The sequence below is a fragment of the Nonlabens sp. genome (assembly GCF_039941875.1).
GTDB lineage: Bacteria > Bacteroidota > Bacteroidia > Flavobacteriales > Flavobacteriaceae > Nonlabens.
On the sequence record NZ_JBDVDQ010000015.1, the window covers coordinates 57,672 to 115,342 of the forward strand.

Below are 57,671 nucleotides of genomic sequence, written 5' to 3' on the forward strand. Positions count from 1 at the left end.
GTTAATAAAGAGATGGAAGTGCTTTATGATTTTTTAAGACAGTCAGAAGAAGTGCTTAAAGTAGGTGGTAGGTTAAGTGTTATTTCTTATCACTCTTTAGAAGATAGGCCTGTAAAAAGATTTATGCGTAATGGTTTATTTGAAGGAGAGCCAGAGAAGGATGTATTCGGTAGGTCTAGTGTGCCATTTAAAAGAATAGGTAAAATGATTATCCCTTCTCGAGAAGAGATAAAAATTAATAATAGAGCTAGAAGTGCCAAGTTGCGTATAGCAGAAAAGATAGAGAGAGAATAAATGGCTGCCAAAGTGTATGACATATTAAAAGGTAGTTTTTTAACTAACGATGACGCTTTTAAAAACTGGCGTTTCATATTGTTTGCTGCTGTACTCGCAATTGTTATGATTTTTACAGGTCATAGTTATGAGAGAAAAGTGCATAAACTAGCTGCTGTTAATGAACAAGTAACAGAGTTACATAGTGAGTATACTGATTTAGAAAGAAGATTAATGTTTATGCAAATGGAGTCTACCATTGCAAGAAAAATAGGAAATAAAGGAATTGCACCGGCTAAGAATCCGCCGCAAAAAATAGTAATTGTAGAAAAGATAGATGGCAACAACTAATAAAAATATATTGAACAAGATGTACTTGGTGAGTGCACTGTTTGTTGTTGTTGCGTTGCTAGTGGTGGTTCAAATTATTAACATTCAGTTTGTGGAAGGAGACGCGTACCGTGCCAAAGCTGAACAACGTGTTTTTAGAAACGACACTATTCCTTCTACTAGGGGTAATTTATATGATGCAAATGGACAGTTGTTGGCTACATCCATTAGTAAATATGACATACGTTTTGATGCGCTAGCACCGTCTAGTAAAGATTTTAATGAGAATATAGCTGCCCTTGCTGAGGAGTTAGGAAAGAAATTTGACAAATCTAAAAGTTATTATTTACAGAAATTAAGAAAAGCGCATAGTAATAAAAATCGCTACATGCTTATCGCAAAAAATCTCAATTATGGAGATTACAAAGAGATAAGAGAGTTTCCTCTTTTTGAGAAGGGGCCATACCGTGGTGGTTTAATTGTAGAGAAAAGAATAGTTCGCGAGCATCCATTAGGTAAAATGGCAGAGCGTATCGTAGGTTATGATCGTAGGGGAAGTGCTCCTGTAGGATTAGAAGGTGCTTTTGCTCCTTATTTGAGAGGAAGTGATGGTGTTAAATTAGAGCAGAAAATAGGTAAAAATCAATGGAAACCTATTAATAGTGAGAATGAGCTGGATCCCAACGATGGTTATGATGTTTATACTACTATAGATGTGAATATGCAGGATGTTGCACATCATGCATTGCTAAAACAGTTAGAGTATTTTGAAGCAGATCATGGTACTGCGGTAGTAATGGAAGTGGCAACAGGTGAAATAAAGGCGTTATCTAATCTAGGTAGAGGTGATAATGGTAAATATTTTGAAAAGAGAAATTATGCTGTATGGGAATCTCATGAGCCTGGTTCTACATTTAAATTAATGAGTGTAATAGCTGCGCTAGAAGATAAAGTAGTAGATACCAGTACTGTATTTGATACAAAAGGTGGTAAGATTTCTTATTACGGCCGTAATGTGCGTGATTCTAAATATGGCGGTTATGGAAAAATAACAGTAGCTAAGGCTTTTGAGGTTTCTTCAAATACAGCACTGGTGCAAATGATACAGAATAATTATAAATCTAATCCTGAAGATTACGTGGATAGATTATATAGTATGAATCTTAATGAAAAGTTGAATTTGCCTATTAAAGGAGAAGGTGTTCCTATGATACCTCACCCAGATGATAAAAACTGGAGTGGATTGTCCTTGCCATGGATGGGATTTGGTTATGGGGTGCAATTAACGCCTTTGCAAACTCTTACATTTTATAATGCTGTTGCAAATAATGGTGTTATGGTAAAGCCTCGATTAATTAGAGAAGTTAAGTCTAAGGAAAAGGTGATTGAAAAATTTGATCGTGAGATAATAAATCCTGCGATATGTTCTCAAAATACTATTGATAAAGTAAAGGTGATGATGGAAAATGTGGTACAAAGAGGGACTGCAAAAAATCTATACAGTGAAAACTTTTCTATGGCTGGTAAAACAGGAACGTGTCAAACAGAATACTGGAAATCTTCCGGTAATTATATAGCTTCTTTTGCAGGTTATTTTCCTGCAGATAAGCCTAAATACAGCTGCATAGTGGTGATAACAAAACCTAGTGTTAGAAAAGGGTATTATGGTAATATAGTTGCTGGGCCTGTTTTTAAAACAATTGCGCAAAAAATATATGCTAACAACCCTTTAATAGATCAGTTAGAATTGCAAAAAGACCTACCAACATCAATGCTGGCGTCTACAGAGTCTTATTTAAACAAAGCTCATGCTCAAAATGAAGTTTCTTCCATGAAGATTCCTAATTTGATAGGTATGGAAGCTATGGACGCCATTGCGATAGTTGAAAATTTAGGAGCCGATGTGATATTAAAAGGTTCTGGAAAAGTGAAATCACAAAGTCTAAAAGCAGGCACTAAAATATCTCCTTCAGATAAAGTAACTCTAACATTGATATGATGATTCTAAAAGACATATTATATAAAGTCGGCCTAGACATAGTTATAGGCTCCACAGACGTTCAGGTCAATGATATACATTTTGATTCTAGAGCTATTAAGGAAGGTGATCTTTTTGTAGCGATTAAAGGAACAGCTGTAGATGGTCATGATTACATTGAAAAAGCAGTGTCCCAAGGGGCTAGAGCTGTCGTTCTTGAGGTAATGCCAGATTATCAAGATGAGAATGTGACTTATGTGAAAGTTGAGAACGCACATAAAGCATTGGCTTTAATGGCTGCTAACTTTTATGAGAATCCTTCTAGACAACTGAAGTTAGTAGGAGTTACAGGTACAAATGGTAAAACGACTACAACATCTTTGTTATACCAGCTTTTCAAAAAGTCAGGTTTTAAGACAGGTTTAATTTCTACTGTAGAGATATTAATAGATGAAAAAGTAGTTGCTACAAAGCATACAACTCCAGATCCTATGACTATTAATAAGCATCTTGCAGCTATGGTTGCGATAGGTGTAGATTATTGTTTTATGGAGGTGAGTAGTCATGGAATAGCGCAAGAAAGAGTGACAGGCCTTGAGTTTGCAGGTGGCGTGTTTACTAATCTTACTCATGATCATTTAGATTACCACAGCACTTTTGCAGAATATCGAGATGTTAAGAAGAGATTCTTTGATGAGTTGCCTAAAGGTGCATTTGCATTAACAAATCTAGACGATAAGAATGGAGCTGTAATGTTGCAAAATACAAAGGCTAAAAAGTTGGGGTATGCTTTAAAGACATTTACAGATTATCGTGCACAGATCATAGAAAATCAGTTCGGTGGTTTGTTGTTGAAGGTTAATGAGCATGAGGTTTGGTCTAAAATGGTGGGTGAATTTAACGCCTATAACGTTTTGGCTATCTATGCCTGTGCTATAGAATTAGGACTAGAAGAGATAGAAGTGTTAGAAGTTATCTCACAGTTAGAAGGTGTGTCAGGTAGGTTTCAATATTTTACTACAGTTGAAGATAGAATTACAGCTATCGTGGATTATGCTCATACACCAGATGCTCTTAAGAATGTGCTAGAAACGATTAATTCTATACGCACAAGAAATGAGAATGTAATTACTGTAATAGGTTGTGGTGGTGATCGAGATACATCAAAAAGACCTAAAATGGCTCATATCGCTGCTGCTTTAAGTGATCAAGTCATTTTTACTAGTGATAATCCTCGTACAGAAGATCCGCAATTGATTCTAAATGATATGGAAGCAGGAGTAGAACCTCAAGATTATAAAAAGACCATAACTATCCTAGATAGGAGTCAGGCCATAAAAGCAGCAGCAAAAATGGCAGATAAAAATGACATTATTCTAATAGCAGGAAAAGGTCATGAAACATACCAAGAGATAAATGGTGTGCGATCTGATTTTGATGATCGTAAAATAATAGCCGATATCCTTAATAAACTCAACAAGTAACAAATGTTATATTATTTATTTAAATATTTAGAAGAAGAATTTAATATGCCTGGTGCATCACTCTTTGGTTTTATAACCTTTAGAGCGGCTATTGCATTTGTTCTTTCTCTAGCGTTTTCTACCATATATGGTAAGCGCATTATTACATTTTTACAAAGACAACAAGTGGGTGAAACCGTGCGTGATCTTGGACTAGAAGGGCAGGCGCAAAAGGCTGGTACACCTACCATGGGTGGTGTTATAATTATTCTAGCCACTTTAATACCAGTATTTCTATTATGTCAGCTAGATAATATTTATGTGGTTATGCTTATTATCACTACAGTATGGATGGGGTTAATAGGTTTTACAGATGATTATATAAAAATATTTAAGAAAGATAAAGGAGGCTTAAAAGGAATATTTAAAGTAATAGGTCAGGTAGGTTTAGGTGCTATTATAGGTTCTATCATGTTTTTTCATGATGGAGTTACTATAAAAGAAGAAAAAGTAAACCCAAAGAACTCACAAGAATTGATTACTCAAAACTCGCCTATAGAGTTTGAAGCGGCAAAAAAATCTACTAAAACAACTATTCCTTTTGTAAGAGATAACGAGTTTGATTATGCGAGCTTAATAGACTGGATAGATCCTAGTCTTGCAAACTGGGCTTGGTTAGTTTTTATACCTATAGTAATCGTAATAGTGACAGCAGTTTCTAACGGTGCAAATCTTACAGATGGTATAGACGGGCTTGCTGCAGGTACTAGTGCTATAGTCGTTATAACTCTGGCATTATTTGCTTGGATATCAGGAAATATTGTTTTTTCAGATTATCTCAATGTCATGTATATACCCAACTCTGGTGAGATGGTAGTTTTCATTACCGCATTTGCAGGTGCTTTAGTTGGTTTTTTATGGTACAATACTTTTCCTGCGCAAGTATTTATGGGAGATACTGGTAGTTTAACTATAGGTGGAATCATTGCAGTACTTGCTATTGCAACTAGAAAAGAATTATTAATACCTATTCTATGTGGGGTATTCTTGATGGAAAACCTTTCTGTAATGATGCAGGTAAGTTGGTTCAAGTACACTAAAAAGAGACATGGAGAAGGCCGTCGTATTTTCTTAATGTCGCCTTTACACCATCATTATCAAAAACGTGGTATTCATGAAAGTAAAATAGTCGTGAGATTTTGGATCGTAGGTATTTTACTAGCTATCATAAGTGTGGTAACTCTTAAAATGCGATAATGAGTCAATCGCAAGAACATATAGATAGAAAGCGCCTGGTTATCCTAGGTGGTGGAATTAGTGGCATGGGAGCGGCTATGTTAGGGACTCAAAAAGGCTATGATGTTTTTTTAAGTGATGGAGGTAATTTAGGTTCCGCTTTCGCGAAAGCGTTACAAAAACAATCCATTTCCTGTGAGTCTGGTGGTCACTCTATGGATAAAATACTCGATGCATCGCTAGTTGTGAAAAGTCCTGGAATACCAGATACCGCCGAGATGATTTTAAAAATTAAATCTGAAGGGATTGAGGTGATTTCTGAAATAGAATTTGCGTCCAGATTTACGGATGAAAATATTATTGCTGTGACAGGAGCAAATGGTAAGACTACGGTTACTAGTCTTATAGATCATATTTTAAATGTGGCTGACTTAGATCATACTACTGGTGGGAACATCGGTAAGAGTTTTGCTCAGCAAGTATTTGAAGGAGAATCAGAGAATAGATTACTAGAAGTGAGTAGTTTTCAACTAGATGGAATAACCAGTTTTAAACCTCACATCGCGATTATTTTAAATATCACTCCAGATCATCTGGATAGATATGATTACAAGTTTGAAAATTATGTCGCTAGTAAAATGCGTATTACGATGAATCAAGATGAGAACGATTACCTCATTTACAATATCGATGATAAGGCAATTACAGACGCTATAGAAAAATTAGATATTAAAGCACAACTCATTCCTTTTTCAATGGAAAGAGAATTAAAAACAGGAGCATGTTTGCTCGATAACAACTTACACATTAATACCCATAACTCATTATTTACTATGCCTACAGAAAAATTATCAATTAAAGGGAAGCACAACACTGCAAATGCAATGGCAGCTTCTACTGCGTCAAAACTTTTACAAATAAGAAAAGAGACTATTAGACAGAGTCTTACTTCTTTTGAAGGAGTGGAGCATCGTTTAGAAAATGTATTGAAAATTAATAAAGTTCAATATATCAATGATTCTAAGGCTACAAATGTGAACGCTACCTATTATGCGTTAGATACTATGGAGCAACCTACCGTATGGATAGTAGGCGGCGTTGATAAAGGAAATAATTACTCAGAACTTTATAGTCTAGTAAATCGCAATGTAAAAGCAATCGTATGTCTGGGAGAAGATAACTCTAAGATAGTAGAGGCTTTTGGTAATTGTGTAGAGCAAATGGTAGAAACTAGTAATATGGAAGACGCGGTTAGAGTAGCTTATAAGCTAGCTCAGGCTGGTGATAACGTATTATTGAGCCCTGCTTGTGCAAGTTTTGATCTTTTTAAGAACTATGAAGATCGTGGACGTCAGTTTAAAAATGCAGTAAGAGGATTGTAAATTGAGAATTAAAAACTACATATCTGGAGATACCTTTTTGTGGGCGCTAGTAATCATATTATTGGTGTTTTCTTTCCTGCCTGTATATAGTGCAAGTGCAAATCTTGCTTATATAGGTAAGGGAACAGGTAATACTACCAAGTTTTTGGTAAAGCATTTTGGTCATGTAGTTATAGGTTTGGGGCTGTTGTATTCAGTTCATAAAATCCCTTATAGATATTTTAGAGGACTAAGTGTTTTGTTTTTACCTGTGGTCATAATTTTACTGGGTTACACTGCTATGCAAGGCACAATTATGGGTGGTGCAAGTGCAAGTAGGTGGATGACAGTTCCTGTTATAGGAATGAAATTTCAGACCAGTACGTTTGCCTTTGTAGTGCTTATGGCATACGTCGCAAAGTATCTTGCTTCCATTAAAGATAAAGTAGTAACGTTCAAAGAGTCTATATTACCATTGTGGGTTCCTGTGGGAATTGTGCTGGTTCTTATTGTGCCATTTAACCTATCCACTGCAGTGCTCATTTTTGCAATGATTTTATTAATTTGTTTTGTAGGTGGGTATCCATTGAAATATTTGCTAGCGATGATAGGTGTAGGGTTTATAGCGCTTAGTTTATTCGTTTTAACTGCTAAAGCTTTTCCAGGTGTATTTCCTAACCGTGTGGATACATGGGTGTCACGTATTGCCACATTCGGTGGTGAGGGAGATTCAGATTCTACGTATCAAGTAGAGCGAGCAAAAACAGCTATTGCAAATGGTTATATAGTAGGAGTAGGTCCAGGTAAAAGTGTTACTAAGCATGTGTTACCGCAGTCTGCTAGTGATTTTATATTTGCTATTATCCTAGAAGAATTTGGAATTATAGGTGGTTTAATTATTCTGTCTTTGTACCTATTCTTCTTGTTTAGGCTTATAATAATATCAACAAAGGCTGCTTCTGTTTTTGGGCAGTTGCTGGTAATAGGTGTAGGATTTCCTATCGTTTTTCAGGCACTGACTAATATGGCAGTTGCGGTAAATTTAATACCGGTTACAGGACAGACTTTACCATTAATAAGTAGTGGAGGGACCTCTATCTTAATGACGTGCATGGCAGTAGGAATAGTGTTAAGTGTAAGCGCGCAAAGAGAAGAGGTAAAAGCCCAAGAGAAAATAAAAGAAGATGAAATGAATCCTTTAGACGTACTTAGTGAAGCCATATAAAATAATCATATCAGGAGGAGGAACAGGTGGTCACATCTACCCAGCTATTTCTATTGCAAATGAATGCAAGAGAAGATGGGCAGACTGTGAGATACTTTTTGTAGGAGCAAGTGATCGCATGGAGATGGAAAAAGTCCCAGCAGCTGGTTATGAGATTAAGGGATTGTGGATAAGTGGTATTCAAAGAAGTTTGTCGCTTAAGAATCTTGCTTTTCCATTTAAGGTTATAAAGAGTTTACATGACGCAGGTAAGATTATTAAATCTTTTAAACCAGATATAGCTATCGGTACAGGAGGATTTGCTAGCGGTCCGTTGCTATTTATGGCAAATAAAAAAGGGATTCCAACTTTAATACAAGAACAAAATTCCTATCCTGGAATAACTAATAAATTGCTAAGTAAAAAAGTGAATAAAATTTGTGTGGCGAGTACAGGTATGGAGCGATTTTTCCCAAAGGAGAAGATTGTTTTAACAGGTAACCCAGTACGTCAGGACTTACTTAATGTTGACTCTTTAAGAGTAGAAGCTTTATCACATTATAATTTAGACGCAAATAAAAAAACATTACTTGTTTTAGGCGGTAGTTTAGGAGCAAGAAGAGTAAACCAGTTAATAAATAATAATCTAGAATTATTTAAAAAAGAGAATGTTCAGGTAATCTGGCAGTGTGGTAAGTTTTATCATAATGAGTATAAAGAAAAATCGCAAGCAGGAATTCAGGTTCATGCTTTTTTAAACAGAATGGACCTCGCTTATGCCGCTGCAGATTTTATTATATCTAGAGCAGGTGCAGGTTCTATTTCAGAATTAGGTATAGTAGGTAAGCCAGTGGTTTTTATTCCATCTCCTCACGTTGCTGAAGATCACCAAACCAAAAATGCACAAGCTATAACAAGTAAAGATGCTGCCTTAATGATTAAAGAAGTAGATCTAGATCAAAACTTTACAACGTTATGGAGTGGTTTATTATCAAATATAGAATTACAGAAAAAACTTTCTGATAACATAAAAAAACAAGCACTTCCAGATGCTACAAAGACTATCGTTAACGAGTTAGAGCAACTATTAAAATGAAAGAACTAGAACATATATCGCATTTTTATTTCATCGGTATCGGTGGGATAGGTATGAGTGCGCTTGCTCGTTACTTAAATGATCATGGTAAGCACGTGGCTGGTTATGACCGCGTCGTGACAGCTCTTTCTAAAAAGTTAGAAGATGAGGGTATCGACATTCATTATTCTGATAGTTTTGGTAAAATACCTGACGAGTTTAAGAGTGTAGAAACGGCACAAGTAATTTATACACCAGCTGTTCCTGTAGATTTTGGTGAATTAGTTCGCTTTCGCGAAAGCGGAATTAACATCCTAAAACGTGCACAATTATTAGGTCAGATTTCTAGAACTATGACCTGTCTTGCAATAGCAGGGACGCATGGTAAAACGACGACTAGCGCTATACTGGCACATTTACTTTACAAAAGTGATGTTAAGGTTACAGCTTTTTTAGGAGGTATTCTGGAAGAATATGATACTAATTATCTGTGTTCTGGTACTGATGTGATGGTAGTAGAGGCAGACGAGTTTGATAGATCTTTCATGCAGCTAGATCCAGATATCGCAGGAATAACATCTATGGATGCAGACCATCTTGATGTTTATGGAGATGTTGCGACTTTTGAAAAGACTTTCCATGATTTTGCCGGCTTGTTAGATGGTAAGACCTTGCTGTTAAATGAAAAATTAAACCTTCAAGGTTTAAAAGTAGGATTGGATTCTGGTGACTACGAGGCTGTCGATGAGGTTATCATAGATGGCGCTTATCATTTTGATTTGAAAACACCTCAAGGTATAATTGATAAATGTCTTTTAAAATTACCTGGTAAACATAACCTGAGTAATGCCATACTAGCTATGGCTATAGCTTTAGAACAAGGTGCAAATCCTGAAAAATTAAAGTATGCACTTGCATCATTTCCTGGTGTGAAGCGTAGATTTACTTACAGGGTCGATAATGATCATAGGGTGTTGATTGATGATTATGCACATCATCCTAAAGAGATAGATGCGGTTTACCAGGCAGTTACAGAGATGTATCCTGAGCAAGAAAAGCTAGTGGTTTTTCAACCACATTTATTTTCTAGAACACAAGATTTTATAGAAGAATTTGCATTGTCATTAAGTAAGTTTGATAAAGTAGCTCTTCTAGATATTTATCCAGCTAGAGAATTTCCTATAGAAGGTATCACTTCAGAGTTGTTATGCAGAAAGATTAATGCTTTAGAGCAATCACCTGAGGTTGTCACCGTTGTAGAAAAAGACGATATAGAAGAGTTTGTTAACGACATGGGTACGAGAATTGTTATCATGTTAGGAGCTGGTGATATAGGGGTGGAGATAAATAAATTAACTGAAAAATGGTCTGATGCATAAAATAAAAAACATCATAAAATTGGTGTTGGTTATCGTATTGGTAATCAGTCTTTATGCATTTGCGTCAAGTAGATATGAAGCCAGGAAATTGAAAGATGTAAATATCACATTTACAGATTATAGTGATCCGTTGATCTCTGAAAAGAACGTTAATAAATTGTTGATACAAAATGGTGATAGTATAGAGAACTTGACGATAGAAAATCTAGATTTGAATAAGAGTGAATTACGACTTGTTCAAAACGCAATGATCAGAGATGCAGAGGTTTCTGTATCCCTAGATGGATTGCTAAAGGCTGTTGTGCGCCCTAGAAAGCCTATTGCAAGAATTATGGGTAAGCCAGATTCTTATCTAGATCAGGATAATCTAATAATGCCGTTATCAAAAGAACACACTGTTAATGTGCCTCTCGTTTACGGTTTTAGTGAAAATGTTCAGGATAAAACATTTGAGCTGATCAATTTTATTAGAAATGATGAGTTATTAAAAGCCTCTTTTACTCAAATCAAATTTGATAAAAGAGAAGAAGTAACACTTTCTGTAAGGGCTTTGGATTTTAAAGTAAAGTTAGGAAGAGTTGAAAAACTAGATCATAAGATGATCAATTACAAAGCGTTTCTAACAAAAATGCAAAAGGATAAACAACTAGGTGATATTAAAACAATAGACTTGAGATTTAATAATCAAGTAGTAGTAACAAAAAGGTAGGGAAATGGAACAACAAGAATATGCAGTAGGTCTGGATATAGGTACAACAAAGATTGTAGCTATGATAGGTCGCAAGAATGAATACGGCAAACTTGAGATTCTAGGTGTAGGTAAGTCAAAAAGTTTAGGAGTACATAGAGGTGTAGTGAATAACATTACACAAACCATAACGTCTATTCAGCAGGCAGTTAGTCAGGCCGAAGGTGTAAGTGGTATAAAAATAAATGATGTTACTGTAGGTATTGCTGGACAGCATATACGCAGCTTACAACACAGTGATTATATCACTCGTGGAGATAGTGAGACGGTAATTGATCAAGAGGATATTACAAAATTATGTAATCAGGTTCTAAAATTAGTTATGTTACCTGGTGAAGAGATTATACATGTTTTACCTCAAGAATATAAAATAGATGGGCAGTCTGATGTTAAAGAGCCTATCGGAATGTACGGCGGCCGTTTAGAAGCAAACTTTCATGTAGTTGTAGGTCAGGTAGCATCCATACGTAACATTTATCGTTGTGTTAAAAGTGCTAATTTGGGACTTAAAGCTATTACCTTAGAACCTCTTGCTAGTGCAGACGCTGTATTGAGTCAGGAAGAAAAAGAGGCTGGTGTTGCTCTTATCGATATAGGTGGTGGTACTACAGATCTTGCCATTTTTAAGGATGGTATCATACGTCATACAGCTGTAATTCCTCAAGGAGGTAATATTATTACTCAAGATATTAAAGAAGGTTGTTCGATTATTGAAAAGCAGGCAGAATTACTTAAAACTAAATTTGGTAGTGCATGGCCTGGCGAGAATAAAGAAAACGAAATAGTTTCCATTCCTGGATTAAGAGGTCGCGAGCCTAAAGAAATTACACTTAAAAATTTAAGTAAGATAATTCATGCTCGTGTCATTGAAATTTTAGAAACAGTTTTTGTTGAGATAAAAAACTACGGTCATGAAGAGCCTAAAAAGCAATTGATAGCCGGTGTGGTTTTAACAGGTGGTGGTAGCCAGTTAAAGCATATCAAGCAACTTGCAGAGTATGTAACAGGAATGCCTAGTAGAATAGGATATCCTAATGAGCACCTCGCAGGTGGTAGTGATACAGAAAACACAAGCCCGTTATTTGCAACTGCAGTAGGATTAGTAATGAAAGGACTAGAAGCACAACTAGAAGAAGTTGTTGAGGAAGAAGAAGAGGTTGAACCTGTAGTCGAGGTTGTTGAGGAGATAGTGGAAGAAGAGGAGGAAGTGGAAGAAGAAATCATTGCGCCTCAAGAGCCTAAAAGTAAAGGGATTTTTGATACTTGGGCGACTAAGTTTAAAGACTTCTTAGATAAAGCAGAATAGCTATCTATTGATAGTTAGTTTTGCAGATTGAAAAAAAAGAAAAGAAAAAGAAAAAATACCGTGGTGTTAGAGCCACAAGCTTAAACCATAAAGTAGCAATATTATGAGTGAAGAATTTAACAGCATCGCGTTTGATTTGCCTAAAAACAAATCTAATGTAATCAAAGTCATCGGTGTAGGTGGTGGAGGTAGCAACGCTATCAAGCACATGTACCAGCAAGGAATTAAAGGAGTGGATTTTGTAATCTGTAACACAGATTCTCAAGCACTAGATAATAGCCCTGTACCTAATAAAATACAGTTAGGGGTTACCTTAACAGAAGGTCTAGGTGCTGGGGCAAATCCTGAAGTAGGAGAGCATGCAGCAAAAGAAAGTATAGAAGACGTAAGAGCATTATTAGATAGTAATACTAAGATGGTTTTTATCACTGCAGGAATGGGTGGTGGTACCGGTACAGGTGCTGCGCCAGTTATTGCTCAAATTGCTCGTGATATGGACATTCTTACGGTAGGTATAGTAACTACGCCATTCCAATTTGAAGGAAAAGTACGTAACGAACAAGCGCAAAAAGGAATTGAAAAATTCCGTAAAAGTGTTGATTCTCTAATAATTATCAATAACAATAAACTGAGAGATGTGTATGGAAACCTAGGTTTCAAAGCAGGATTCTCAAAAGCAGATGAGGTACTTGCTACTGCCTCTCGCGGTATTGCTGAAGTTATTACAAATCACTATACTCAAAACATTGATTTACGTGATGCAAAGACAGTACTAGCAAATAGCGGTACAGCTATTATGGGTAGTGCTCAGTCTACTGGTTCTAATCGTGCTCAAGAAGGAATACTTAAAGCATTAGATTCTCCACTTTTAAATGATAATAAAATATCTGGAGCAAAGAATGTATTGCTATTAATAGTCTCTGGAACAGAAGAGATTACTATAGATGAGATAGGAGAAGTTAACGAGCATATTCAGAATGAAGCCGGTGGTGTGGCAAACATTATCATGGGTGTAGGTGAAGATGAAGCTCTAGGAGACGCTATTTCTATAACAGTTATTGCAACCGGATTTGATTTTGAGCAACAAAATGAAATCTCAAATACAGAAGCAAAAAGAATTATTCATACACTGGAAGAGGAGCAACGAGCAACGGCTATTCTAGACGAGGCAAACAGCGATGTTGTTGCAGGTGAACTTATCATGGATCTTGAAGAAGTTGTGGATGAGGATATCGCTTTCGCGGAAGCGGAACCAGAACCAATTCCTGTGCCAGTAGAGCCTGAAAAACCTTTAGTTATCGTTCATGAATTAGGTGAAGAAGAGCCAGAAGAAGTGGCTATTCCAGTTGTGGAAGAAAATGTTTTGATTCCTACTACTGAATTCATAAGTAACTTAAATGTGGTTTATGAAGAAGTGTTAGATCAAACTCAAAATTTTGTAATCAAAGAAGTTTCTACAGAAAAGGAAGAGATAAAAGAACAGGCTGTAATTAAAGAGGAAGTAAAAGAAGAAGATGAAGATCAGTTCTTTTTAGATTTTGATATGCCATTATCTGCTCAATTAAAAGAAGAAGAGCAAACGCCTCCAGCACCGAAGTACCATCAATTAGAAGATATTGAAGTTAACGAGCCGATTAATGTGGTGCCTGTTAATGATGATACTAAAGAAGGTGTTACAGTTTATTCTCTAGAAGACTATGCGGAAGAAGAAGAGCGTTTAAATAATGCAAAGCCGCAACATAAGATTGAAGAAAAAGAAGTGGTTACAGAGTCGGAGCCAGAGATTAAAATTGTAACTAAACCTGCTCCAGTAACACCTCAAGAAACAAAAACTGTAACAATTGATGAAGAAGTAGACCCTACCGATTTACCGCTTAATGAGGTTTTAGTACAAAGAGCAGAAGAGCGTAAACGAAAAATGCATGCTTATAATTATAAATTTAAAAATTCACATAGACTGGATGAGATAGAAAAGCAACCAGCATATTTAAGACAAGGTGTTGAGTTGGATAAATTACCTAAAGAAGGAGAAAGGTCTAGAACCACTCTTTCTACAGATGAGAATAATGAAATCCAATTAAGATCTAACAACAATTCTTTTCTACATGATAATGTAGACTAGAAGCATTTTCCCCTAAATGCACATAGCCCAAATACTGTAATGGTATTTGGGTTTTTTTATGCAATTCAAATTCGTATTTTTGAAAGGTATAAAGAGATATATAAAACATTATCGTTGTGATGGTTTAAATGTACAGCGGTGAATAGATGATAAAATTATGAGTTTAGAAAAAGATATAATGGCAGCTATGAAAGAAGCCATGAAAGCAAAAGATCAAGTTGCACTAGCGTCTTTAAGAGCGGTAAAAAGTGAGTTGTTATTATCAAAGACATCTGGAGGTGGAGAATTAACTGAAGAGGACGAAATCAAAATTGTCCAAAAACTAGTAAAGCAACGCAAGGATAGTGCTCGTATATTTTCTGAACAAAATAGAGAAGACCTTTCTGAGCCAGAACTAGCTCAAGCGGCTGTTTTAGAAAAATTCTTGCCAGAACAACTAAGTGAAGAAGATGTTGCTGCCATAGTCAAAGAAATTATTTCTAAGACTGGAGCGACCAGTATGAAAGATATGGGTAAAGTAATGGGTATGGCAAACAAAGAACTTGCTGGTAAAGCAGATGGCAGGACTATAAGCACTGTTGTGAAAGCACAACTTACATAACCTATTTAAAATTATTTTGTAAAAAAGGCTGCAATCTCTTGCAGCCTTTTTTTTGTGTAAATTTCTGTAATTGCTTGTATTAATAGGTGATTAAGACGCATTGTTGATAGAGAAAATTATACTCATTAGGTACAGGATTGTATAATTATTGCACAAATCTATTGATATGCCTTAAGTTTGTGCCTCAACTAAAAGAAATTATGTCACAAAAAGTAGTAACTCTAGGTGAGGTTTTGATGAGATTAACCGTGCCTAATAATAAAAGATTATTTCAAACTGTAAATTTTGATGTGACCTTTGGTGGTTCAGAGGCTAACGTAGGTGTTTCTCTTGCGCATTTTGGATTAAAAGCTACACACATAACCGCTTTACCTCATAATGATTTAGGAGAGCGCGTTTCTCGTTTTCTAAAATTAAATGGTGTAAGTAATAAAGGAGTGGTCCGTAAAGAAGGGCGTTTAGGTATCTATTATTTAGAATCTGGCGCAATGCAAAGACCTTCTAGGATAGTTTATGACCGTTTTGATACCACTTTTGGAGATCTAGATGAGTCAGAAGTAAATTGGGATGTTGTTTTTAAAGGTGCTGACTGGTTTCATTACAGTGGTATTACACCAGCTATTTCTCAAAAAGCTGCAGATGTTACTCTTCGTGCTTTAAAAGAAGCTCGTAAAAGAGGTATTACAACTAGTGGAGATATCAATTATCGTAGAAATTTATGGCAATATGGTAAACAACCATTAGATGTCATGCCAGGTCTTGTAGAACTTACAGATGTGGTAGTAGGAGGACGTGTTGATTTAGAAAACTGTTTAGGTATAGTAAACGAAGACTGGCAAACCAATTGTGAAATGGTTCAAGAGAAATATCCTCACATTAAAGTTTTTTCTAAAACCATACGTAATGCAATGTCTGCTTCTAGAAATGAACTTACAGCAGTGATGTATAAAGATGGAAAGATGTTTACATCTAAGACTTATGAAATGAAAAATATCGTGGACCGCATAGGTGGTGGAGATGCATTTATGGCAGGTCTAATATATGGACTATTAAATCTAGACGAACAACATACTGTAGAGTTTGCAATAGCAGCCTCTGTTTTAAAACATAGTACAATAGGTGATGTGAACTTAAGCAGTAAAGAAGAAGTAGAAGAACTAGTTAGTGGTAATAGTGTAGGAAGACTTTTAAGATAATGGATACTAAGAATTTTATAAAACTCACAAAAGATCATAAAATAGTGCCTGTTTTTTTTAACGAAAACAGTGATGTTGTGATCAAAACGATACAAGCCTCTTATAATGGAGGAGTTAGAATTTTTGAATTTGTAAATCGTGGTACAAATGGCTTAGAAACTTTTAAAAAAGTTTCTAAGCATTTTTCTGATTTAACTGATTTAATTCTAGGTGTAGGAACTATCTATGATTCTCAAACAGCTCAAACATTTATCGAGAGTGGTGCACAATTTATTGTTTCGCCTGGTCTTGTTATTGAACTAGGTGAGTACTGTAAGGAGAATAATGTTGCCTACATTCCTGGTGTAGCTACTATTACAGAAACGATCACTGCTATGCATTTAGGTTGTGAGATGATTAAGATATTTCCAGCAAATGTTATTGGTTCCGCTTTCGCGAAAGCGGTAAAATCAGTTATGCCTCACTTAGCAATTATGCCTACTGGTGGTGTAGAGCCTACTAGCGACTCTATGGGAGAATGGTTTAAGGCAGGAGTAAATTGTGTAGGTATGGGAAGTCAGCTTTTTGATAAACAAAAAATAAGTAGCGGCGACTTCGAAGGATTAGAGAAAGATATATCAATCGCGGTAGAAGTTGCGAAAACAATAAATAAGTAGCCTTTTATTGACAAATGTTCATCTAAAAATGCAAATATTACTAAATCTAAAAATTTTTGGCTTAGAATATTTGCATATCTCTAACTATTCACTTTAATTTGGGCAACCAGATTGGTAAACCAATTTTTGAATGCTAGAACACGGTCTACAACTTGTAAATTTAACAACTGACAACGATAACGATGTAGATCGCGACGTTGAGGTTATGAATAAAATAAAAGCACTAATTGAAAAACATCAATTAGAGGCTGGAGATAAGTTGCCGTCAGAAAGAAAGCTTTCTGAAAAACTTAGTGTTTCACGTAATCAGATACGTGCAGCTATTCAAAAGTTAGAGTTTTATGGTATTATTAAAACAATGCCTCAAAGTGGTTCTGTAATAACAGGTATAGGAATGCCATCTATCAATAGTATGATGACAGATATTCTAGACCTAGAGTTACCTGATTTTAGATCTTTAGTAGAAACAAGAGTAATTTTAGAGACGCAAGCTATAAAACTAGCAGCGGTTAGACATAGTGAAGAGTCTTTAAAAGGGTTAGAAGAAGCTCAGTTAGATTTTCAAGAGAAAATACTTAATGGAGAACCTTCTGTGATTGAAGATTTGAAGTTTCATCTTGCTATAGTTAAATGTAGTGAGAATACAGTATTATATGGACTTATGAAAATTATTGTTCCAGGTATTATCGGTCACTTTAATAAGGAGCATATATGTGATAGATCTGAGGCTGTGAAATTGAATAAAGAACACAATGCTATTTTAAAAGGTATAAAAAATAAAAATCCAGAAGAAGCTTTAAAAGCAATGGAGATTCATTTTACTGCCTTGAGGGAATACATTAAAAAATAAAAAAGCACGAGCTGCCACTCATGCTTTTCTGAAAATTAAAATAATCAACAAAAAGAGTAAGACTCTTTAATAGCGAAATTAACAATTTAGGCGCATTCTTTATAAGAATGTTGAACCTATTTTGTTGATTTTAAGTTAAAGTGTCTTAACAAATATTTTAAAAATGAATATGAGAAAGATACTTTTTATTTTCTGCTTACTTTGTTTACCCACTATATCGATTGCGCAAAGTGGTAAGGAAGTCACTGGTACTGTGACGTCTGGAGCAGATTTAGAGTCTATTTTAGGCGCTACTGTCCAAATTTTAAATACCAATAGAGCTGCTGTTACAGATTTAGATGGTAAATTTAAAATTATGGCAAATCCAGAAGATGTTCTGGTTATTAGTTCTTTGGGTTTTAAAACCCAAAATATAATTGTAGGTGATAAAACTACATTTGAAATCATCATGCAAGAAGATGAAGAAACCTTAGATGAAGTAATAGTAGTTGCTTACGGTAAGTCGTCAAGAAGTAATCTTACTAACTCTGTTAGTCAGCTCAAAAATGAAAACCTTGATGAATTAACTTACTCAGGTGTAGGTGACGCTTTAAAAGGTAAGTTGGCAGGTGTGCAAATTAAAAATACATCAGGTCAGGTAGGTGACGCTCCAGAGATTAGTATTCGTGGTTTATCTTCAATTACAGCTAGTGGTACACCGTTAATAGTGGTAGATGGTTTCCCTATTGCAGATGCGTTAGAATTTATAAATCCTAGTTCTATTAAATCTATTGAGGTTCTTAAAGATGCTAGTTCTGCTGCTCTTTACGGTTCTCGTGGTGCAAATGGTGTTATTTTAGTTACTACTAAAGATGGAGACGGTGAGCCTAAGTTTAGCTTTAAAGCATTTACAGGTGTAAAATCTGTGTTAAGATTGCCTGAGATTTTAAACACAACTGAGTTTACTGAATTAACAAGAAATGAAAGACAGATTGCAGAAAATGCAACTGCATTGAGTGAAGGTCGTGACCCAGCTTCAATTGGTTTTACTAATTTAGAACTTGCTCGTCGTATTATTGCTCAGGGAACAAGTGGAAGTACAGACGGTACAGACTGGCTAGAAGAGGCTAAGGCTGATGATGTAACCATCCAGAATTATCAATTTGATGTAGGTGGAGGTAGTCGTTTAACAAAATACTATTTCTCTGGACAGTATATACAAGATGAAGGATTAGTAAAAGGTATGGATTATAAAGCGTTAAATCTTCAAGCGCGTTTTAATACTAAATTAAATGATAATGTGAAGTTAGGAGTTAACTTTAGACCATCTTATTCAAGACAGCAACGTACTGCATTAGATTTTTCAAATTTTTCTAGAAATTATAATTTCTTTGCTCCTTATCACAATGAGTTCAGTAGCAATTTAACAGGACAGCCTGTCGGTAGTTATGCACATCCTAGACATTTTACAAACTTAGATTTAAGTTATGTAGATGACGAAGGTCAACAACAAGATTTTACACAATCTAGTATTTGGGGTTCTAGTAATAACAATCCATTATCTAGATTATTAGAAGATAAAAGAGTACGATATGAATACCGTTTTGTTGCAGATGGTAAATTAGATTGGAAAATAGCAAAGAATTTTAATTACCAAGGTAGAGTAGGTGCTTATTTCAGATTAAGAGTTGATGAGCGCTTTAGAACATCTGAAGGTAATAGTAATGGGCAGTCTTTTGGTGAAGATGTAAATAGTATAAGAAACCGTGTAGTAACTGAACATACATTTGATTATAACTACAAAACTGGTGATCATAATTTTGACTTTTTAGCTGGTGGTACTTATGAGTATACTTTCTTAAAAACTTCAAGTATTTTGGGTAACAATTTCCCGACAGACTTTATTGAAACTATTAATGCAGCTACTATTATTGATGCAAATGATACGTTTACTCTTAAAGAAGAGATAGGTTTACTTTCTGGTCTTGCTCGTGTGAATTATAATTATGATAACAAGTATTTAATTTCTGTTGCTGCGAGAGCAGATGGTAGTTCTTTATTCGGTCCTGAAAATAGATATGGCTTCTTCCCTTCAGCTAGTGCGGGATGGAACATTCATAACGAAGAGTTTTTCAATGAAAAGGTTCCTTTCTTCAATCAACTGAAAATGAGAGCGAGTTATGGTGTTGTAGGTAATAATAACATTGACAATTATTCATTTACTAACTTGTTATTCCCTTCTAATTATTCATTAGGTGATGGTCCTGGAGCTATTGTTTCTGGTCTTGCAGAAAGTGGAAACACTCTTGCTAATAGAAGTATCAGTTGGGAGCAAACAGATTCTTATGATTTAGGTATCGATGCAGCTATCTTAGATAAAAGAGTAAGATTTACTGCAGATTATTATTATTCGATCACAAAGGATTTATTACTTAATCAAAATGTTTCTTATGCGACTGGTCATGATAATTTCATAAATAACGTTGGTAAAATTCAAAATCAAGGTATTGAATTTGCAGTTTCTACTGATTTTGATTTTGGTGATCTTAACTGGGTATTCTCAGGTAACATCAGTTCTAATCAAAATAAATTAATTTCTCTAGGTGGAGAAGAGCAATTTATCAATAATGGAGAAAGAGAAGATCAATACATATCTAGAGTAGGTGAAGAAGCTATTCAGTTTTATGGGTACCAATCTATAGGTGTATGGCAAAGTCAAGCAGAGATTGATGCAAATCCTAGTTCTGCAGAAGACGCGCCAGGAGGAATAAGAGTAGCAGATATTAATGGAGATGGTGTTATAACAACTGCAGATAGAACTACTTTAGGAAGTCCTTTCCCAGACTTTACTTGGGGTGTATCTAACACTTTTAAGTATAAAGGGTTTGACCTTTACTTCTTGTTACAAGGTAGCCATGGAGCTGAGGTGTTTTATGGTGATGGATTCTATATTGAAACTAGAGCATTACATGCAGATTTCTTAGAAGATCGTTGGGTACATGCAGACGTTCCAGCTAGTCAGCCTACTGGGCGTGTAGGTCGTGAGTGGACAGCAACAGATCAGTTAATCCAAGATGCTAGTTATGTAGCATTAAGAGAAGCTGTTTTAGGTTACACTTTTACAGATAAAGTTACAGAGTCTATGGGTATTGAATCCTTTAGAATCTTTGCTTCGGCACAAAACTTATTTTACATTTTTGCTGATGATTATTATGGTAATAACCCTGAAGAAGTACGTACGTCAGGACAGTATGCTTCTCCTTTAGTTTCTGGATACCAGAGAGGTGCTGACCCATTAAGCAGACAGTTTGCAGTAGGAATTGATATTACATTTTAAAAAGTAGCATGATGAAGACATATATTTATAAAATAGCAGCCTTAATAGTAATTGCAACTGCATTACACTCATGTGAGGACGCCATAGATTTAGAACCTATATCAGACATAGGTGCTGATGGTTTTTATGCCAATGCAGATCAAGTAAACCTTGGAATAATTGGAGCTTATAACTCTTTGCAAGACAAACAATTTGATGAATGGGTGGTCACAGAGTTGCGTAGTGATAACACTCAATTAAGTTTTGATAATTCACAAAATGCAAACGTACCTTACCGTCAGTTAGACCAATTCGTTTCTAACCCATTAAATGAATTTACTTCTAGCTACTGGAGAGCATCTTATAAAACGATAGGTTTAAGTAACCACGTAATTGAAGCGATAGATGTAGTAGAAGATGCAACCCTTGCAGCACAGTATGAAGGAGAGGCTAGATTTTTAAGAGGTCACTCTTTATTTAATTTAGTTAGGTTATACGGAGGTGTATTTATAATTACAGAAACAGTTGACGCTTCTCAGGCTAGAAACTTAGAGCGTAAAAGTATTGAAGAGGCTTATTCAGTTATTATAGAAGACCTAGAGTTTGCTTACAACAATTTACCGGACAGTTATGGATCTGATCAGGCAGGTAGAGCAACAAAATGGGCCGCAGGTTTAGAATTAGGGAAAGCGTTACTAACATTAGGAACTAGTGATAGTAAAGTAAGAGCAGAAACTGTTTTACGTGATGTTGTTTCTTCTAGTGGTGGACGTTTGTTAGATAACTATGAAGATGTATTTGATACCAATAATGAGATGAATGACGAGATATTTTTTGCAGTTCGTTATCAATCAGGTCTAGTAGGTTTAGGTGCACCATTTGCAAATTTATTCTCACCTAGAGCAAGTGAAAATGCGGTTGTATTCGGTGGTGGAGATGAGTTTAACGTTCCTACAGAAGGTATGGAATCTCTTTATGCTGCAAATGATCCTAGAGCTGGTGTTAACTTTTCAACTTCATGGGTTGATAATGTTGGTAATACAAATTTTGAACGTTTCATCAGTAAATATAATTCTGACTTCGGTAATGTAGATGACGCTCCTAACGACTGGGTAATTAGCCGCTATGCAGATGCTGTTTTACTTCTTGCTGAAACAATCAATGAAAATTCAGGTCCAACTACAGAAGCTGTAGATTTATTAAACCTTGTGAAAAACAGAGCAAATCAACCTGACGCTGTTGCAACAGATGTGGATACGTTCTTTGAATTTAAGTTAGCGCTAGAAGAGGAAAGACGTAAAGAATTTGCATTTGAAAATCACAGATGGTTTGACTTAGTTCGTAATAATAGAGCTGTTACTGTAATGAATAATCACTTTGCAACAGATTTTCAATACAATGATCCAGACGCACCATTTTTCAATACTGCGCCTATTCAACAGTTTCAGACGTTGCTTCCTATCCCTCAGTATGAGATTGATTTAAACCCATCAGTAGCACAAAACGTAGGTTATTAATGAAGATTAGAGTTAACATAATCATATGGTTTGTTATGTGTTTCGCTTTCGCGAAAGCGCAAAATATATCAGTAGATAATTCTCAATCTCTTAATGCGGCTATCAAAAAAGCTATGCCAGGTGATACTATTATCATGGCAGATCAAGAATGGCGTGATATAGACATCAAGTTTAAATCTAATGGTACTGCTGATAAACCAGTTGTTCTTAGAGCCCAAACACCTGGTAAAGTAATATTAACAGGTAGCTCTTCATTGAGAATAGGAGGAGATTATCTAGAGGTTCATGGATTATGGTTTGATGGAGGAGATACCGGAAAGAATAATGTTATCAGATTTGAGGCAGACTCAGATACACCTGCGAGATATAGTAGACTGACTAATTGTGCCGTAATAAGTGTAGGTCCAGATCAAAGAGATATTACTTCTTATTATGTAGCATTACATGGTAAAAATAATAGAGTAGATCATTGCGCCTTTTTAGGTAAAACTAATAAAGGTCCTACTGTAGCTGTTAGACTTAAAAATGGTGCTGATAATCAACATAGGATAGACCATAATTATTTTGGTGAGCGCATACCGTTAGGATTTAATGGTGGTGAGACTATACGTATAGGTACCTCTACTTACTCGATGGATTCTTCTCGCACTATAGTAGAGAATAACTTTTTTGAAAAGTGTAATGGTGAAATAGAAATTATCTCTATTAAATCTGGGAATAACATTGTACGTAATAATTTAATTCTTGAGAGTGAAGGGACTATTACTTTACGTCATGGTAATAATAATTTAATTGATGGTAACGTCATTATAGGTAACAATGTAGCTAAGTCAGGTGGTATTAGAATGATTAATAAAGGTAACATTGTTCAGAATAACATCTTGATCGGAATAAAAGGAAAGGAATATCGAGCACCTTTAGTTATTATGAATGGAATTCCTAATACCGAGTTGAATGGCTACCATCAGGTAGAAAACGGTATTATTCAAAATAATACCATCATTAACTCTACACCAGTTGCACTAGCTATTAATTCCAGAAAAGGAGCTGATGCTGCACCACTGAATACTAAGTTTTTAAACAATCTTTTTTATAGTGATGATAGAACCTTAGTTGCAGCTGCCTTTGGAGATGTAACTGGTATTTATATGGATGGTAATGTTGCAAGTGCGTCTGTTATTCAAGATTTTAAAGGAGTAAAGACAGTTGATTTCAAAATGGCTGCGGCAAATGGTATCGCGGTGCCGATTAGAGAATTTGATTCATTACTTGTAGGAGTAAAAACCAAACCTAAAGTACGTGTTGACGCTACTGGAACTCTTAGATCTAATTTAAGAGCTGGTGCTGTTGTACCAGGTAATTTTAAGCCACCTTTAGCCTTGGTGTCTGAAGCTGGTGTAAGTTTTATCAGTATAGCAGAGATGAGAGCTATTGCTGAGAAGGTATCTGAAGTGGTGGTTAAAGTCGCTCCAGGAGAACGTACGCTAGAAAAAGCTATTAAAAACACAATAGGTCCCACTACAATTATTCTTGAAGAAGGTATTTACTCTCTTTCTAAAGGGAATAAAATCGCCAATGAGATTACAATTAAAGGTGCAGGGATGGATAAAACATTTATTAAGGTAGCCGAAAATTTAGAGAAAACACCTCAGTATATTTTTAGAATGGATGGTTCAAACTCATTGACTGTTCAAGATTTAAGTATCGACGGTAATAACGAAGGTAACGATGCTGTGAAGTATGCGTTTACTTCTCCTAATAATGCTACTATTCAAACTTATAACCTTTTTGTTCATAATGTAAGGTTGGACAATTTTAATAATTCTGACGGAGGCGCTATCTATAAAGCTTATAAAGGTACTAAGGCAGATACCATCTCATTCTCAAATACGCATATTAAGAATGCTTTCAGAGGCTTTAATCTTTCTTATGAAAAGGGAGCCGAGGGTAAGTACAATGCAGAGAATATAATAGTTTTCAATTCTTCATTTACAGATATAGAGCAGTTTGCAATTAACTATTCTAGAAAAGGTAAAGAATTGGGGACAGCCGGTGGTAATCTTTCAATTGATCATTGTGTTTTTTATAGAGTAGATGATTCTGAAAAAGGTAGAATTATAAAAGTACAAGGAATAGAAAAAGTTAGTATTAAGAATTCAATAATTGATAATTCTAGAAATACTGAAAGTATCATCCAATTAAAAGGAGCTAACCAAAAAATTGATAATTGTGTTATTTATAATAGCGGTAAAGTGAAAATCACGGGAGGCGCTTCAGATAATAATATATTAAGAACTAACCCTAAGTGGGATAGTGTAGAGTCTTTCTCATTAAAAAGTAATTCTGAGCTTTTAAATGCAGGAACAGATCAAAAGAATATCGGATTAATTAAATAGGAAATTAAAAATTCAAATCATGAAAAACATATACAAATTACTTGTTGTTTTGACCATATTTGCTGGAGTGTTTATTGCTTGTGATGCAGATGTGGAGATAGACCAAACAGTAGAGGAGATCCAGTCGGCACAGCCTACTATTACATCCTTTTCACCAGGTACAGCTGCAGTAAACTCTATAGTTACTGTAGAAGGTACATTTTTGAACTTTGCTACAGAAGCTTATATCAATGATGTTGAAGCAGTTATTACATCAAGAATAACAGGTGAAACATTACAAATTCAAGTGCCTAATAATGCTACGAGTGGAGTGATCAAGATCGTAACAGAGCAAGGTAAAGAAGCTGAAAGTGCAGATGGTTTAACAGTTACTTATCCTGTTCCTGCCGTGACTAATACGTTACCTGCGGCCGGCGATGTAAATTCTGTTATTAATTTAACAGGTACAGATCTAGCTGGTGTTACTGAAGTTTCTTTTGGAGGTACTCCTGCTGTGATTGAGTTTCAAGAAGATCAAGCGTTAGTAGTTCGTGTTCCTAATAATGTAGGTCTTGTAGACGTAGCTATCAATTATTTATCTGCTACAGGTCCGGAATCAACTGTAATAGCGACTGGATTTGAAGTTATTCTTCCACAGCCTACTATAGGTGGTTTTCCATCTGTGTTAACTCGTGATAATGAGGTAATCGTTACTGGTCAAGATATGAATCTAATTACAGATGGTGATGTGAATGGTACTAATGTAGTTTTTACAACACAAACACCTACTGAAGTAAGATTTAATGTACCTAGTAATATCGTTACTGGATTTGTCGATGTTAACCTTAACTTTCAAGGTGGTGGTACTATAGCACAAACAGGTTTGCCATACATTAATGGTCAGTTTGAGCAATTATATGAATTTGATTCAGATCCTACTTCGGTTTTTGCAATTGATGCTTCTAAAGATCCTTTAGCTGTTGTTTCTGTAAATGGTAATGTCTCTCAGCCACCATTTCCAGGTAACAATTACTATGCACTAGAGATGAATACATCTACTAGTTCTACAGTAGGTAGAGCAAAAATTCACGATACCACAACTAGCGCAACATTTAATAATATTCTAGACGCTGGTAACTACGGTGATAATCCAGTACTACACTTCTGGATGAATACTGAAGATACTGAGATGGCATTTAAAATATACCTAGGTGGTACAGGTTCGGCTAATAGACGTAGTTTACAAGGAGCTGAAGCAAATACAGGTAATAACTGGAAACTTCATGCGGTAAGACTTAATGGATTTATTCCTAACCAGTCTAGTGTAGCTAATGTATTTGAATTAAGAATTACACCAGGTAGTAGTAGTGCAGCAGTACCAGCTTATTTTAATTTTGATTGGTTAATTGTTACTGATAGAGTTCTTACTGAATTTGGTGCAGTAGATGTAACGGATGACTTTAGACCAGCAGGATAGATTCAGGTTTATTACACAAAAGATTTTTTTTAAATCAAAATATATATAGTAAAAGCGGTATTGCCTTAAAATGCCGCTTTAAGTAAAACATGATTATTACTCTACTCGGTTAACACTGTAAGCTATACTATTTTGGTGTCATTTTAATTTAATCCATATTTATTTATGAAAACAAAATTACCTTTAATAGCTATGCTTTTTGGAATGTTTGCTTTTGCGCAACTTCCAGGAGATATCATTGTTTCAGAGATCATGATCGATCCTAACGGTGATGAGAGAGTAAGAGAATGGTTTGAAGTTTACAACACAACTTCTTCTGCCATTGATATGAATGGATGGACCATTTTGGATAAATCCAGTAATGGTAGAGCTCACGTTATCACTTCTGCTACACCAGTTATGGTTCCAGCTGGAGAGTATGCTGTATTAGCAAATAGTACAGATGTATTATTAAATGGTGGTATGACTGCTGCCACTAATAATATCATATACGTATACAGTTATAATAGTCCAATAGGTGGAACGCCAACTCCAGGTGCTGGTACCGACTGGCCTACTTGGAATAATGAAACTACATATTCTGGTGGATCTACAAATGACGATGGTATCGGACTAGAAACAGCGTCAGGAGTTTTGATAGATGAAATTCTTTACGGTTTTGGATATGCAGGACTTAATGCATGGCCAGCACAAGGTGCTCCACAGTTTACAAGTTACCAGTTAGACGCCTCTACACTAGATAGTGCTTCTAATGATGTTGCTGCAAACTGGTTAGAAAGCACTGCTTCTTATGGTACCGATGGAGCTGTAGGTACACCTGGATTAGCTAATTTCTCTGCAGGCGGTACTGCAGCAATTGGTGCAGGTGATATTGTTATTACAGAAATGATGATAGACCCTGATGGAACAGAAGCAAATACAGAATGGTTTGAAGTTTATAATACTACTTCTAATCCTATTGATATGATGGGATGGACTATAGGAGATGATTCTTCTGGTAGTCGTATTCATGAAATAACATCTTCTGTAATTGTTGCGCCAGGTGCTTATGCTGTGTTTGCTCCTACTGCAGATGCTACACTTAATGACGGAATTACTAACGTAGCTTATGCATATGGTTTCAATTCACCAGTAGGCGGTCCAATAGATTTAACTGGTACTAATTTCCCTAGGTTTAATAATGAATCTTCTTTTAACGATTCAGATCAAACAGATAATGAGACTGACGGTATCATTCTTAGCTCTGATACTGGTCTTTTGATTGATGAGGCAATTTATGATTATGGTTATGGTACAGCGCCTATAGGATGGCCTGCTCAAGGTACTTCTGGTGGTGCTAGTTGGGAATCAAATACATTTGATAATGTTGCAAATGATATGCCTTCTGCATGGGATAGAGCTACCGCTACTTATGGTAGTAGAAGCACTTTACAGCAAGGTACTCCTGGGGTAAGAAACACATTAAGTGTGTCTTCAGCTACTTTAGGTACTATTAAATTATACCCTAATCCTTCTCAAGATTTTATTTCTATTACTATGGATAATGGTCAGTGGGATACTTTACAAGTTTATAATGTAACTGGTCAGGTTGTAATGAATGTTACTAATTATACAGAAAGAGTAAACGTTACTTCTTTAAATACAGGTACATATTTTGTAAAAGTTAATGCAATACAAGGATCTGAAACTATACAGTTTTTAGTGAAATAAAGTTCAAGTAAATAGTGATAATAATCACAGCCTTATCTTTACTTTTTAAGTGAGATAAGGCTGTTTTTATTTTTAAGATTACTAGATAGGTCTTAATGATGTTTTAAATTTCAATAGCAAGCGGTAGTATATATTAGAAATTCATAAATTTTTATAATGAAATGGCAATGTAAAATAGTATGCTAATAACTTTTATACGATGTGATACTATTGAAATATAAACATTGGATATTTGTTATGTTCTGAGTAATTGATGGTGTAGGTTCAGAACCCTATTTTGTACAGGAGATAGTTGAGGAAAGAGATAATTATTTGGAGAAGAAGTAGTTTGAAAATTACGCTTTCGCGAAAGCGAGATATCTACATACTTCATATCTATATTACTTACTGTTTGTGTAGTTAGATGATACCATGTTCTCACATCGTAAGAGTGGTTTAGTAGAGGACTCAATGTGCTCAACAAATAGGTTGTTGAAAGTGAAATGGGATGATTTTATTATAACAAGTTTGAAATTAAAAACATGAAGAATTATATTATACTAGTACTATTAATGTCAGGTCTATCTGGAATATGTCAGTCACAAAAGGAAGACCTTATTAGAATTCTAGTCGCTCCGGTAAGTGATAGTTATGAATATGAAGTAGGTGAAAGAGCAGACTTTGAGATCTCTATTTTTAAATATGGAAAATTAGTTAAAGGAGCAAAGATCGATTATACTATCGCTGAAGAACAAATGAAACCTACCGTTAATTCTAGCATTACACTTAAAACAGGTCATGGGATTATAGAAGGAATTAAAATGGATCAACCTGGTTTTTTAAGGCTAACGGTAAATTATAAGGAAGGTGGTAAAACTTTTTCTAATACTGCTACTGCAGGAATAGATGTCGATAAGATCAAGACTTTTACTCAAATGCCAGCAGATTTTGATTCCTTTTGGAAAAAAGCGATACGACAGGCTCGTAAAATAGAACTGAATCCTCAGTATACAAGACTTCCAGAACAGGATACAGATAAAAACCTTGCTTACCATATAAGGTTTAATCACGGTAAGAAGTCCTACATATATGGAATTTTAATGGTGCCTAAAAAAGAAGGTGTTTATCCAGCTGTGTTAACTGTTCCAGGTGCTGGAGTGCGTTCTTATCAAGGTACTAATAAGAGCGATGATGTTGTGTCTTTACAAATAGGTATTCATGGTATACCAGTTAACTTATATGACAGTGATATTTATGCTAACCTTGATAAAGGAGCTTTATATAAATATTATTGGAATAGAATGGATGACCGCGACGCGTATTATTACAAGCGTGTATATACCGCTTGTGTCAGAGCGATAGATTTTATACATACGATTGATAAATTTGATGGTGATAACCTAGCAGTAATGGGTGGATCTCAAGGTGGAGCGCTTACTATAATGACAGCCGCTCTAGATGATAGGGTAGATGCTATTGCAGCATTTTATCCAGCACTATCAGACCTAGATGGTTTTAATAATGGACGTGCAGGTGGCTGGCCTAGAATCTTTGAAAGAGGATTTGATTTTACTGAAGAAAAAAGAACAGTAGCTCGATACTATGATATTGTAAACTTTGCCAGAAATCTTAAAACACCTGGTTATTATGCTTATGGCTATAATGATAATATAGTTCCTGCCAGTTCTGTTACCGCTATGTTACAGGAGATAAAAGCAAAGAAAACGATAGAGGTCGCATATGACGCTGCCCACTGGATGTATCCTGAAGTACAACAACAGGGTAAAAGATGGTTGTTCAAAAAAATTAAAGTATCTGGATATTAATGCTCAGCCTATATTAGATAATTTGAATTGGATAAGACAGGGGTTGCTCTGTTTATCTTAAGACTGGTATGTGTTCTCGTATATTCATCGCTCTACCTGTCTTTTTAACATAGCAATGCTAATTAATTTAGATACTTATAAGTCGTGATTCGGTTTCTATTTATTAAATACATTTATACTACTTTTCATAAGAAATGTCAATTGTGTAACCTTTTGAATCAATAAGAATTAAATAAAAAAACAGACAACTAACTTATTACATAGTAGTTTATCTAAGCTTAGAGTAATATGGGTTAAAATCAAACTATTTAACTATTTTTAAACCCCAACTTATTTCTCTCTTTATGTGTAAATCGCTTTGCGCCATTATATTTATTTTTTCTTGTTTTGCGACTGCCCAAACCGGTCGTTTTCAATTTAAACATTTGTCTACAGATGACGGTCTATCGCAAAGTAGTGCTACCGCCATAGAACAAGATAATTTAGGACAAGTATGGATAGCTACTAGAGACGGTCTTAACCGTTATGATGGACATAAAATTACTGTGTTTAAAACAGAAGATGGTAATGAGAATTCTCTAAGTAGTAGTGACATATTATCATTGGAAACAGGTTTAGATGGTAAATTATGGATAGGTACCCATAATGGATTAAATAGTTATGATCCTAGGACAGAGTTGTTTAATAGGTTTTTTGCGCAAGAAGAGATTAATTCAATACTAAGTAATAGAATTCAAGAAGTTTATTCTACACAGGATGGTCATATATGGTTAGGTACTTCTAAGGGACTTTCCATTTACAATCCTGAAGAAGATGTCTTTTATAATGATGTCTTTAAAGTAAATCATTCTTCTGTTATTGTAGAAAGTGTCTTAGAATTAGAAAATAACTCTTATTTAGTAGCTTCTAACAAAGGTTTGTGGTTAATTATTAAGCAAGCTAAAGGTAAATATGATGCCCAAAAAATTCCTGTTTTTAAGGATGAACATATATCAGATCTAATACCTTCTGAAGGTGATGATTATTTACTGGCCACTAATAAATCTGGAGTTTTAGTCTACAATAAAAATACCAAGGCAATAGTTCCACATCCTATCAATGAAGTCCAAATGATAGATGGAATTAGAAAATTAAGGGTGGATAATTCTGGTCGATTATGGATAGGTACTGATAACGGTATTTTTATTTATGAAGAAGGTATAGTTACTCATCTTCAAAATAACATAGAAGATAAAAATAGTCTTTCAAAAAACTCGGTAAAATCACTTCATAAAGATTCTAGTGGTTCTATATGGGTAGGAACTTACTATGGAGGTGCAAATATCTGGAATGCTGCAAATGGTAATTTTATAAATTATATCAATAATGGAGAGAAATCTGGTCTTAATTATTCTGTAACGAGCTCTTTACAAGCAAATGATGAGAAAATATTTGTAGGAACAGAGCAAGGAGGATTAAATATTCTTGATTTACAAACAGATCTTTTCTCTTATGTTACAGCAACAAATAGCGATTTGCTAGATGATAATATAACGTCCCTTTATCTAGATGAGGATAGATTGTTTATAGGGACGTTATCTCATGGTTTTCAAATCTATAATGTAAAAACTAACTCGTTTGAAAAAGATGATAAGCTAGCCGCGATAAGTGATTCTTTGCTTAATTCAGGGATTTATGGTTTTGCTAAAGATCAAGATGAGTTATTCATAGGTACTGCTGGTAAAGGAATAGGTGTTGTATCTACTGTACTTGATACCCCAGTGTCTTATTATAATAAAACTAATGGTTTGAGTAGTGATATCGTGAGGACATTACTGCTGGACAACGATAAAACGTTATGGGTAGGAACAGAAAATGGTTTAAATGCTCTTGATGAGAATAAAAATATAAAAAGCTATTTGTACAACAGTAATCAAGCGGCCGGATTTGATATACTGACTGTCTTCCAATCCTCTGATAATCACTTATGGGTAGGTACAAAGGCTCATGGACTATTTGTTAAATCTAACGATACATTTAATCAAGTAACGCTTAATTATGAAGGAAATGATATAACGACCATACATGCTATTTTACAAGATAAAGATGGCTATTTATGGTTAAGTAGCAATCAAGGTGTATTGCAGTACCATACAATAGAAAAAAAGATACTAGCTCTCAAGGGCAAAAAAGATGGCCTGGTAGGGAATGAATTCAGCAGTGGTGCTGCTATTAAACTGCATAATGATGATTTACTTTTTGCAGGGATATCTGGTATCACACGTTTTAATACAGCTAGACTATTTAAAGATTCTTTTGTACCTTCAGTTTTAATAACTGGTTTTTCTACAGGTTATGATAGTAAACCGATCTTAGAATATGAGGGAGATGTTGTTGATAATATCGCTTTCGCGAAAGCGGTAAAACTAGATCATCATCAACGTAATTTCACTATAGAATTTGCCATGCCTAGCTTTCATAACGCATCGAGCAATACATATGAATATAGATTAAGTGGTCTAGAAAAAAACTGGAATATTACTGGTCAAAATGCGGCTACCTATACTTTACAAAATTCAGGGAATTATATTTTTGAAGTAAGAGGTATTAATGGAGACGGCGCAAAAAGCGGTATCACAAGACTAGACGTAGCTGCAAAACCAACACCGTGGTTAAGCTGGTGGGCGTTATTAGGTTATGCATTAGTCTTAGGAATCGCCATTTATTTTATGTTAAACGTTTTAAAATCTAAAACTAGATTGCAACAAGAACTTAAGTTCGAGCAATTACAGAAGGAAAGAGATCGTGGTATTAACGAGGCAAAATTAAAATTCTTCACAAATATATCTCACGAGTTCAGAACACCTCTTACTCTTATTTTAGGACCATTACAGCAATTACTTGCTGATTATAAAGGAAGTAATAAGATGTATAAAAAATTACTTGTTGTAGAGAGCAATGCAAATCACCTCTTACAATTAATTAATAGATTAATGGATTTTAGAAAACTAGAACAAAATCAATTTGAACTACAAAGTGCTCGAGGTAATATTGTTAAGTTTCTAGAAGAGATCTATTTAAGTTTTAACGAATATGCAAAAGTAGGAGAATATGATTACAGCTTTGAATCTGTAGAAGATGAGATCTTAGTTTATTATGATAGAAAAAAACTAGAAAGAGTTTTCTTTAACCTTATTTCTAATGCATTTAAATATACGGACAAAGGTGGTGCAGTGGATATTAGAGTAACTAAAAGTGAGCAAGAGATAATTGTATCTATTAATGATACTGGTATAGGTATATCACCTGTAGAACAAGAGAAAGTATTTGATAGGTTTTATGAGGTAGAAGCAGATAGAGAAAAACCATCTCCATACCATCAGGGTACTGGCATAGGTTTAAATATTGCAAAGAATATAGTAGAATTACATCATGGTACCATAGCCATAGAAAGTGAAAAAGGTCGAGGTTCTAGTTTTAAGGTTGCTTTAAAACTGGGGAGAGAACACCTCAAAGATCATGAAATTTTAAAAGATTTTAAATTTAGCGATGACTTATCTCAGTACACATCGCAATTAAGTGAACTTCCTGCGTTTTCAAATAATGAAGACCTAGATCTATTGAGTGATGATGATAAGCCTACCATATTATTAGTAGAAGATAACCACTCTTTACTTTCTTTTATGGTTAATTTATTAAAGCCAGATTTTAATGTTATCGAGGCAGATAATGGAGAAGATGCTTTTAAGCTAGCTATTAAGAACAGTCCAGATTTAATAGTAAGTGATGTGGTAATGCCTAAGATGGCAGGTACAGAACTCTGTGCAAATGTCAAAAAAGATATAAGAACCAGTCATATTCAAGTGGTTTTATTAACATCTAGATCTTCTTTAATATATAAACTAGAAGGGTTAGAAAGTGGTGCAGATGATTATATAAGTAAACCATTTAATATAAATGAATTTCAATTACGTATTAAAAATTTGCTACATAGTAAGGCAAAACTCAAGGAGAAATTTGGTTCTTCAAATGATTTTTCTCCTGAAGAGGTAAATGTAACATCTGTAGATGAGCAATTACTTAAAAAAGCTATTGCTATAGTTGAGGAAAATATTCCTAATGAACAATTTGATATCCCTTCATTCAGTTCTGAATTAGGTGTAAGTCGTACGATGTTATTTATTAAAGTAAAGGCTTGGACTAATTTTACTCCTAATGAATTTATCCAACATTTTAGAATGAAAAGAGCAGCTCAACTTCTTGAATTAGGAACTCTTAATATTTCTGAGGTTAGTTATAAAGTAGGGTTTAGAAACCCTAAATATTTTAGCAAATGTTTCCAAAAAGCATATGGTGAAACGCCTTCTAATTATTCTAAGAAATTTTCAGAATAATTAACTAGAAATATACGATTGTCACTGATAGCCCCATATTTTTAAGGGTTTCGGATTTTTGTATACCCTTTTCTGAATTATTGATTGCTAAGGTTAAGTTAATTTTATCACAACAATAAAGAGATGTTCTCTGCCACATTGTTTTCGCAAACGATGTAGGACATTTTTTAAAAACTAACTTAAATTATTTCAACTTAAAGAAAATCTTATGCAACAAAAAAACAAACCGCAATTATTAAGATATGGGCTCTTGCTAATTTGCATTTTCGGTTCATTCTTAACCTATGCGCAAACTTCTACAATAACTGGTAAAGTTGTAAGTACTGAAGGAGAAGAGCTATTAGGTGTGAGTGTTTCTATAAAAGGTACATCTACTGGTACTTCTACAGATTTTAATGGAGATTACAGTATTACAGTTCCTAATGCAGAGGCTGTATTGATGTTCAGTTCTATTGGGTATACTACTTTAGATGTTCCAGTTAATGGACAGACTGTAATAAATGTGACCTTACAAGATGATCTAGCTTTACTTGATCAAGTAGTGGTTATCGGTTATGGTAGTGCAAAGAAAAGTGACCTTACTGGTTCAGTGTCATCTGTTTCTTCAAAAGAATTGAATCAATTTCCAGTTCTTGACGCTGCACAAGCTTTACAAGGTAGAGCAGCTGGTGTTGTTGTACAGTCTAATAATGGAGGTGAGCCGGGAGCACCTATCAATATTCAAATTAGAGGAAATACATCTATTAGTGCAAGTAGTTCTCCTCTTATAGTAGTAGATGGGTTTGTAGGTGCTACTATGCCACAAGCTAACGATATACAATCTATGGAGATTTTAAAGGATGCATCTGCGACGGCTATTTATGGGTCAAGAGGTTCTAATGGTGTGGTATTAGTGACTACTAAAAAAGGTAGAAGCGGTAAGATGGTTGTTGAGTTTAATACGAACTATGCTTTTCAAAATACTACTAATGAATTAGATCTATTAGATGCAAATCAGTTCGCAGCTTATCAACAAGATGTAAATAACAATACAGCTATAACAACAGGTCAAACACCTGCTATTTATAATCAAGGAACCGGTAATACAGACTGGCAGGATTTAATATACAGATCTGCAGTTACTAAAAATTATCAATTGTCATTTTCTGGTGGTTCTGATAAAGTTAATTTTTATGCATCAGGAAACTATTTTGATCAAGAAGGATTAATTATTAATTCTGATTTTGAAAGAGCTACTTTCTTAACTAATGTAGATGCTCAAATAAATGATAAATTAAAATTAGGTCTTAACCTTTTCGGAAGCACAGGAACAAAGAATGGTGCAGCAACTCAATCAACTGGTTCAGGTGGTGTAGGTGCAGGTGGAGATGATGTAGTGTCATTATCCGTACGTTATGCTCCAGATCAACCAGTTTTTAATGATGATGGATCTTATAACTCAGGAAACACAGTTGGAGATTTAGTAGATAACCCTTTTGCAATAGCAAATGAGCGTATAGACGAGACGAAAGAAGATAATTTTAGAGCAAATTTTTATGCTGATTATCAAATTATGGAAGGTCTTTCTTTTAAAACTACTTTTGGTTTAAATAGTGAGAACGTAAAACAAGGTACTTATAATCCATCAGTATTAGAAGTTACTGCAGGTGGTGTAGGTGGTAGAGCTGCTATAACACATGCTAGAAGAACAAGTATATTAAGTGAAAACTATTTGACTTATAAAAAGGAATTAGGAAGAGGTGAATTAACTTTATTAGGAGGTTTATCTTATCAAAAAACAAAAACAGAGGCTTTTTCTGCAGCTGGAACAGGTTTTATATCTGATGCTTTTTCGTTCTATTCTTTAGGTAGTGCAACAGGTTTATTACAACCTAGTTCTTCATTATCTGAAACTGTAATTCAGTCTCAATTTGGTAGAGCTAATTATAGTCTTGATGACAAGTATTTAATTACTGCAACGGTAAGAAGAGATGGAGCGTCAAATTTTGCAGCTAATGAAAAGTATGCAATCTTTCCATCGGCAGCTTTAGGTTGGAAAGTTTCAAACGAAGACTTTTTAAAGAATAGTGAAACTATCTCAAACTTAAAGTTGAGAGCTAGTTATGGTGTTACAGGAAATCCATCTATTAGTCCTTACCAGTCATTGGCTAGATTTGCCGCTCTTTACGCAGCTAGTAATGGTGAGACTGTAAATGCAATTACACCAGACCAGCCTTCTAATCCAGATCTTAAATGGGAGTCTTCTTACCAGACAAACATAGGTGTAGATTTAGGATTGTTGAAAAATAAAATTACTCTTTCATTAGACTATTATAACATTGATACTAAAGATCTAATTTTAGGTAATAACGGTATTCCTGAATATTTCGGATTTGCAAATGATGAAATCCTTACCAATTTAGGAGAGGTTAATAATGAAGGTTTTGAACTTGCGTTAACTACTAGAAATATAAGTAATGAAAATTTCACTTGGTCAACTGATTTTAATATCTCTTTTAACAAGAATAAAGTAGTAGCATTAATTAACGATGCAGATTTATTTGATGATGGTACACCTAGTTACTTTAGTCATGACCAAAGTACCATTTTAAGAGTAGGAGAAGAAGCAGGCTTATTCTGGGGATATGATTATGTTGGTGTATACCAAGGAGGGGCTTTACCAGCTGGTACAGCAACTCTAGCAAATGGTGTAGCAGGAGATCCATTATTCAGGGATATTGATGCTAATGGAACAATAACTGAAGATGATAGAACTACAATAGGTAACCCCAATCCAGATTATACTTTTGGATTTACTAACAACTTCAGCTACAAAAACTTTGATATGAGTATCTTTTTCCAAGGTTCTCAAGGTGGTGAGATCTTTAATTTAACAAACGTTCAATTAGTTAATGGAGATGCAAACACAACTCAGGCTAATTATAATAATGCATGGACACCTACAAATACAGATACTAACGTACCACGTGTAGGTAATAATAGTAATAGAGAGATCTCTTCTCGTTTTGTTGAAGATGGGAGTTACATAAGATTGAAAAATATTGCTATTGGGTATACTTTACCTGAAAATTTAATAGAGAAAATAGGAGTTGAGAGATTAAGACTTTCTGTAAGTGCTCAAAATTTATGGACTATTACAGATTATTCTGGTTTAGATCCTGAGGCTAGTTACTTCGGTGGCGGTGGAGTTAATAACCAGAGAAGTAATACCATTCGTGGTTTTGATTTTGGTAACTACCCAACTTCTAGAACGGTTACTTTTAGCCTTAACGCAACTTTTTAAATAAAAATAAACTTAGTTAATTATAATATACAAAATTATGAAAACACTCAAAATTTTATTGTTATTGATAGCGGTATCAATAATGGGATGTTCAGACCTGGAAGAAGAGCCTGTCGGTTTATTAGCTCCTGAAGGTTTTTTTCAATCTACTCAAGATATACAGACAGCAGTAAATGGATCATATACTCATGCTATAAATGAAAAGTTCTGGGGTAGAAAACTATCTATTGCATTAATGTTACGTTCTGACATGGTAGATCTAGCTTCTAATGAGACTAGAAGAATGGAAATGAATGACTTAACGACTCTTGGGAATAATGGAATGATTAGTGAATTCTGGCCTAAAACTTATCAAGGTATTGCTGCGGCAAATCAAGCTATAGCAGGAGCTGAATTTGTTGCTGCAGACGAAGCGATTAAAAACCCAGTTATTGCACAGGCTCGTTTTATTAGAGCATTTTATTATTTTCATTTAGTGAGACAGTTTGGAGATATTCCTTATTTAGATCAACCAGTATCTGATGCGGCTGCCGCTGCTACTATAGGTAAAACTCCTGCTGCACAGGTTTATGAGAATATTATTGCAGATTTAGAGTATGCTAAGACATGGTTGCCAGATACGCAACCTACTCGTGCAATACCTTCTAAAGGCGCTGCTAGTTCTTACTTAGCTTTAGTTTATTTAACTATGGCGGGAAATAATGATACAGCAATGTTTCAAAGAGCTTTTGATGAGGCTGAAGAAGTGATTCTTAATGCAGGGACATATAATTTTGATTTAGACTCAGACTTTCAAAATCTATTTAATGCAAATGTTATAGATGGTTCTGTAGAACCAATATTTGCTTTGGACTATAATAATTTTGAAGCTCCTAATAATGCTTATGATCAAATAGCACCTATGACTGGTATAAGAGGTGATGACAGAAACTCTGGAGGTGGCTGGTCTGTTGCAGTTCCTTCTCTTGCGGTTTATACAACATGGCCTGCAGACGATTATAGACGTGCAGTAAGTATGGATGATGGAGCTTCTATAAATGGTAATTTAGAGCCATTTACTAACTTTATCGCTAGTGGACACCAGTTTGCAAAGAATCAGCCATATATCGCAAAGTACACACGCTATCCAGGTCCTTTTGCTCGTGGTAATGCTAGAGCAACTAGTCATAACTATTCAATGATTCGTTTTGCTGAGGTATTATTAATTGCTGCAGAAGCAGGAGTAGAGGTTGGTGAAAACCAAGCTGCAATAACTTATATCAACCGTATTAGAGCGAGAGCTAGAATGGGTGGTACTACAGAAAAAGATGGTGTGACTGTAACTGTTGCGCCTAGTGCAGTGCCTGCAGATATTTCTGGGACTGTAACTGTAAATGATGTTCTTGAAGAGCGAAGATTAGAATTAGCCTTTGAAGGTAAAAGATGGTATGATATCGCTAGAAGACAAATAGGTGCTACTGTATTTGGAGCGTCTGGTTTAGAAGGTGCAAAATCTGATTTTTCTGTTACAGATTATTTAATGCCATTACCGGCAGATGAGTTAGATAGAAACCCTAATTTATTACCTCAAAATCCAGGTTACTAAATAAAAAATTGAAATAGCCAATTGCTTTAATCCCAACGATGTTTTTTCGTTGGGATTTTTGTTTGCTTAAAAATAAGTAGCCTTTATCAATGCTATTTATTTTTATCTATTTAATTAGAGAATTAAAAGTCATAATAAAAATAGACGTTGTAGTTTTGCCGGCTGTATAATTGACTAGTATATTATTAATAACTCAACATCATTGATGTTTTATTTTATTTAAAGTGAAAGACCTACAAAAAGCTATCGTTTACATGTTGTTCAGTACACTGGCATTTGCAGTTATGAATGGACTTGTAAAGTATTTGATAGATTTCAGTGCCTATGAATTAGTGTTCTTCAGATCGCTAGGTACTTTAATTCTTACTATGGTATTCTTACTTTATAAGAAAATACCATTATTAGGGAATAAGAGAAGTTTATTAGTGACTAGGGGTGTTGCTGGTGCTGTTTCTTTAATATTATTTTTTCTTTCTTTAAAGTATTTACCTGTAGGGACAGCTGTTGTGCTTAGGTACTTATCACCTGTTTTCGCAGCTATTTTTGCTGTGATATGGCTCAAGGAAAAAATAAAACCTATACAATGGTTGTTCTTTCTATTAGCCTTTTCTGGTGTGTTAGTAATGAAAGGTTTTAATGATGATCTTAGTTTAATTGGTCTCGTCTTGATATTTTCATCTGCCTTAGTAATGGGAATTGTTTTTGTAACTATTTCTAAAATAGGTAAGCAAGATCACCCTATTGTAATCATTAATTATTTTATGGCTATAGGAACTTTGCTAGGTGGTGTTCTAGCTCTTAATGATTGGAGGACTCCTCAAGGTAATGAGTGGATTATTTTAAGTAGTCTAGGTGTTGTAGGTTTTGTTGGACAACTTTTTATGACCAAAGCTTTTCAAATAGCATCTACAAATCAGGTTGCGCCTCTTAAATATCTCGAAGTTATTTTTACTGTCCTTATAGGTGCGTTCTGGTTTATAGAAATCTATACAGTATGGGCTATTTTAGGTATGATAATGGTCATTGCAGGATTATTACTTAATATCTTTTATAAGTCTAGAAAAGTAAGCTAAAACACTCTTATTTTTAATGAGTTAATTCCTAGTGTTTCACAAATAATACATCTCTTTCTTAAGATAGATACCTTTGTGTCTATAATTCCTTAAACAAACTATCGTTTAATTTGCAAATTCGCATTTATTGTCTTTAATTTGGGCAACCAGATTGGTCAACCAATTTATTTTTATCTTTTGATAATACTATTGGTTTTTACTCAATTAACCTATTAGAAGATTATGAATTGGAAATTAATTTTAGTTGTATGCCTTTTTGGTATCATTTCTTGTGAAGATAGTGCTAGTTCAAGCGATCAAAAAGCTGTCTCAGAGGCCACTAGTTCTAGTTCTAAATTGCTTTTAAGCGACGCTGGGATAGCAGATTTTAAATCCTCAAATAGTGATGTTGTAAAAAACACTTTAAAAGAATTATCGCAATCGGTAGAAGTTATTCTTACTGCACCTATAGAAATTCCACAACCAGTAGATGCAGGTGGTGGTTATTCTCACGAAAAACACAAACAAAATTATGCTGAACTTTATAAAGTAGCACTATCTCAAAGTTTAGATCCTCAAGATGATAAGTTAGCCTACATAAAAAATATGTTTGATGGATATGCAAATATGTATCCAACATTAGGTATGCATCCTAAGGATAAAGAAAATCATCCAGGCGGTAAATTATACTGGCAAGGTCTCAATGAAGCAGTAACGCTTTTTTACATGATACAATCATATGATCTTACTCGAGGTTATCTAACAGAAGAAGAACGCGTAAAAATCGAAAAGGATTTATTACGTCCCATGGCAAAATTCTTAAGTGAAGATAGTTATGAGGTATTTAATAAAATACACAATCATGGCACATGGTCTGTAGCAGCTGTCGGTATGACTGGTATGGTATTAGGTGATGACGATATGGTACAGAGATCTATTTATGGTTCTAATAAAGATGGTAAAACAGGTTTTATAGCACAATTAGATCATCTGTTTTCTAGCGACGGTTTCTATAGTGAAGGACCATATTATCACAGGTATGCTATCTTACCATTTATCGCATTTGCTCAAGCAATTGAAAATAATGAGCCAGAGGTGAAAATCTTTGAGCATAGAGATGGGATTCTTAGAAAAGCAGTGACTACATTGCTTCAACTTACTGATGAAAAAGGGAGGTTTTACCCTATTAATGATGCTATTAAAAGTAAAACATGGGAAAGTGATGAGGTAGTCTTTGCCACTAACATCGCATATAATCAATATAAAGATGCAAGTCTTTTACCAGTCATTAAAATGATGAATAAGATTTCATATACCGATGCTGGTGTTATTGCTGCTAATGCTATTACAGATGATACAGAAGATTTCTACAACAGGCCTAGTATGTTTATAGCAGATGGTGTAGAAGGCAACAGCGGTGGTCTAGCGTTAATGCGCAGTCCACAAAATACTTCAGGTCAACTACAAGCCGTGCTTAAGTTCTCTACTCAAGGAATGGGGCATGGGCATTTTGATAGATTAAGTCTTTCTGTATACGATTATGGTAACGAGATCATGCCAGATTATGGTGCTGCACGTTTCTTAAATATAGAAACTAAAAGAGGTGGTAGGTATTTACCTGAAAATAAAACATATGCTCAACATACCATTGCCCATGGAGCAGTTGTTTTAGATGAGAAGTCTCAGTACAAGGGAAATGTAAAATACTCTGAAGAACATGTGTCTCATGTGGTTAAAACAGACATGAGTAGTGAACGTTTACAGGTGAGTATAGCAGCAGACTCTACTGCATATGATGGTACAAAATTATCTCGTTCTATAACTATGATTAATGAACCAGAAATTTCTAATAGACCATTTATTATTGATTTATATCATATCGATTCTAACGCAGGTCATCAAATGGATTTAAATTACCCTTTCTTTGGTGATATTATTGAAACGCAATTTGACTATAATAGACCTGCTAATAAAACAGTTTTAGGAAAAGATAATGGTTACAATCATCTAGAGGTTTTAGCTAAGGGAACTCCTAAACCTAATGCTACTAATGCTCAATTTTCATTCTTACAGGCACAACGTTTTTACAGTATAACTAGTGTTACAAATGCCAGTACTCAACTATTTATTACTCAGACAGGAGCAAATGACCCTGAATTTAATATTAACCTACAGAGACAGTACTTAATAAGACAACCTAAAAATACAGCAAGTCACACATTTGTAAGCGTTATCGAGCCTCATGGATTCTTTGATCCTGTAAAAGAGACAGTAAATTATCCTAAATCTGTGATTTCAAATTTAAAGCATGAGAAGCAAGATGGTTATGATATCGTTACCTTTAATTCAGGCGGTGCTATGTATTTATATACGCTTTCGCGAAAGCGAGATAATAACAAAAATCATACAATACAATATAAAGGGAAATCTTATTCTTGGGATGGACCACATCAATTACTAAAAATATAAGTCATGAAAAGATATAGTGAAAAGTACATTCTTACAGAAGAAATGAAATGGGAAAACCTAGGAGGTGGAGTTTCTCGTAAATTTTTAGGATACGATAACCAGATTATGATGGTTCAAGTAAAGTTTGAAAAAGGAGCTGAAGGAGCACCGCACAAACATTTTCATACACAAACTACTTATGTAGCGGCTGGTAAGTTTGAGTTTATCATAGATGGTGTAAAGCAAATAGTAAGTGCTGGTGATGGAGTTTATATGGAGCCTAATCTTTTACATAGTGCAGTATGCCTAGAAGAAGGAATGTTGATAGACGTTTTTGCACCGGTGCGTGAAGATTTTTTAGATGGTAGTGGTGTTTCTTATTTTGGTGACAAAGAAGAATAATTTATGAAAGTCAAAGGATTAAGATGGTGGATAGTAGGGTTGATTGCTCTAGCAGCCGTAATAAATTATATAGATAGACAGGCTTTTTCAGTTTTATGGGAAACTGAAGGAGGAATAGCTGATGAGCTTTATCCTGAGTTAGATGCAGATGGTAGAAAAAAGATATATGGAAGTATTGGTACATATTTCATTATTGCCTATGCTTTAGGTCAGGCATTATTCGGTAGAATTTTTGATAAATTAGGAACACGTTTTGGTTTTGCTTTATCTATTGGTTTTTGGTCACTGGCTACAGGTTTACACGCTTTAGTGAGTGGTGTTCTAGGATTTACCTTTGTTAGATCTCTTTTAGGTCTAGCTGAAGCTGGTAACTGGCCTGGTGCTGCAAAAGGAAATGCAGAATGGTTTCCAACAAATGAACGTGCCATAGCTCAAGGGATATTTAATTTTGGTGCTTCTTTTGGAGCGTTAATTTCTATACCTCTTATTGGATTTTTGGCTCAAAAAATGCACTGGCATATCATCTTTATGATTATAGCATTATTAGGTTTTCTATGGTTAATACCATGGTTAATTGTCTTGAAAGTAGGCCCTAAAAAACATCCTTGGCTTACTGACGAAGAAAAAGATCGAATTCTTAATGGACAGAGAAATGAAGTTGCTACCGCAAATGGTGAGGAAGAACAAAAAAGTATGTCTTATGGGAAACTATTAGGCTTTAAACAAAGTTGGGGAGTTATCATAGCAACTGCAGCTATTGATCCTATCTGGTGGATTTTTGTAGTCTGGATACCTAACTACCTTGTAAACGTTTTTGGTGTAGGTATAGAAGGAATTACTAAATATGGATGGATACCTTATCTAGGAGCTATGATCGGTGCATGGTTCGGTGGTTTACTAGCAAAGAACTTCTTTAATAAAGGATGGGATGTTAATAAGGTAAGAAAAGCAACTATAGGTGTGGGGTGTGCAATCATGCTTCCTGCTTTATTATCATTAAGTAATCCTGGTACTCCGTTAATAGCTGTTTTAATCATGGCTGTTGTGTTATTCGGATTCCAAACTGCGATAGGAAATATTCAAACGCTTCCTAGTGATTTATATAGTGGTAAATCTGTAGGGACATTATCAGGATTAGCCGGTATGTCGGCAAAGTTTGCTGCTGCAGGACTAACATGGTACATAGGTTCAAAATTACCAGCAGATAAATACTCTTTAGTGTTTCTAATAGGAGCTGTACTGGTAGCAATCGTTGTATTTGCTGTTTGGGTACTTATACCTAAAATTAAACCATTGCAGAAAGCGTAAAAAAAAATAAAAAACAAATTTTAATTAAATCAACAATATGAGTTTTGAAGGAAAAGTAGCTGTAGTAACTGGGGCAACCGGTGGTATAGGTTTTGAAGTAGCAAAAAGATTAGGTAAAGACGGTTATACGGTAGTTTTAAACGGTATAGATGATGAGGCTGGAGCAAAGAGAGTTGAAGAACTTACTGCAGAAGGTGTTACTGCTGAGTACCTAGGTTTTGATGTTACTAAAGAAGATGCGGTAACTGCTAACATTACTGAAATAGGTAATAAATATGGTAAAATCGATGTGCTAGTAAACAACGCTGGTGGATTAGGTGGTAGATCTAGATTTGAAGAGATGACTACTGAGTTTTATAGATTTGTAATGGCTCTTAACCTTGATTCTGTATTTTTTGCGTCTAGAGCAGCTATACCATTTCTTAAAAATGGAGAACACCCATCTATAATTAACTACACTTCTAACGCTGCATGGAATGCAGGTGGACCAGGTGCTGGTATTTATGGAACGTCTAAAGCTGGTGTGCATGCTATTACAAGAGCACTTGCAAAGGATCTTGCAGAATATGGAATAAGAGTAAATGCAGTATCTCCTGGTACTATAGACACTCCTTTCCATGCACAAATCAAATCTACTAAGCCAGAAGTATTTGCTTCATGGGCAAATAATATCTTATTAGGTAGACTAGGTCAGCCAGAAGATGTTGCTGGTGTTGTTTCTTTCTTAGCTAGTAAAGATGCTTCATTCATAACTGCAGAAACTATCCAAATAGGTGGTGGACAAGCGTTAGGTATCTAATAGTAGATATTATGAATACGGAAAAATCAATTTGATTTTTCAATAAATTAGCCAACATGTTTAAGAATTATCCCTGATAGGTTTCCTATCAGGGATTTTTTTATGTATTAATTCTGAGATTTTATTTTTTAATTTGATAATGAAGTATAAAACTCAAAATAGAGGTTTTCTTTCATGTTTAAATAAAGTGCATTTACGCTATAATGCTATATAAATGTATAGTGCCAGCTGTTTCATGAAGTTGATTTGCATAGAATAGGATTATGGAAATGGTTGATCATAGTTAATGACATCCTTATAAAGAGATATAAGTGGGTTTATAAAGTTCAGGTATATAATTTACGGTACAAGCTGTACAAGTGATTTGTATGTTTCTATTTAGATAGAATAACGGGCTAATAAGTGACGTTTTTATACTTTAGGATTGTATCAAAGCACATAAAAAAAGCCTAATGATATTAAAATCATTAGGCTTTGCTTTAAGAGAATTAGATATTAATTCTACAATGTGATGTGAATTAATATACTAGTTTCAATTCTATATTTTCAACTACTTTAATTTCGCCAGAGTTGGTAACTGTATTGTTAATTGGTTGTTGCCCTTTGGCACCCCATAAAATAGCTGTAAACTTAGTGTCGTTATTAGTAAAAGTGTTGTTCTCAAAAGTTACGTTTACGATACCTCTAGTGTTGATTAAAACTTCATCTTTATCTAGTTTACCAGAGTTAATAAAAGTGTTGCCAGCTAGGTTTAAAATACCACCTATGGTAGACTCGTCATAACCACCTCTATAGAAATCTATCACTTCGTTAGAAATGTTGTCAAAATTAGAGTTCGTGATAGTTAAAAACTCCACATTATAATCTCCTTTGTCATCAGTTTCTTTATCTAGTAAAAATCCGTTCACACAGTTTTTAAAAGTAGAATTGTTTACTATAATTTCGTCTGCAAATGAGCTTTTTGAAGCGTCTATAACAGATTTAAAGTTCTCTACATTTATGTTGTTTAAATGGATACCATAAGCCTTAGACATATCCTTATCTTCTGTTCTAAATAGATCTTGGTCTGCAGTACCTAAAACATTTAAACTTTCTAAATGTAAAATACCTTTAGGTTGCATTAAAAATGCCGTTTTTAAATTGTCAAATTGTATGGTTGCTCTAGCATCTTTATTAGCAGATGTTATTTTCAACTCTTTAGCTAGTGCGATAGTTTCATCTATCAAGTAAGTACCTTCTTTTAAAGAAATGATATCTTCAGAATTAGCATCTTTAATAGCTGCCATGAACTCACTCGCGTTAGTAACGGTATGTGTTTTTATATCTTTATTACCAGTAGAAGGTGTAAACCATGTGGCACCATAAATAGAATAATCTACAGTAGCCTTTTTATCACTTACAGGTGGAATAATAGCACCTATGTAATTTTGATCTTGATTTCTAGATGTACCAAAAAGATCTACATCGATATCATTAAAACCATAACCATCATATAACTTACCATCGTACTGTGCAGGAGTGTAAAAAAGCTCGTCACCTAGCGTATTAGAGATAGATTTTAATGTGAAATCTTCACGATCAGAATCCATGTTTTTATTGCTTAGCAGTAAGTTGTTTTTAAACTTTACACCATCTATTTTATCATAAGCCTTTATAGGATAAGAAGTAAATCGGTCATTATATACAAGATTGTTTGCAAAGATGACTCTTTTAGGTCGTGCAGATCTTATTTCAGATGGTGGTAAAACCTCTGCCTGATCAGTATTTACACCTACAGAAAAATGTATAGGTTGTTCACAGTCTATCCAGCTATTGTGTGCTATAACTACATCAGTTACCTGATTATATCTATTTAAAGGAGATTTAGGGATACCATTCATTACAGCCAGTCCACTACGGAATTCTGTACCGCGCATTTTATAGAAATAATTATTTGTCACTACATGACCAGTATTGATAACACGTATACCACCTACATATGGGTTATCATTACCTATAAATATATTACCACTTATAGTTGCATAATTACCATGTCTAGTTACTACAGATCCTTCACTCTCTAGAAATACATTATTAGAAAAGTTATTAAAGTTAGATTTACTAGAAATGATTTCTACCTCACCATTACATTTTTCAAAAAGGTTATTAGTTACTTGAGTATATGATGGTGTCATAGACGTTGTACTAGCACCTAATTGCATAGTTTCAGCCTTAGGACCACCTTTTCTAGGTCTAGGACCGAAATGATTGTCATGTATCTTATGATAATTATTTACATGTTCGTTACCATTAAGATATACCTTTAAAGTTGGTCCTTCATTAGACTTCCCAGCGATATAACTGTGGTCTAATTCATTATGTTTACCATAAAACTCTATCCAGTGATCTTTTCTATGACGGTCAGGTTGTGTAAACTCTTCTATAACAGTACCAGTAACGCGACAGTTAAAAGCGATAGAGTCAGGAGAGTTTCTAAATATTATAACCGCTTCGTCTGGTGTGTATCCATTCTTAAAATAAAGATCTTTGGCAACCAGATATTCACCACTTAACTTTAAGAAAGACTGTCCTTCTATGATTACCTTACCAGGTGTTTCTGCTTTTAAAACTATAGGTTTTTGCTCTGTTCCCATTCCATGAAATTTGATTTGAGCATCCTTCCAGATACCATTTTTCATGGTGATAACATCTCCGGCTTTTGAGTCGTTAATTGCAGTTTGCAGCTCGTCTATATTTGATACGTTTATAGAAGTCAGCTTTTGATCATTACACGAGATTAAAGCTATGGCTAGAGCTAGTAAAAATATTCTTTTCATAGGTTGTTTTAAGAGAATTCAAGATACCTACTAAAACGATATAGCTAGGTCTTAAAGAGTCCTAAATGAAGTATAGAATTGTACCGTTTTCATTAATTTCTCTATTTAAAGCCACTAAAACAGAGGGATTCTCATTTTTAGACAATTGTTTGTGGTAATTCCGCTTTCGCGAAAGCGGAATCTAAAACACATAGCTATAAATAATAAAAAGCCTATCTTTAAGAACCAACTTAGCTTTATGAAATCAATAAAACATTATGATATAGGATATGCAGACATATTCATTTTTAAACTTTATTTAATTGTACAAGTGAAAGAAGGATATACTGTTGAGGTAGATGATATCGATATCTTTCATGCGTTGATTGAAAAACATTTCAGCGATACAAATTTTATTTATATCTCTAACAGAGTGAATTCTTATTCTGTAAATCCATTAATTTATCCAAAGGTAGCGGCTGTCGAGAATTTAATAGGTCTTGCAGTGGTTGCAGATAATGGAATCAAGATTAAAACAGCAATCTTTGAAAAAAACTTTTTATCAAAGCCTTTTATCATATGTTCTACTATAGATGAGGCTATTATTTGGGCTTCACAACAATTTTAGATTTCTATAATAGCGGATCTAGTAATGAACGACACTGAAAAATTTTCTAACTCAACTAAAATGATAAATCATTTAAGATAAAGTTTATTGCACTCTTTAATAATTGAGAACTTTCTGTTTAGTAATTAATAACACTTAGATTAATTTCAAAAACCTAGCGTTAAACAAACTGGTGTTTTAGATTTGATTTAATTAAAAGTTATTTTAAAGATTTTTTGTCAAATAAGAGGGGTGTTCATATTTCATTGCCCAATTTTTAAAATAAACAGTTAAAATATATCGATTGTAAATTTTTGTGTTCTACATTTAAAAAAAATAAAACGATGTTCAAGAGTCTTACTTTTTATGCGTTGCTTATAGCGACTGTTGGGATTTTTTCATGTTCTTCAGAATCAGATGAACAAGCTAATACTATACAACTAGTGCCTGATGATGATGCTACAAATGGTAATGGAACAGGTGATGACGCAACAGAAACCGATAGCATACCAGGTGATAATTTTGCATTAGCTACTCTTCAAATAGAAACCAGTTGGAACACGGCAGATAGATCTACCGTTTCTGAAGACGCAACCACTCATGGCCCTACAGAATATTACTTTTTAGATGATCAAGAAATGGTTTTAATAAGTAAAGAACCAGATGGTAAACGTACAGAACTTAAAGAAACTCCAGGTCAAGAGCGTTCTCTAGACGTGGTTAAATCACTTTCTTACACAGCTACTATATTTAATATACCAGAAAACGGTGTGACTATCGCACAAGTACATAATAGAAGTAATGGTGTATTAAGACCACTAGTAAGAGTGTATATCGATGATGATCGCCGAGTAAAATTTAAACTAACTGACGACCCAGATAGCGATACTCAATACACTACCATCAATGGACCTTTATATCAAGAAGGAGAGACCATACAAGTAGCTATGAATACCTCAAATGGGACAGCGTCATTCACAGCAACTACACCTGCAGGTACATTTTCAGAAACTTTTACACCTTCTAACAATTGGACACCATATAGTAATGGATACTATTTTAAAGCAGGTGTTTACACAGAAGGAAATGATACTCGTGCCCAAATACGTTTTTCTGAATTTGAATTAATTAAATAAATTCAAACTACAGAACTATAACAATAGTGTTATTTATTAAAGCCCAAGAAGTGAGTAGTCAAAATCACTGACGGGCTTTTTTGCTTTTTTAAGCATCCATAAACCTTCGGCAGGAGGTATTTCTAGATCTAGATCTCCGTCCATTTCATTTTGCATAAACCATATCCCATTCATGGCTTTCTTTTTATAATCAAAAGAGCCATTATAAACGATTTCAAAATTGTGTTCTATCTCTTCTGTACTGAAACCGTCCTCTAGAATAACATCATTGCTAGTATAAGTGACCGTTATAGAAATTAGATTTTGTTCCCAGAAACCAGTAAAATTTACGGTTCTGCCGGTTGAAAACGGTCCTTTTTCTTCTGTATGGTGACCAGTTATGATACCGTCTTTAAATTCCATTTCAGTAAATAGCCTGACTCTTTCTCCAAAGAAAGGAAGATCAAATCCTAATCCATAGATAAAATAACCCTCCCAATAACCGCTTAATTCCTCCATTATTTTTCCTCTTTCTCAATCACGAGATACTCTAAATTCAAGGCATTAAATTGCTCGTTGAATTTTTTAATATCAGACTGTAAAACCTGATCAAAAATAGCAAGTTGCTTTTCTATTTCAGCAGTTAATTCATCTTTAACTTCTATACTTTGTGAAGTAGGGGCAAAGTCACCTATTTGTGCCAGACTGTTTAAATGAGCTAGTTTATTAGTTAATCTAATAGGGAAATTTAAAGGATCCTGACCACTGCGGTTTTTAGTTTGATAAAGTGCTTTTTCTACCTCGCTAAATTTCTTTTTCATCTCCTTAGACATCGCAATCATATCTTTAACACCTTGTTCTTCTCTATCTCCATACAACGTTTCAAAAGCACTTAGTTTCTTATTAAATGCACGTATGTTTTTAATCGATTTATGAGCCTTGTCTACAGTAGCATTTACTTCATTTACATAATTAAATTGTGTCAGCATGTCTTCATCGCTAGCCTCCCTATTAGGAGCAGATATAATTGTAATAGGTTGCGATTCCTTTTTCCCATTTACTGATAATTCAACTTTGTACGATCCAGGTACAGCTTTAGGTCCTGACATATTTGCCCACCATAAAATCATTCCTGGTAGCTTTTCTGCACCATCATAAACAGTATTCCAGTTAAAAGAGTTGGCTCCTTCTTTTACTTTTAATTTGTTCTTTTTATCATAGGTAGCATAAGTTTTAATCAACTCGTTTTTGGAGTCATAAAAAGAAAGTGATACACTATCTTTTTCTTTCAACGTCGGAATATAAAAATGTACTTGTACTCCTGCAGGATGATTTGCTCCTGTGGTAAGTGAACCTGCACGACCATTTCCTGCCATGCGATAAGATGTTTTAGGTTTAAAAAGTTTGTTTTCGTCTTGCTTTCGCGAAAGCGAACTAGAAAAAGCTTCTCTCACTAATCCTAAATCATCATGTATCCATAAACTTCTACCTTGTGTCGCGATAATTAGATTGTTATCCTTTACAGCTAGATCTGTAACTGGTACGATAGGTAAATTCATCTGGAATGATTTCCATGATTTTCCATCGTCGGTAGAAATATATAAACCAGTTTCTGTTCCTGCATACAGCATTCCTTGTACTTGATCATCTTCTCTTACTACTCTAGAAAAATGCTCTGATGGAATGCCATCTGTTATTTTTTTCCATGATTTACCATAATCTGTAGTTCTATATAAGTAAGGTGTAAAATCGCCTAATTTATAACGTGTAGCAGCTACATAACAAGTAGCCGCATCATAACGGCTAGGTTCTATACTGTTAATTTGTGCCCATTCTGGTAATCCCTTAGGTGTAATGTTACTCCAGTTTTTACCGCCATCTTTAGAAAGATGAATGAGCCCATCGTCGCTACCTATCCATAATTCGCCAGCTTTCAATGGAGATTCTGCTGCGGCAAAAATCGTACAGTAATACTCAACACTTGTGTTATCTTGAGTAATCGGTCCACCACTAGAAACTAGTTTTGTTGGATCGTTTCTAGTTAGATCAGGTGAGATAGTTTCCCAACTCTGACCTTCATTAGTAGTGACGTGTACATTGTTAGAAAAAGCATAGAGTTTATTAGGCTCGTGTTGCGAGAACAGAATAGGGAAATTCCACTGAAAGCGGTATTTCATTCCTTCGGCACCATGTCCCATAGGGTTATCTGGCCATACATTAATTGCTCGTTGTGATTTAGTCTTGTGATTATAACGAGTTAAATAACCGCCATAACTACCACCATAAACGATGTCATTATTTTTAGGATCTACAGCAATGTGCGCACTCTCGCCACCTGCAGTTCCTTCCCAATCGGTATCTGTAATACTACGTCCAGTGGTACGATGAGGTATTCTTATCGTCCCATTATCCTGTTGTGCTACATAGATTCTATAAGGGAAAGAGTTATCTGTAGTTACACGATAGTATTGTGCTGTAGGCTGATTGTGATACGTACTCCATGTCTCGCCACCATCATAAGTGATTTGTGCGCCACCGTCATCTCCCATAATCATGCGGTCAGAATCTTCTGGTGCAATCCATAAATCGTGATGATCACCATGAGGTGCTCTCGCACTAGAAAAGTTTTTACCACCATCGGTACTTTTATGATAGTTGACATTAACGACATAAACTTTATCGACATCTTTTGTGTCTGCATAAATACGCGTATAATACCACGCACGTTGTCTTAAACTGCGATCACTGTTGGTCTTTTTCCAAGTTAAACCTGCATCATCACTACGGTACAATCCACCTTGATCTTTATTTTCTACGATGGCATATAATCTGTCAGAATCTACAGGTGAGACGGTGATTCCCATAATTCCTAGAGTTCCTTTGGCAAAACCTTCATTTTTTGAAACCTCTTTCCATGTCTCTCCATAATCGGTACTTTTCCATATGGCACTACCATCGCCACCACTAGATAGACTGTATGGTGTACGCTGCAACCTCCAGGTGCTGGCATACAACACACGCGGATTACTAGGGTCTATGATTAAATCTACCGCACCGGCTAGATCATTAGTAAATAATTTTTTACTCCATGTTTTTCCACCATCAGTACTTTTATAAACACCACGATCTGTAGTAGGCTTATAGATATTACCTAACACTGCGGCATAAACGGTATTATGATCGTTAGGGTCGATTACTATTCTAGGTACGTGACGACTTTTAGGTAATCCAGCCTCAGTCCATGTTTTACCAGCGTCTTCTGTTTTCCATATTCCATAGCCGCTAGATACATTACCACGCACCGTTTTCTCGCCACCACCTACATATATTACGTTATGATCGCTAGGCGCAACAGTTACGGCACCTATAGAACCACCAAAAAATCCATCAGAGATATTGCTCCAGGTACGTCCACCATCTACGGTTTTCCATACACCACCACCGGTACTACCGAAATAGAATAAATTAGGTTTTCCAGGTACTCCAGTTACCGCGGCACTACGTCCACCACGGAAAGGTCCTAAGAGTCTAAACTCTTGTGATTCATAATACTTTTGTTCTTCTGGTGGTTCTGGTAATTGTTGTGATTCTGCTTTCGCGAAAGCGAGAACAATAAATGCAAATAGGATATAGTACAACTTATTCATGGTAGGAAAATTTCCTATAAAGATACTACACCATTTGTAATTTATCGTATCGGGAATAATAGAATAGTACTCGGGAAATGGACACATTTTTAAAGGCTACTTACTGTCGCATCTTTGTAGTGTCCTAAGGGATAAGAAAATAACAATAATTAAAATTATATAATATCATGGCAACATTTAATGTACCACAAAGAAGCGAAGTAAACGAAGTGAATCAAGGAATCTTTGATAATCTAGAAAAGCAATTAGGTTTTGTTCCTAATTTATATGCAACCTACGCATTATCAAATAATGCATTAAATAATTACCTTTCTTTATCTGGAGCAAAAACTTCTTTAAATAATAAAGAAAAAGAAGTAGTAAATCTAGCAGTAAGTGAAGTAAATGGCTGTGATTACTGTCTTGCAGCACATACGGCTATTGCACAAATGAATGGTTTTACTCAAGAACAAACTCTAGAATTAAGAGCTGGTAAAGCATCTTTCCAGACTAGTTATAATGCTCTTGCAGGTCTAGCAAAAAACATAACAGAGAATAGAGGTAGAGCAGATAAAGCTGTGGTAGATTCTTTTCTAGCGGCAGGTTATACTCAAGAAAATCTAGTAGATACTATAGTTTTAGTAGGTGATAAAACCATCTCAAACTATTTACACAATACAACTCAAGTACCTGTTGATTTCCCAGCGGTACAGCCATTAGATGCTTAATAGCATTTAGGTAAGAGTTAAAATTTTCATAGTTGGTTAGTTGAAACAGGTCTGTCTCTTAGGAGTGCAGGCCTGTTTTGTTATGTCTAAGGTTAAAAAGAATAGTAACAAATAAAAGTGAGTTACCATCTAGTTTTTATAGGATAGTAACTCACTTTTATACATATTTAAAAAATGTTTTTTTAAACTTATTGCTTTCTGAAGGAAAGTGGAGAGGTACCCACTTGCTTTTTAAAGAATTTAGAAAAATGACTAGGCTCATTATAACCCAGCTCATAAGCTATCTCTTCGGCGCTTTTGTCAGAGTAGAGTAGAAGTCTTTTTGCCTCTGCAGTGATGCGCTCGTTGATAATCTTAAGTGGTGATTTTACATCATGCTTTTTAAAAAAGTTAGAAAGCGTTTTAGGAGATTTAAAAAGTAAGTCTGCATAGTCTGCAACCTGGTGTTTTTCTTTAAAATGCTGTTCTACGAGTATATTAAATCGTCTGACTAGATCAACTTGTTTTACCGTTAAATCGGGCTGGTAACTTTCTTGCTTAATCAGCCTGGTAGAGGTGATCAACATTCTTTTTAATAAAGTACGTAGCATCTCACCTTGAATATGATCTTTAGTGTCAAATTCTTCCTGAAATAAAACCAGCATCGCATTAAAACTAGCTTGTTCTTTTACAGTTAAGTCTATGATAGGTGCAGTAGAAGAACCGAAAAACAACATTCCCATACAAGATACCTCAGAATCATTATGCTGTATACAATAGAACTCACGATTAAATACAAACGCTATTAATCCATAATTATCCTTTGGAATCTCTACTATGTTCACAGGGGTGCAAAAAAGTACTTGATTCTTTTTAAGTACGACTTCATATCCATCTACAATAAGGCGTTCTTCACCTTCTGTGCACCAGACTATTTTATATAACCCCTTTTCTTTAAGTAGCTGTAATGATGGTCCACATTGAAAACTTGTTACAGTAAACCTTCCTTCGTCTTTGATGTTATGGTAATCTAATTTCATAGATTAAAAATAGGAAGAATATATAACTAAAGTATCACGACTTCAAATATTTTCTCATAGAACCTATACCACCGGCATTTACAACTTTATAACCTTTGGCTTTTAATTTTCCAGCAGCGATATTACTTCTTCCACCCATGGCACAATACACAATTAATGGCTTTTCTTTATCTAGACCATCCATTTGTTGATCAATCACTTGAACAGGTATGTTTTTAGACCCTTCTATATGACTGCCATTAAATTCTGATGCAGTACGTACATCTAGTAATTGTGCACCTTCATTGAGGTATTTCTGTATAGTTTCCTTCTTCTTATTTTTAAATAGACCGAACATATTTTTCTTTATTGAGACGTTTGTTTTTAGTTTACTTACCTGCAAAGTAGTAAAATGTTATTATAATTTCGCTTTCGCGAAAGCGGAACCACAACATATCACTTTTAATACCTACATTAGGATCATGGGAGCAATTATTGGGTACATTTTTATCGGTTTACTTGTAGGACTAGTAGTTATACAATTTTTAAAAGAGTTGGATAGAAAAGAAACACGAGCTAAAAAGTTGGTAGGAGCAAAGGGTCTGTATAAATTTGAAATACAGCGCAATGCTATTTTACAAGAACTAGAACAAAAATCTCCGGAAAAAACAGCCGTTAAAACAAAGGCAGTTTACTTGATCTATAAATTTGCAGCCAGTAAAAATAAATTTACTTTAAAAGATATAGAGCATACAACTCAACAACTTCAAAATCTGTATCACCAGAACGTAGAAGGTCCATCGGTCTATAAAATTAATTTTCCAGAAAAGGAATTACTCAATTTTGAACCCAAAGAGATCTTGTCTTTATTAATTATTATTAATGAAGGGTTGCACAACGCTGCTCTTTATTCTCAAGCCAACTATATTTTTAATATCGCATCTATAGAAGACGATTCTTTACATATAATTACTCATGATAACGGACTGGGTTATGATCGTAAAGCTGTCGCAAATGGTGATGGTATTCAACAAATAACGACAGCTATAAATGAGTTAAAAGGTGATTTAAAACTGACCAGTACACAAGGTAATGGAACCGTTGCAAATGCCATTATACCATTAACCAATTTTAGTTAACCTATCAATTCTTCAATCTCCTCAATAAGCAACCACTGCTCAGGATAATCATTTTCTACTTGAGTTTTTAATTTCTCGAGTAACGGTTTATTGATTTTATCTTCTTCTCTATAATTGCGTACCTTCTCGTATAAACCTTGAATAGTAATCTCTCTTTTTGAGAAAACTGGCTTTATAGTTTTAGTATCACTCTCATGAAAAACAAGGTCAAAACTGTAATAATCTGCAGGGCCAGCATAGGCGCTAACTATTTCTTTTCCTACGGCTAGGTTAAGCATGCCGTCTTCTGGAGTAAATAAAACCTCGTCCTTGTAAGTTACGGTACAGTCGGTAAACTGAATGAGCATTAATTTACCATTTAAATTACGCTGTCCAGTAACGTTTAAACCTTCTACTTTAATTCCACTTTCATAAGTGAACTCAATACGCTCGTTATCATAAAAATTATAAGCTTGTAAATCACGAGGTCCCATATCTTCTATAGCTAGATTGATTCCCTTAAGTTTCCCTAGCGGGCTCAAAAAACCGTTTTTATGTGTACTGCGTCCATGACCTATAAGCTCTTTTTCTCTATAAGCAAGAGCACTTTCTCCAGTCGTTTCAAAGAAAATCACCTCGTTGTCATCATTAGTAATAATGCGTGTGAAATGACCACTTATTTGCAATCCAGTACTTAACTCAATTGTCCCAAGTGATTTTGAATTAATTAATTTTTGCAAACCACGATGTCCGCCTTTACGCACAGCCATGGTATTTGCAAATTCTTCTAATACCTCGCTCAATGTCGCAAAATTAGGTGTTACATATAGATGAGGTTGCTTGCGTGTGATATCAAAATCTTGATAAGCCGCATCAATAGTGTACAATCTTTTTTCTACCGCAGGTTCTAGGCAGCTTTTACTTTCTCCTAGACTGGATAATAATCCGGCGCCATAAAGCTTAGGATTATCTAGCGTACCTACCAGACCGTATTCTACCGTCCACCAGTGTAAATTTCTAATTAAAGACATTTCACTAGGTTCTACATCTTTGTTTTGAAGACGCTCAATATTAGCCTCGGCAGCTGCGATTTCTTTATCCAGCTCTGGGTTTTCTGTCTCGCTACGAGTTTCTTTAAGAATGGAAATCTTGCGCACTGCCTCATACATCTCATGATCGTGTGCGCTAGAAATAGCTTTGCTACCTATCTCGCCAAAACGTCTTAAATATTCTGCATAATCTGGACTAGCAATAATAGGAGCGTGCCCAGCAGCCTCATGAATAATATCTGGTGCAGGAGTGTATTCTATGTTGTCCAGTTTTCTAATATCAGCAGCAATGACTAATATTTTATAAGCCTGAAACTCCATAAAAGCCGCCGGTGGTATAAAACCATCTACAGCAACTGCTGCCCAACCTATTTCTTTAAGAATGCGATTCATACCATACATAGACGGTATATTATCTATAGAAATAC

Annotated in this window: 41 protein-coding genes (2 of these 41 cut by a window edge); 34 read left to right on the forward strand and 7 right to left on the reverse strand. The window is 34.8% G+C overall.

The window, feature by feature from the left end:
* From rsmH to ABJF08_RS09720, 21 genes are all read left to right on the forward strand, one after another.
* Nucleotides 1–294: the 3' portion of a 16S rRNA (cytosine(1402)-N(4))-methyltransferase RsmH gene (rsmH, locus tag ABJF08_RS09620; RefSeq protein ID WP_348115941.1), read on the forward strand. It extends 624 nt beyond the left edge of the window; the window shows 294 of its 918 coding nt (coding positions 625–918); its start codon lies off the left edge, out of view; it ends in the stop codon at nucleotides 292–294.
* Nucleotides 295–624: an FtsL-like putative cell division protein gene (locus ABJF08_RS09625; RefSeq protein WP_348115942.1), complete on the forward strand. Its 330-nt coding sequence runs from the start codon at nucleotides 295–297 to the stop codon at nucleotides 622–624. It begins immediately after the preceding gene.
* On the forward strand, nucleotides 611–2,602 hold the full coding sequence (locus ABJF08_RS09630) for a penicillin-binding protein (protein ID WP_348115943.1): 1,992 nt from the start codon (nucleotides 611–613) through the stop codon (nucleotides 2,600–2,602). The genes ABJF08_RS09625 and ABJF08_RS09630 overlap by 14 nt, the downstream gene beginning before the upstream one ends.
* A complete protein-coding gene (locus tag ABJF08_RS09635; protein WP_348115944.1) occupies nucleotides 2,599–4,065 on the forward strand; it encodes a UDP-N-acetylmuramoyl-L-alanyl-D-glutamate--2,6-diaminopimelate ligase in 1,467 nt (488 codons plus the stop codon). The genes ABJF08_RS09630 and ABJF08_RS09635 overlap by 4 nt, the downstream gene beginning before the upstream one ends.
* A 3-nt stretch (nucleotides 4,066–4,068) precedes the next feature.
* Nucleotides 4,069–5,301 (forward strand): phospho-N-acetylmuramoyl-pentapeptide-transferase, encoded by a 1,233-nt coding sequence (gene mraY / locus ABJF08_RS09640; RefSeq protein WP_348115945.1) that lies wholly within the window; start codon nucleotides 4,069–4,071, stop codon nucleotides 5,299–5,301.
* The gene (gene murD / locus ABJF08_RS09645; RefSeq protein ID WP_348115946.1) at nucleotides 5,301–6,662 is read left to right on the forward strand and encodes a UDP-N-acetylmuramoyl-L-alanine--D-glutamate ligase; all 1,362 of its coding nucleotides are present in this window, start codon (nucleotides 5,301–5,303) and stop codon (nucleotides 6,660–6,662) included. Before mraY ends, murD begins: the two co-directional genes overlap by 1 nt.
* 1 nt (nucleotide 6,663) lies before the next feature.
* Nucleotides 6,664–7,866 (forward strand): FtsW/RodA/SpoVE family cell cycle protein, encoded by a 1,203-nt coding sequence (locus tag ABJF08_RS09650; protein WP_348115947.1) that lies wholly within the window; start codon nucleotides 6,664–6,666, stop codon nucleotides 7,864–7,866.
* A complete protein-coding gene (gene murG, locus ABJF08_RS09655; protein WP_348115948.1) occupies nucleotides 7,853–8,941 on the forward strand; it encodes an undecaprenyldiphospho-muramoylpentapeptide beta-N-acetylglucosaminyltransferase in 1,089 nt (362 codons plus the stop codon). The genes ABJF08_RS09650 and murG overlap by 14 nt, the downstream gene beginning before the upstream one ends.
* The gene (gene murC / locus ABJF08_RS09660; protein WP_348115949.1) at nucleotides 8,938–10,299 is read left to right on the forward strand and encodes a UDP-N-acetylmuramate--L-alanine ligase; all 1,362 of its coding nucleotides are present in this window, start codon (nucleotides 8,938–8,940) and stop codon (nucleotides 10,297–10,299) included. The genes murG and murC overlap by 4 nt, the downstream gene beginning before the upstream one ends.
* Nucleotides 10,292–11,008 (forward strand): cell division protein FtsQ/DivIB, encoded by a 717-nt coding sequence (locus tag ABJF08_RS09665; RefSeq protein WP_348115951.1) that lies wholly within the window; start codon nucleotides 10,292–10,294, stop codon nucleotides 11,006–11,008. Before murC ends, ABJF08_RS09665 begins: the two co-directional genes overlap by 8 nt.
* Nucleotides 11,009–11,012: 4 nt before the next feature.
* Nucleotides 11,013–12,353: a cell division protein FtsA gene (gene ftsA, locus ABJF08_RS09670; protein ID WP_348115952.1), complete on the forward strand. Its 1,341-nt coding sequence runs from the start codon at nucleotides 11,013–11,015 to the stop codon at nucleotides 12,351–12,353.
* A 103-nt stretch (nucleotides 12,354–12,456) separates the two neighbouring features.
* Nucleotides 12,457–14,475 (forward strand): cell division protein FtsZ, encoded by a 2,019-nt coding sequence (gene ftsZ, locus ABJF08_RS09675; protein ID WP_348115953.1) that lies wholly within the window; start codon nucleotides 12,457–12,459, stop codon nucleotides 14,473–14,475.
* Nucleotides 14,476–14,632: 157 nt separating this feature from the next.
* On the forward strand, nucleotides 14,633–15,076 hold the full coding sequence (locus tag ABJF08_RS09680) for a GatB/YqeY domain-containing protein (RefSeq protein WP_348115954.1): 444 nt from the start codon (nucleotides 14,633–14,635) through the stop codon (nucleotides 15,074–15,076).
* Between the two features lie 200 nt (nucleotides 15,077–15,276).
* Nucleotides 15,277–16,272 carry a sugar kinase gene (locus ABJF08_RS09685; protein ID WP_348115955.1) on the forward strand — a complete coding sequence of 332 codons (996 nt, stop codon included), beginning with the start codon at nucleotides 15,277–15,279 and terminating at the stop codon, nucleotides 16,270–16,272.
* On the forward strand, nucleotides 16,272–16,928 hold the full coding sequence (locus tag ABJF08_RS09690; protein WP_348115956.1) for a bifunctional 4-hydroxy-2-oxoglutarate aldolase/2-dehydro-3-deoxy-phosphogluconate aldolase: 657 nt from the start codon (nucleotides 16,272–16,274) through the stop codon (nucleotides 16,926–16,928). The genes ABJF08_RS09685 and ABJF08_RS09690 overlap by 1 nt, the downstream gene beginning before the upstream one ends.
* Before the next feature lie 130 nt (nucleotides 16,929–17,058).
* A complete protein-coding gene (locus tag ABJF08_RS09695) occupies nucleotides 17,059–17,778 on the forward strand; it encodes a FadR/GntR family transcriptional regulator (protein WP_348115957.1) in 720 nt (239 codons plus the stop codon).
* A 169-nt stretch (nucleotides 17,779–17,947) separates the two neighbouring features.
* Nucleotides 17,948–21,094 (forward strand): TonB-dependent receptor, encoded by a 3,147-nt coding sequence (locus ABJF08_RS09700; protein ID WP_348115958.1) that lies wholly within the window; start codon nucleotides 17,948–17,950, stop codon nucleotides 21,092–21,094.
* A gap of 11 nt (nucleotides 21,095–21,105) precedes the next feature.
* Nucleotides 21,106–22,590, forward strand: a complete 1,485-nt coding sequence (locus ABJF08_RS09705; RefSeq protein ID WP_348115959.1) for a RagB/SusD family nutrient uptake outer membrane protein — start codon at nucleotides 21,106–21,108, stop codon at nucleotides 22,588–22,590.
* A complete protein-coding gene (locus ABJF08_RS09710; RefSeq protein WP_348115960.1) occupies nucleotides 22,590–24,986 on the forward strand; it encodes a polysaccharide lyase 6 family protein in 2,397 nt (798 codons plus the stop codon). Before ABJF08_RS09705 ends, ABJF08_RS09710 begins: the two co-directional genes overlap by 1 nt.
* 19 nt (nucleotides 24,987–25,005) lie before the next feature.
* Nucleotides 25,006–26,442 carry an IPT/TIG domain-containing protein gene (locus ABJF08_RS09715; protein ID WP_348115962.1) on the forward strand — a complete coding sequence of 479 codons (1,437 nt, stop codon included), beginning with the start codon at nucleotides 25,006–25,008 and terminating at the stop codon, nucleotides 26,440–26,442.
* Between the two features lie 165 nt (nucleotides 26,443–26,607).
* The gene (locus ABJF08_RS09720; protein WP_348115963.1) at nucleotides 26,608–28,152 is read left to right on the forward strand and encodes a lamin tail domain-containing protein; all 1,545 of its coding nucleotides are present in this window, start codon (nucleotides 26,608–26,610) and stop codon (nucleotides 28,150–28,152) included.
* Between the two features lie 235 nt (nucleotides 28,153–28,387).
* On the opposite strand, the gene ABJF08_RS09725 is transcribed toward ABJF08_RS09720, so the two are convergent.
* On the reverse strand, nucleotides 28,388–28,603 hold the full coding sequence (locus tag ABJF08_RS09725; RefSeq protein ID WP_348115964.1) for a hypothetical protein: 216 nt from the start codon (nucleotides 28,601–28,603) through the stop codon (nucleotides 28,388–28,390).
* A gap of 70 nt (nucleotides 28,604–28,673) precedes the next feature.
* Here ABJF08_RS09725 and ABJF08_RS09730 point away from each other — a divergent pair, with 70 nt between their 5' ends.
* From ABJF08_RS09730 to ABJF08_RS09770, 9 genes are all read left to right on the forward strand, one after another.
* Nucleotides 28,674–29,957 (forward strand): acetylxylan esterase, encoded by a 1,284-nt coding sequence (locus ABJF08_RS09730; protein WP_348115965.1) that lies wholly within the window; start codon nucleotides 28,674–28,676, stop codon nucleotides 29,955–29,957.
* Between the two features lie 344 nt (nucleotides 29,958–30,301).
* A complete protein-coding gene (locus tag ABJF08_RS09735; RefSeq protein ID WP_348115966.1) occupies nucleotides 30,302–34,330 on the forward strand; it encodes a two-component regulator propeller domain-containing protein in 4,029 nt (1,342 codons plus the stop codon).
* Between the two features lie 208 nt (nucleotides 34,331–34,538).
* The gene (locus ABJF08_RS09740) at nucleotides 34,539–37,613 is read left to right on the forward strand and encodes a TonB-dependent receptor (protein ID WP_348115967.1); all 3,075 of its coding nucleotides are present in this window, start codon (nucleotides 34,539–34,541) and stop codon (nucleotides 37,611–37,613) included.
* 37 nt (nucleotides 37,614–37,650) lie between these two features.
* The gene (locus ABJF08_RS09745; RefSeq protein ID WP_348115968.1) at nucleotides 37,651–39,198 is read left to right on the forward strand and encodes a RagB/SusD family nutrient uptake outer membrane protein; all 1,548 of its coding nucleotides are present in this window, start codon (nucleotides 37,651–37,653) and stop codon (nucleotides 39,196–39,198) included.
* Nucleotides 39,199–39,422: 224 nt separating this feature from the next.
* A complete protein-coding gene (locus ABJF08_RS09750) occupies nucleotides 39,423–40,271 on the forward strand; it encodes a DMT family transporter (protein ID WP_348115969.1) in 849 nt (282 codons plus the stop codon).
* A gap of 222 nt (nucleotides 40,272–40,493) precedes the next feature.
* Nucleotides 40,494–42,719, forward strand: coding sequence for a heparinase II/III family protein (locus tag ABJF08_RS09755; RefSeq protein ID WP_348115970.1), 2,226 nt, complete (start codon nucleotides 40,494–40,496; stop codon nucleotides 42,717–42,719).
* 3 nt (nucleotides 42,720–42,722) lie between these two features.
* The gene (locus ABJF08_RS09760) at nucleotides 42,723–43,100 is read left to right on the forward strand and encodes a cupin domain-containing protein (RefSeq protein ID WP_348115971.1); all 378 of its coding nucleotides are present in this window, start codon (nucleotides 42,723–42,725) and stop codon (nucleotides 43,098–43,100) included.
* Nucleotides 43,101–43,103: 3 nt separating this feature from the next.
* Complete coding sequence (locus ABJF08_RS09765; RefSeq protein ID WP_348115972.1) at nucleotides 43,104–44,408, forward strand: MFS transporter; 1,305 nt, start codon at nucleotides 43,104–43,106, stop codon at nucleotides 44,406–44,408.
* Nucleotides 44,409–44,445: 37 nt separating this feature from the next.
* Complete coding sequence (locus ABJF08_RS09770; protein ID WP_348115973.1) at nucleotides 44,446–45,207, forward strand: SDR family NAD(P)-dependent oxidoreductase; 762 nt, start codon at nucleotides 44,446–44,448, stop codon at nucleotides 45,205–45,207.
* A gap of 518 nt (nucleotides 45,208–45,725) precedes the next feature.
* Here the strand turns inward: ABJF08_RS09770 and ABJF08_RS09775 are convergent.
* On the reverse strand, nucleotides 45,726–48,023 hold the full coding sequence (locus ABJF08_RS09775) for a chondroitinase-B domain-containing protein (protein WP_348115974.1): 2,298 nt from the start codon (nucleotides 48,021–48,023) through the stop codon (nucleotides 45,726–45,728).
* Nucleotides 48,024–48,261: 238 nt separating this feature from the next.
* Between ABJF08_RS09775 and ABJF08_RS09780 the strand changes: the two genes are divergently transcribed.
* The gene (locus tag ABJF08_RS09780) at nucleotides 48,262–48,630 is read left to right on the forward strand and encodes a hypothetical protein (RefSeq protein ID WP_348115975.1); all 369 of its coding nucleotides are present in this window, start codon (nucleotides 48,262–48,264) and stop codon (nucleotides 48,628–48,630) included.
* Nucleotides 48,631–48,953: 323 nt separating this feature from the next.
* The gene (locus ABJF08_RS09785) at nucleotides 48,954–49,745 is read left to right on the forward strand and encodes a polysaccharide lyase family 7 protein (protein ID WP_348115976.1); all 792 of its coding nucleotides are present in this window, start codon (nucleotides 48,954–48,956) and stop codon (nucleotides 49,743–49,745) included.
* Between the two features lie 36 nt (nucleotides 49,746–49,781).
* Here the strand turns inward: ABJF08_RS09785 and ABJF08_RS09790 are convergent, their stop codons facing one another.
* Nucleotides 49,782–50,243 (reverse strand): hypothetical protein, encoded by a 462-nt coding sequence (locus ABJF08_RS09790; protein ID WP_348115978.1) that lies wholly within the window; start codon nucleotides 50,241–50,243, stop codon nucleotides 49,782–49,784.
* Nucleotides 50,243–53,371 carry a glycosyl hydrolase gene (locus ABJF08_RS09795; protein ID WP_348115979.1) on the reverse strand — a complete coding sequence of 1,043 codons (3,129 nt, stop codon included), beginning with the start codon at nucleotides 53,369–53,371 and terminating at the stop codon, nucleotides 50,243–50,245. The genes ABJF08_RS09790 and ABJF08_RS09795 overlap by 1 nt, the downstream gene beginning before the upstream one ends.
* Before the next feature lie 167 nt (nucleotides 53,372–53,538).
* Here ABJF08_RS09795 and ABJF08_RS09800 point away from each other — a divergent pair, with 167 nt between their 5' ends.
* On the forward strand, nucleotides 53,539–54,078 hold the full coding sequence (locus ABJF08_RS09800; protein WP_104515726.1) for a carboxymuconolactone decarboxylase family protein: 540 nt from the start codon (nucleotides 53,539–53,541) through the stop codon (nucleotides 54,076–54,078).
* A gap of 188 nt (nucleotides 54,079–54,266) precedes the next feature.
* Here ABJF08_RS09800 and ABJF08_RS09805 read toward each other — a convergent pair whose 3' ends face one another.
* Both ABJF08_RS09805 and ABJF08_RS09810 read right to left on the reverse strand, forming a co-directional pair.
* The gene (locus tag ABJF08_RS09805) at nucleotides 54,267–55,097 is read right to left on the reverse strand and encodes an AraC family transcriptional regulator (RefSeq protein WP_348115980.1); all 831 of its coding nucleotides are present in this window, start codon (nucleotides 55,095–55,097) and stop codon (nucleotides 54,267–54,269) included.
* Between the two features lie 34 nt (nucleotides 55,098–55,131).
* Nucleotides 55,132–55,434, reverse strand: coding sequence for a rhodanese-like domain-containing protein (locus ABJF08_RS09810; RefSeq protein WP_348115982.1), 303 nt, complete (start codon nucleotides 55,432–55,434; stop codon nucleotides 55,132–55,134).
* A gap of 124 nt (nucleotides 55,435–55,558) precedes the next feature.
* Between ABJF08_RS09810 and ABJF08_RS09815 the strand changes: the two genes are divergently transcribed.
* Entirely contained in the window at nucleotides 55,559–56,215 is a 657-nt protein-coding gene (locus ABJF08_RS09815) for a histidine kinase (protein WP_348115983.1), read from the forward strand.
* Here the strand turns inward: ABJF08_RS09815 and ABJF08_RS09820 are convergent.
* On the reverse strand, nucleotides 56,212–57,671 hold the 3' portion of the coding sequence (locus ABJF08_RS09820; RefSeq protein WP_348115984.1) for an aromatic amino acid hydroxylase. It continues 193 nt past the right edge of the window; only the last 1,460 of its 1,653 coding nucleotides appear in the window; its start codon lies beyond the right edge, outside the window — the gene reads right to left on this strand; it ends in the stop codon at nucleotides 56,212–56,214. The genes ABJF08_RS09815 and ABJF08_RS09820 overlap by 4 nt on opposite strands.

Bases quoted from the DNA above. Each gene is read 5' to 3' on its own strand.
- ABJF08_RS09625 (WP_348115942.1), top strand. From the start codon at position 295: ATGGCTGCCAAAGTGTATGACATATTAAAAGGTAGTTTTTTAACTAAC.
- ABJF08_RS09630 (WP_348115943.1), top strand. From the start codon at position 611: ATGGCAACAACTAATAAAAATATATTGAACAAGATGTACTTGGTGAGT.
- ABJF08_RS09635 (WP_348115944.1), top strand. From the start codon at position 2,599: ATGATGATTCTAAAAGACATATTATATAAAGTCGGCCTAGACATAGTT.
- mraY (WP_348115945.1), top strand. From the start codon at position 4,069: ATGTTATATTATTTATTTAAATATTTAGAAGAAGAATTTAATATGCCT.
- murD (WP_348115946.1), top strand. From the start codon at position 5,301: ATGAGTCAATCGCAAGAACATATAGATAGAAAGCGCCTGGTTATCCTA.
- murC (WP_348115949.1), top strand. From the start codon at position 8,938: ATGAAAGAACTAGAACATATATCGCATTTTTATTTCATCGGTATCGGT.
- ABJF08_RS09665 (WP_348115951.1), top strand. From the start codon at position 10,292: ATGCATAAAATAAAAAACATCATAAAATTGGTGTTGGTTATCGTATTG.
- ftsA (WP_348115952.1), top strand. From the start codon at position 11,013: ATGGAACAACAAGAATATGCAGTAGGTCTGGATATAGGTACAACAAAG.
- ftsZ (WP_348115953.1), top strand. From the start codon at position 12,457: ATGAGTGAAGAATTTAACAGCATCGCGTTTGATTTGCCTAAAAACAAA.
- ABJF08_RS09680 (WP_348115954.1), top strand. From the start codon at position 14,633: ATGAGTTTAGAAAAAGATATAATGGCAGCTATGAAAGAAGCCATGAAA.
- ABJF08_RS09685 (WP_348115955.1), top strand. From the start codon at position 15,277: ATGTCACAAAAAGTAGTAACTCTAGGTGAGGTTTTGATGAGATTAACC.
- ABJF08_RS09690 (WP_348115956.1), top strand. From the start codon at position 16,272: ATGGATACTAAGAATTTTATAAAACTCACAAAAGATCATAAAATAGTG.
- ABJF08_RS09695 (WP_348115957.1), top strand. From the start codon at position 17,059: ATGCTAGAACACGGTCTACAACTTGTAAATTTAACAACTGACAACGAT.
- ABJF08_RS09700 (WP_348115958.1), top strand. From the start codon at position 17,948: ATGAGAAAGATACTTTTTATTTTCTGCTTACTTTGTTTACCCACTATA.
- ABJF08_RS09705 (WP_348115959.1), top strand. From the start codon at position 21,106: ATGAAGACATATATTTATAAAATAGCAGCCTTAATAGTAATTGCAACT.
- ABJF08_RS09710 (WP_348115960.1), top strand. From the start codon at position 22,590: ATGAAGATTAGAGTTAACATAATCATATGGTTTGTTATGTGTTTCGCT.
- ABJF08_RS09715 (WP_348115962.1), top strand. From the start codon at position 25,006: ATGAAAAACATATACAAATTACTTGTTGTTTTGACCATATTTGCTGGA.
- ABJF08_RS09720 (WP_348115963.1), top strand. From the start codon at position 26,608: ATGAAAACAAAATTACCTTTAATAGCTATGCTTTTTGGAATGTTTGCT.
- ABJF08_RS09730 (WP_348115965.1), top strand. From the start codon at position 28,674: ATGAAGAATTATATTATACTAGTACTATTAATGTCAGGTCTATCTGGA.
- ABJF08_RS09735 (WP_348115966.1), top strand. From the start codon at position 30,302: ATGTGTAAATCGCTTTGCGCCATTATATTTATTTTTTCTTGTTTTGCG.
- ABJF08_RS09740 (WP_348115967.1), top strand. From the start codon at position 34,539: ATGCAACAAAAAAACAAACCGCAATTATTAAGATATGGGCTCTTGCTA.
- ABJF08_RS09745 (WP_348115968.1), top strand. From the start codon at position 37,651: ATGAAAACACTCAAAATTTTATTGTTATTGATAGCGGTATCAATAATG.
- ABJF08_RS09755 (WP_348115970.1), top strand. From the start codon at position 40,494: ATGAATTGGAAATTAATTTTAGTTGTATGCCTTTTTGGTATCATTTCT.
- ABJF08_RS09760 (WP_348115971.1), top strand. From the start codon at position 42,723: ATGAAAAGATATAGTGAAAAGTACATTCTTACAGAAGAAATGAAATGG.
- ABJF08_RS09765 (WP_348115972.1), top strand. From the start codon at position 43,104: ATGAAAGTCAAAGGATTAAGATGGTGGATAGTAGGGTTGATTGCTCTA.
- ABJF08_RS09770 (WP_348115973.1), top strand. From the start codon at position 44,446: ATGAGTTTTGAAGGAAAAGTAGCTGTAGTAACTGGGGCAACCGGTGGT.
- ABJF08_RS09775 (WP_348115974.1), bottom strand. From the start codon at position 48,023: ATGAAAAGAATATTTTTACTAGCTCTAGCCATAGCTTTAATCTCGTGT.
- ABJF08_RS09780 (WP_348115975.1), top strand. From the start codon at position 48,262: ATGAAATCAATAAAACATTATGATATAGGATATGCAGACATATTCATT.
- ABJF08_RS09785 (WP_348115976.1), top strand. From the start codon at position 48,954: ATGTTCAAGAGTCTTACTTTTTATGCGTTGCTTATAGCGACTGTTGGG.
- ABJF08_RS09790 (WP_348115978.1), bottom strand. From the start codon at position 50,243: ATGGAGGAATTAAGCGGTTATTGGGAGGGTTATTTTATCTATGGATTA.
- ABJF08_RS09795 (WP_348115979.1), bottom strand. From the start codon at position 53,371: ATGAATAAGTTGTACTATATCCTATTTGCATTTATTGTTCTCGCTTTC.
- ABJF08_RS09800 (WP_104515726.1), top strand. From the start codon at position 53,539: ATGGCAACATTTAATGTACCACAAAGAAGCGAAGTAAACGAAGTGAAT.
- ABJF08_RS09805 (WP_348115980.1), bottom strand. From the start codon at position 55,097: ATGAAATTAGATTACCATAACATCAAAGACGAAGGAAGGTTTACTGTA.
- ABJF08_RS09810 (WP_348115982.1), bottom strand. From the start codon at position 55,434: ATGTTCGGTCTATTTAAAAATAAGAAGAAGGAAACTATACAGAAATAC.
- ABJF08_RS09815 (WP_348115983.1), top strand. From the start codon at position 55,559: ATGGGAGCAATTATTGGGTACATTTTTATCGGTTTACTTGTAGGACTA.